The organism is Brachybacterium vulturis, from assembly GCF_002407185.1.
Lineage (GTDB): Bacteria > Actinomycetota > Actinomycetes > Actinomycetales > Dermabacteraceae > Brachybacterium > Brachybacterium vulturis.
The window spans coordinates 1,817,845-1,874,905 of sequence record NZ_CP023563.1 but is presented as its reverse complement, the minus strand read 5'-3'; the positions used below and the strand labels follow the sequence as shown (position 1 = coordinate 1,874,905).

Annotated in this window: 49 protein-coding genes and 3 tRNA genes (2 of these 52 running past the window's edge); 16 read left to right on the top strand and 36 right to left on the bottom strand. The window is 71.5% G+C overall.

What is annotated here, in order from left to right:
- A protein-coding gene (locus tag CFK38_RS08395; protein ID WP_096802669.1) for an adenylate/guanylate cyclase domain-containing protein crosses the window boundary here: on the bottom strand, positions 1-540 show its 5' end (the start). 660 nt of this gene lie to the left of the window's left edge; 540 of the gene's 1,200 nt are visible here — the first part of the coding sequence; its start codon is at positions 538-540; its stop codon lies beyond the left edge, outside the window.
- Positions 537-1,448 (bottom strand): biotin--[acetyl-CoA-carboxylase] ligase, encoded by a 912-nt coding sequence (locus CFK38_RS08390; RefSeq protein WP_096802668.1) that lies wholly within the window; start codon positions 1,446-1,448, stop codon positions 537-539. Before CFK38_RS08390 ends, CFK38_RS08395 begins: the two co-directional genes overlap by 4 nt.
- A 181-nt stretch (positions 1,449-1,629) precedes the next feature.
- Here CFK38_RS08390 and CFK38_RS08385 point away from each other — a divergent pair, with 181 nt between their 5' ends.
- From CFK38_RS08385 to CFK38_RS08365, 5 genes are all read left to right on the top strand, one after another.
- A complete protein-coding gene (locus tag CFK38_RS08385; protein ID WP_096802667.1) occupies positions 1,630-3,219 on the top strand; it encodes an acyl-CoA carboxylase subunit beta in 1,590 nt (529 codons plus the stop codon).
- Positions 3,216-3,521, top strand: a complete 306-nt coding sequence (locus CFK38_RS08380; protein WP_096802666.1) for a hypothetical protein — start codon at positions 3,216-3,218, stop codon at positions 3,519-3,521. Before CFK38_RS08385 ends, CFK38_RS08380 begins: the two co-directional genes overlap by 4 nt.
- Before the next feature lie 93 nt (positions 3,522-3,614).
- Positions 3,615-5,327, top strand: coding sequence for a DUF885 domain-containing protein (locus CFK38_RS08375; RefSeq protein WP_096802665.1), 1,713 nt, complete (start codon positions 3,615-3,617; stop codon positions 5,325-5,327).
- Positions 5,324-6,091, top strand: a complete 768-nt coding sequence (locus tag CFK38_RS08370) for a Maf family protein (RefSeq protein WP_096802664.1) — start codon at positions 5,324-5,326, stop codon at positions 6,089-6,091. The genes CFK38_RS08375 and CFK38_RS08370 overlap by 4 nt, the downstream gene beginning before the upstream one ends.
- A 56-nt stretch (positions 6,092-6,147) precedes the next feature.
- Positions 6,148-7,926, top strand: coding sequence for an acetyl/propionyl/methylcrotonyl-CoA carboxylase subunit alpha (locus CFK38_RS08365; RefSeq protein ID WP_096802663.1), 1,779 nt, complete (start codon positions 6,148-6,150; stop codon positions 7,924-7,926).
- Between the two features lie 43 nt (positions 7,927-7,969).
- Here the strand turns inward: CFK38_RS08365 and CFK38_RS08360 are convergent, their stop codons facing one another.
- Complete coding sequence (locus CFK38_RS08360) at positions 7,970-9,436, bottom strand: NAD(P)H-quinone dehydrogenase (RefSeq protein WP_245851266.1); 1,467 nt, start codon at positions 9,434-9,436, stop codon at positions 7,970-7,972.
- Between the two features lie 78 nt (positions 9,437-9,514).
- Between CFK38_RS08360 and CFK38_RS08355 the strand changes: the two genes are divergently transcribed.
- Together CFK38_RS08355 and CFK38_RS08350 are read left to right on the top strand one after the other, a co-directional pair.
- Positions 9,515-10,372 carry a purine-nucleoside phosphorylase gene (locus CFK38_RS08355; protein WP_096802662.1) on the top strand — a complete coding sequence of 286 codons (858 nt, stop codon included), beginning with the start codon at positions 9,515-9,517 and terminating at the stop codon, positions 10,370-10,372.
- On the top strand, positions 10,369-12,084 hold the full coding sequence (locus tag CFK38_RS08350; RefSeq protein ID WP_096802661.1) for a phospho-sugar mutase: 1,716 nt from the start codon (positions 10,369-10,371) through the stop codon (positions 12,082-12,084). The genes CFK38_RS08355 and CFK38_RS08350 overlap by 4 nt, the downstream gene beginning before the upstream one ends.
- Positions 12,085-12,123: 39 nt before the next feature.
- On the opposite strand, the gene deoC is transcribed toward CFK38_RS08350, so the two are convergent.
- The gene (deoC, locus tag CFK38_RS08345) at positions 12,124-12,789 is read right to left on the bottom strand and encodes a deoxyribose-phosphate aldolase (protein ID WP_096802660.1); all 666 of its coding nucleotides are present in this window, start codon (positions 12,787-12,789) and stop codon (positions 12,124-12,126) included.
- A 229-nt stretch (positions 12,790-13,018) separates the two neighbouring features.
- On the opposite strand from deoC, the gene CFK38_RS08340 reads away from it, so the two are divergent.
- From CFK38_RS08340 to CFK38_RS08325, 4 genes are all read left to right on the top strand, one after another.
- Positions 13,019-14,455, top strand: coding sequence for an Nramp family divalent metal transporter (locus CFK38_RS08340; protein WP_096802659.1), 1,437 nt, complete (start codon positions 13,019-13,021; stop codon positions 14,453-14,455).
- Positions 14,456-14,508: 53 nt separating this feature from the next.
- The gene (locus CFK38_RS08335) at positions 14,509-15,282 is read left to right on the top strand and encodes a FadR/GntR family transcriptional regulator (RefSeq protein WP_096802658.1); all 774 of its coding nucleotides are present in this window, start codon (positions 14,509-14,511) and stop codon (positions 15,280-15,282) included.
- 32 nt (positions 15,283-15,314) lie between these two features.
- Positions 15,315-16,325, top strand: coding sequence for an alcohol dehydrogenase catalytic domain-containing protein (locus tag CFK38_RS08330; RefSeq protein WP_096802657.1), 1,011 nt, complete (start codon positions 15,315-15,317; stop codon positions 16,323-16,325).
- Between the two features lie 82 nt (positions 16,326-16,407).
- Complete coding sequence (locus CFK38_RS08325) at positions 16,408-17,493, top strand: NUDIX domain-containing protein (protein ID WP_245851265.1); 1,086 nt, start codon at positions 16,408-16,410, stop codon at positions 17,491-17,493.
- Between the two features lie 41 nt (positions 17,494-17,534).
- On the opposite strand, the gene CFK38_RS08320 is transcribed toward CFK38_RS08325, so the two are convergent.
- From CFK38_RS08320 to CFK38_RS08285, 8 genes are all read right to left on the bottom strand, one after another.
- The gene (locus CFK38_RS08320) at positions 17,535-18,848 is read right to left on the bottom strand and encodes a thymidine phosphorylase (RefSeq protein WP_096802656.1); all 1,314 of its coding nucleotides are present in this window, start codon (positions 18,846-18,848) and stop codon (positions 17,535-17,537) included.
- 36 nt (positions 18,849-18,884) lie between these two features.
- Positions 18,885-19,328 carry a cytidine deaminase gene (locus tag CFK38_RS08315; RefSeq protein WP_096802655.1) on the bottom strand — a complete coding sequence of 148 codons (444 nt, stop codon included), beginning with the start codon at positions 19,326-19,328 and terminating at the stop codon, positions 18,885-18,887.
- A 76-nt stretch (positions 19,329-19,404) separates the two neighbouring features.
- Positions 19,405-20,742: an ABC transporter permease gene (locus tag CFK38_RS08310; protein WP_096802654.1), complete on the bottom strand. Its 1,338-nt coding sequence runs from the start codon at positions 20,740-20,742 to the stop codon at positions 19,405-19,407.
- Positions 20,739-22,325 (bottom strand): ABC transporter permease, encoded by a 1,587-nt coding sequence (locus CFK38_RS08305; protein ID WP_096802653.1) that lies wholly within the window; start codon positions 22,323-22,325, stop codon positions 20,739-20,741. Before CFK38_RS08305 ends, CFK38_RS08310 begins: the two co-directional genes overlap by 4 nt.
- A gap of 49 nt (positions 22,326-22,374) precedes the next feature.
- Positions 22,375-23,946 (bottom strand): ABC transporter ATP-binding protein, encoded by a 1,572-nt coding sequence (locus CFK38_RS08300; protein WP_096802652.1) that lies wholly within the window; start codon positions 23,944-23,946, stop codon positions 22,375-22,377.
- Positions 23,947-24,054: 108 nt separating this feature from the next.
- Entirely contained in the window at positions 24,055-25,170 is a 1,116-nt protein-coding gene (locus CFK38_RS08295) for a BMP family lipoprotein (protein ID WP_096802651.1), read from the bottom strand.
- 220 nt (positions 25,171-25,390) lie between these two features.
- Positions 25,391-26,632 carry a M20 family metallopeptidase gene (locus tag CFK38_RS08290; protein WP_096802650.1) on the bottom strand — a complete coding sequence of 414 codons (1,242 nt, stop codon included), beginning with the start codon at positions 26,630-26,632 and terminating at the stop codon, positions 25,391-25,393.
- A gap of 91 nt (positions 26,633-26,723) precedes the next feature.
- Positions 26,724-27,926, bottom strand: coding sequence for a mannose-1-phosphate guanylyltransferase (locus tag CFK38_RS08285; protein WP_096802649.1), 1,203 nt, complete (start codon positions 27,924-27,926; stop codon positions 26,724-26,726).
- Positions 27,927-28,203: 277 nt separating this feature from the next.
- Between CFK38_RS08285 and sdhC the strand changes: the two genes are divergently transcribed.
- From sdhC to CFK38_RS08265, 4 genes are all read left to right on the top strand, one after another.
- Positions 28,204-28,581 carry a succinate dehydrogenase, cytochrome b556 subunit gene (gene sdhC / locus CFK38_RS08280; protein ID WP_096804274.1) on the top strand — a complete coding sequence of 126 codons (378 nt, stop codon included), beginning with the start codon at positions 28,204-28,206 and terminating at the stop codon, positions 28,579-28,581.
- Between the two features lie 5 nt (positions 28,582-28,586).
- Positions 28,587-29,036 (top strand): succinate dehydrogenase hydrophobic membrane anchor subunit, encoded by a 450-nt coding sequence (locus CFK38_RS08275; RefSeq protein ID WP_096804273.1) that lies wholly within the window; start codon positions 28,587-28,589, stop codon positions 29,034-29,036.
- 73 nt (positions 29,037-29,109) lie between these two features.
- On the top strand, positions 29,110-30,885 hold the full coding sequence (sdhA, locus tag CFK38_RS08270; RefSeq protein ID WP_096802648.1) for a succinate dehydrogenase flavoprotein subunit: 1,776 nt from the start codon (positions 29,110-29,112) through the stop codon (positions 30,883-30,885).
- Positions 30,885-31,646, top strand: a complete 762-nt coding sequence (locus tag CFK38_RS08265) for a succinate dehydrogenase iron-sulfur subunit (RefSeq protein WP_096802647.1) — start codon at positions 30,885-30,887, stop codon at positions 31,644-31,646. The genes sdhA and CFK38_RS08265 overlap by 1 nt, the downstream gene beginning before the upstream one ends.
- 105 nt (positions 31,647-31,751) lie before the next feature.
- Here the strand turns inward: CFK38_RS08265 and CFK38_RS08260 are convergent, their stop codons facing one another.
- The 11 genes from CFK38_RS08260 to CFK38_RS08210 form a co-directional block, all read right to left on the bottom strand.
- Positions 31,752-33,404 (bottom strand): thiamine pyrophosphate-binding protein, encoded by a 1,653-nt coding sequence (locus tag CFK38_RS08260; RefSeq protein ID WP_096802646.1) that lies wholly within the window; start codon positions 33,402-33,404, stop codon positions 31,752-31,754.
- Positions 33,405-33,582: 178 nt separating this feature from the next.
- Positions 33,583-34,404 carry an exodeoxyribonuclease III gene (locus CFK38_RS08255; RefSeq protein WP_096802645.1) on the bottom strand — a complete coding sequence of 274 codons (822 nt, stop codon included), beginning with the start codon at positions 34,402-34,404 and terminating at the stop codon, positions 33,583-33,585.
- Positions 34,401-35,300, bottom strand: coding sequence for a bifunctional methylenetetrahydrofolate dehydrogenase/methenyltetrahydrofolate cyclohydrolase (locus CFK38_RS08250; RefSeq protein WP_096802644.1), 900 nt, complete (start codon positions 35,298-35,300; stop codon positions 34,401-34,403). Before CFK38_RS08250 ends, CFK38_RS08255 begins: the two co-directional genes overlap by 4 nt.
- A gap of 78 nt (positions 35,301-35,378) precedes the next feature.
- On the bottom strand, positions 35,379-36,647 hold the full coding sequence (locus tag CFK38_RS08245; RefSeq protein WP_096802643.1) for a serine hydroxymethyltransferase: 1,269 nt from the start codon (positions 36,645-36,647) through the stop codon (positions 35,379-35,381).
- A gap of 85 nt (positions 36,648-36,732) precedes the next feature.
- The gene (locus CFK38_RS08240; protein ID WP_096802642.1) at positions 36,733-37,860 is read right to left on the bottom strand and encodes a UDP-N-acetylmuramate dehydrogenase; all 1,128 of its coding nucleotides are present in this window, start codon (positions 37,858-37,860) and stop codon (positions 36,733-36,735) included.
- Complete coding sequence (locus CFK38_RS08235) at positions 37,857-38,303, bottom strand: MaoC/PaaZ C-terminal domain-containing protein (protein WP_096802641.1); 447 nt, start codon at positions 38,301-38,303, stop codon at positions 37,857-37,859. The genes CFK38_RS08240 and CFK38_RS08235 overlap by 4 nt, the downstream gene beginning before the upstream one ends.
- Positions 38,304-38,365: 62 nt before the next feature.
- Positions 38,366-38,815 carry an FAS1-like dehydratase domain-containing protein gene (locus CFK38_RS08230; protein ID WP_096802640.1) on the bottom strand — a complete coding sequence of 150 codons (450 nt, stop codon included), beginning with the start codon at positions 38,813-38,815 and terminating at the stop codon, positions 38,366-38,368.
- Between the two features lie 187 nt (positions 38,816-39,002).
- The gene (rpmG, locus tag CFK38_RS08225) at positions 39,003-39,173 is read right to left on the bottom strand and encodes a 50S ribosomal protein L33 (protein WP_029360274.1); all 171 of its coding nucleotides are present in this window, start codon (positions 39,171-39,173) and stop codon (positions 39,003-39,005) included.
- A gap of 97 nt (positions 39,174-39,270) precedes the next feature.
- Positions 39,271-39,347: transfer RNA gene (locus CFK38_RS08220), tRNA-Met, on the bottom strand.
- Positions 39,348-39,401: 54 nt separating this feature from the next.
- Positions 39,402-39,474, bottom strand: a tRNA-Thr gene (locus CFK38_RS08215).
- 85 nt (positions 39,475-39,559) lie between these two features.
- Positions 39,560-39,641, bottom strand: a tRNA-Tyr gene (locus CFK38_RS08210).
- A 197-nt stretch (positions 39,642-39,838) separates the two neighbouring features.
- On the opposite strand from CFK38_RS08210, the gene CFK38_RS08205 reads away from it, so the two are divergent.
- On the top strand, positions 39,839-40,327 hold the full coding sequence (locus CFK38_RS08205) for a YajQ family cyclic di-GMP-binding protein (protein ID WP_096804272.1): 489 nt from the start codon (positions 39,839-39,841) through the stop codon (positions 40,325-40,327).
- A gap of 127 nt (positions 40,328-40,454) precedes the next feature.
- Here the strand turns inward: CFK38_RS08205 and CFK38_RS08200 are convergent, their stop codons facing one another.
- The 13 genes from CFK38_RS08200 to CFK38_RS08140 all read right to left on the bottom strand — a co-directional run.
- Positions 40,455-40,724 carry a hypothetical protein gene (locus CFK38_RS08200; protein ID WP_096802639.1) on the bottom strand — a complete coding sequence of 90 codons (270 nt, stop codon included), beginning with the start codon at positions 40,722-40,724 and terminating at the stop codon, positions 40,455-40,457.
- A gap of 67 nt (positions 40,725-40,791) precedes the next feature.
- Entirely contained in the window at positions 40,792-41,055 is a 264-nt protein-coding gene (locus tag CFK38_RS08195; RefSeq protein WP_245851264.1) for a hypothetical protein, read from the bottom strand.
- A 365-nt stretch (positions 41,056-41,420) separates the two neighbouring features.
- Positions 41,421-41,690, bottom strand: a complete 270-nt coding sequence (locus tag CFK38_RS08190) for a hypothetical protein (RefSeq protein WP_096802639.1) — start codon at positions 41,688-41,690, stop codon at positions 41,421-41,423.
- A gap of 67 nt (positions 41,691-41,757) precedes the next feature.
- Entirely contained in the window at positions 41,758-42,021 is a 264-nt protein-coding gene (locus CFK38_RS08185) for a hypothetical protein (protein WP_245851264.1), read from the bottom strand.
- A 246-nt stretch (positions 42,022-42,267) separates the two neighbouring features.
- Positions 42,268-42,750 (bottom strand): hypothetical protein, encoded by a 483-nt coding sequence (locus tag CFK38_RS08180; protein ID WP_096802638.1) that lies wholly within the window; start codon positions 42,748-42,750, stop codon positions 42,268-42,270.
- 127 nt (positions 42,751-42,877) lie between these two features.
- A complete protein-coding gene (locus tag CFK38_RS08175; protein ID WP_096802637.1) occupies positions 42,878-43,147 on the bottom strand; it encodes a WXG100 family type VII secretion target in 270 nt (89 codons plus the stop codon).
- Between the two features lie 208 nt (positions 43,148-43,355).
- Complete coding sequence (locus CFK38_RS08170; protein ID WP_096802636.1) at positions 43,356-47,822, bottom strand: FtsK/SpoIIIE domain-containing protein; 4,467 nt, start codon at positions 47,820-47,822, stop codon at positions 43,356-43,358.
- 124 nt (positions 47,823-47,946) lie between these two features.
- The gene (locus CFK38_RS08165; protein WP_096802635.1) at positions 47,947-48,657 is read right to left on the bottom strand and encodes an FHA domain-containing protein; all 711 of its coding nucleotides are present in this window, start codon (positions 48,655-48,657) and stop codon (positions 47,947-47,949) included.
- A 54-nt stretch (positions 48,658-48,711) separates the two neighbouring features.
- Positions 48,712-50,382, bottom strand: coding sequence for a serine/threonine-protein kinase (locus tag CFK38_RS08160; protein ID WP_096802634.1), 1,671 nt, complete (start codon positions 50,380-50,382; stop codon positions 48,712-48,714).
- Entirely contained in the window at positions 50,379-52,760 is a 2,382-nt protein-coding gene (locus CFK38_RS17770) for an FHA domain-containing protein (protein ID WP_096802633.1), read from the bottom strand. Before CFK38_RS17770 ends, CFK38_RS08160 begins: the two co-directional genes overlap by 4 nt.
- Complete coding sequence (locus tag CFK38_RS08150) at positions 52,757-53,638, bottom strand: PP2C family protein-serine/threonine phosphatase (RefSeq protein ID WP_096802632.1); 882 nt, start codon at positions 53,636-53,638, stop codon at positions 52,757-52,759. The genes CFK38_RS17770 and CFK38_RS08150 overlap by 4 nt, the downstream gene beginning before the upstream one ends.
- On the bottom strand, positions 53,635-55,179 hold the full coding sequence (locus CFK38_RS08145; protein ID WP_245851263.1) for an RDD family protein: 1,545 nt from the start codon (positions 55,177-55,179) through the stop codon (positions 53,635-53,637). The genes CFK38_RS08150 and CFK38_RS08145 overlap by 4 nt, the downstream gene beginning before the upstream one ends.
- A gap of 284 nt (positions 55,180-55,463) precedes the next feature.
- On the bottom strand, positions 55,464-57,061 hold the 3' portion of the coding sequence (locus CFK38_RS08140) for a transglutaminase domain-containing protein (RefSeq protein ID WP_096802630.1). It continues 913 nt past the right edge of the window; only the last 1,598 of its 2,511 coding nucleotides appear in the window; its start codon lies beyond the right edge, outside the window; the stop codon is at positions 55,464-55,466.

Below are 57,061 nucleotides of genomic sequence, written 5' to 3'. Positions count from 1 at the left end.
ACGCGCCTGGGCGTCGTCGAGTCCGTCGGCGTACTTCGCCTCATCCACCAGCGCCTCGGTGATCCACATCGCCAGGCGCCCCATGTGGAAGCCCATGCCGCGGGAGATGCTGGCGAAGGCGCGCTCGCTGATCACGCCGTCCTCGACGATCGCGGCCAGATCGCCGATCGCATAGGCGTCCTCATCGGTGAACACCACGGTGTCCTCGTCGACCGGGGTGAAGCCGAGGGACCGCCAGTAGACGGAGGTGAGCCGCTCCGGGATGTCCTGCTGCCGGGCGAGATCCCGGCGGGAGTACTTGCGCGGGCCCTGCAGCAGGATCTTCTCCAGCGCGCCGACGCTGCGGCGCACCGCCGCGAAGCGCCGATTGAGGTCGAGGATCTCCTGATCGTCCAGGGAGCCCGCCTCGGCACCGTCCTGCGAGAGATCAGGCAGCTCCGCGGTCTCCACCGGGACGGCATCTCGCGGCGCCGCCGGCTCCTGCGCCGAGGCGCCCCCCGCGGGGTCCGTGCTCTCCAGGTCTTCCATGCCTCCGCTCACGTGCCGTGCTCCTCCTGCTCGATGGCCATCGCATCGCGTGTCGTGGGCCGAACGGGATCGTCCGGTCGCAGATGCCGCACATCACCGATGTCCACTGCCGTCCGGCCGCCCCCGGGGAGGTCGATCACCAGACGGCCGTGCTCGTCGATCATCCGGGCGATGCCGTGCAGGGGGGACGGGTGCGCTCCGCCCATGCCCGCCTCCCCCAGGGGGTCGACCCGCACCGCTCGCCCCAGTGTGAGGCAGGTCATAGTGTAACGCTCGTGCGTGCCCGCCGAGACCCCGTCTCCCCCCGCGGACTCCAGCCGGGAGAGCTCCTGGGCCAGGGCCGCGGCCAGCGCGGACTCGAGACGCTCCCGCAGCGCCCCGTCCCCAGCCCCGTCGGCGCCCGGGCGCACGCCGTCGTCCCCGCGCAGCCAGGCCGCACCGGGCACGGCCCGACCGTCGGCCTGCAGGACCGGTCCGCGCAGGTTGATGCCGATGCCCAGCAGCACGAGGTCCGGGCCGCGGCCCTCGACGAGGATCCCGCCGAGCTTGCGGCCGTCCGCGGTGTGCAGATCGTTGGGCCATTTCAGCCCGATCCGGGCTCGCTCCTCCCCGGTCGCCCCCAGCACCTGGTCGAGGGCGGCGATCGCCGCGACCCCGGCGGCCAGGGAGAACCAGCCGCGACGGTCGGCGGCGAGCCGGCTGCGGTGCGCGACGGTGAGGGCGAGGCTCGCGCCGTCGGGACTCGCGAAGGAACGGCCCAGCCGTCCCCTCCCTCCGCTCTGGTGCCGGGCGGTGAGCGCGAAGGGCGTCTGCTGCCCGTCGGCGGCGCGGCGCGCGGCCTCGTCCTGCGTGGAGGTGACCGCATCCCTGCGGAGGATCTCGAGCGGCCCTCCCGGTGCGGCGTCCGTCCGTTCCCTCACGCCTCCCCCTCCTCCTGTCTCGTCGGCCGCTGCCGGGTCGTGCCCGGCGCTCTGCCCTGCATCCGATGACGGCACGCACGGCCGGAGGACCGGCCGTCGCCGTCGGACGTGGGTAGCGTAGTATCCCGGTGTCCATCCGCCGGAACAGATGGCGGCCTCGCAGGCCGCAGCAGGAGGCTCCGTGACCGACGCCCCGCGGCCGCTCACCACCGCCCAGCGACTCGAGGACCTGCGCCAGCGCGATGCCGCCGCGGTCTCCGCCGCTGATGAGATCGCAGTGCAGAAGCAGCACGCCCGTGGCAAGAAGACGGCCCGCGAACGCATCTCCGACCTGCTGGACGACGGCTCCTTCGTGGAGACCGATCGGTTCGTGCGCCACCAGGCCCGCAGCTTCGGCATCGATCGCAAGCGCCCCGACGGCGACGGGATCATCACCGGCTACGGCACCATCGACGGCCGTCAGGTCTGCGTGTACTCGCAGGACTTCACCGCCTTCGGCGGTTCGCTCGGCGAGGCCCACGGCCGCAAGATCCAGAAGATCCAGGATCTCGCCCTGAGCACGGGCGTGCCGATCATCGGCATCCTCGACGGCGGCGGCGCCCGCATCCAGGAGGGCGTGGCCTCGCTGGCCATGTTCGCCGGCATCTTCAAGCGCAACACCCGCGCCTCCGGGGTGATCCCGCAGATCTCCCTGATCATGGGGCCGGCCGCCGGCGGTGCCGTGTACTCCCCGGCCCTGACGGACCTCATCGTGATGGTCGAGAAGACCTCGCACATGTTCATCACCGGCCCGGACGTGATCCGCACCGTCACCGGCGAGGACGTCGGCTTCGAGGAGCTCGGCGGGGCACGCACCCATTCCTCCCGCTCCGGTGTCGCCCACTACATGGCTCCCGACGAGGCCGAGGCCATCGAGTACGTCAAGGACCTGCTGAGCTATCTGCCGGCCAACACGCTGAGCCCGGCGCCCTCGTTCCCGGCGCCCGTCGAGGAGTCCCTCACCGCCTCGGACACCGCGCTGGACACGCTGGTGCCCGACTCTCCGAATCAGCCCTACGACATGCTCTCGGTGCTGCGCACCGTGCTCGATGACGAGGAGTTCCTCGAGGTCCAGCCGCTGTTCGCGCAGAACATCCTGGTGGGCTTCGGTCGCGTCGAGGGCTTCAGCGTCGGCATCATCGCCAATCAGCCCTCGCACCTGGCCGGCACCCTGGACATCGACGCCTCGGAGAAGGCGGCCCGCTTCGTGCGCCTGTGCGACGCCAACAACATCCCGGTGCTGACCTTCGTGGACGTGCCCGGCTTCCTGCCCGGCACCGACCAGGAGTACGGCGGCATCATCCGGCGCGGCGCGAAGCTGCTGTACGCCTATGCGGAGGCGACGGTCCCGCTGATCACCGTCATCACCCGCAAGGCCTACGGCGGCGCCTACATCGTGATGGGCTCCAAGGAGCTGGGGGCGGACATCAACCTCGCCTGGCCCACGGCACAGATCGCGGTGATGGGCTCGCAGGGCGCGGTGAACATCCTCCACCGCGGTGATCTCCGGGAGGTCACCGAGCAGGGCGGCGATGTGGCGGCCGCCCGTGCTCGGTACGAGGCCGAGTACGAGGAGCAGTTCGCCACCCCGTACACGGCGGCCGAGCGGGGCTGGATCGATGGCGTGATCCGTCCCGCCGAGACCCGGCTCGAGGTGGCTCGCGCCCTGCGCGCGCTGCGCACCAAACGCGACACGCTGCCCACCAAGAAGCACGGGAACATCCCGCTGTGAGCGCTCAACGGTCCTCCGGCCCCACCGCGGAGGGCGCCGACGGTGCCGAGGACGCACCGGCCGTGCGCCCCGCCGACGTGCGTCTGGTGCAGGGCTACCTGCGCGATGACGAGCTCGCGGCCATCGCCGTGGTGGTCTCCGCGATGAGCGTGACCAGCCGGCTCGAGGCGGAGGAGCGCCTGCTCGCCGAGGGCCGGGGTGCCGGCGCGGGGGCGTGGAACGACGTCGTGCACTGCCATCCGCGCGCCCACGGCCTGCGCTCTCGCCCCTCGCCCACCGCCTGGCAGTTCTCCGACCGCTGAGCGGGACGCCGCCCGATCGGCAGTGGCCGGACCCGTCCCGGCGCGTGCGGGCTCCGCACGAGTGGTCGCCTGCCGCGCACTAGACTGCCCCGCATGCCCGAGACCCCTCCTGCACCGTCGGCCGCGCCCGGCCCCGCCTCCGCGCCCCGTCCCGCCACCGCCCTGGACACCCTGGCCGATCAGTACGTCGACCTCAGCGCCCGCCTGGATCCGTTCCTCGCCACCGCCCTGGGCTTGCCCGGTCACGACGCCGAGGTGACCGACTACTCCCCCGCCGCGGTCGCCGAGCGCACCGCCGCGGCCCGCACCCTGCTCGCCCGTGCCGCCGAGGTCCCGGACCAGGACGCGGTGGACGCCGTCACCCGGGCCGCGCTCACCGAGCGCCTGGGCCTGGAGATCGAGCGGGCCGAGCAGCGCCTCGACATCGCCGCGGTGAACAACCTCGCCTCGCCGCTGCAGTCCCGAGATGCTCTCGACCAGATGCCCACCGACACCGCCGAGGACTGGCAGGTGATCGCCGAGCGGATGCTCGGGCTGCCGCGTTCGCTCAGCACCTGGGCCGAGTCGCTCCAGGAGGCGGCCGAGCACGGCGTGCTCTCCGCCCGGCGGCAGCTGCGACTCGGCGCGGAGCAGGCCCGCGGCTTCGCCGCCGAGGACGGATTCTTCACCGCCTTCGCCCGTGACGCCGTGGGCGACGGCCCCCAGCGCGAGCGGGTCGCGCAGGCCGCCCGCACCGCCGCCCAGGGCTATCTCGACCTCGCCGACCAGCTCGAACGCCTCGCCCCGCGCGCCCCCGAGCGGGACGCCGTGGGCCGGGACGCCTACGCGCTGGCCTCCCGCACCTTCCTGGGCAGCACGATCGACATCGACGAGACCTATGCCTGGGGCATCGAGGAGCTGCGCTCCGTGGTCGCCGAGCAGGAGGAGGTGGCCGCGCGGATCAACCGGCGCGCCGGCAATGGCGGCGGCAGCTCCGTCGACGCCGCGAAGCGGGCGCTGAACGCCGACCCCTCCCGAGTGCTGCACGGCACCGAGGAGCTGCGCACCTGGATGCAGGACCTCAGCGACCGGGCGATCGACGACCTGGCCGGGACCCACTTCGACATCCCCGAGCCGCTGCGGCACCTGGAGTGCCGGATCGCCCGCACCGGCTCCGGCGGCATCTACTACACCGGCCCCAGCGAGGACCTCACGCGGCCGGGCCGGATGTGGTGGGACGTGCCGTCCGGCACCACGGAGTTCCACACGTGGCTGGAGACCACGACCGTCTGCCACGAAGGGGTGCCCGGCCATCACCTCCAGGTGGGCACGCAGACCCTGCAGGCCAGCACCCTGAACCGGTGGCGGGCGATGATGTGCTGGGTCTCCGGGCACGGCGAGGGCTGGGCGCTGTACGCCGAGCGGCTGATGGACCAGCTGGGATACCTCGGCGATGACGGCGACCGGCTGGGCATGCTGGATGCGCAGCGGCTGCGGGCGGGCCGCGTGGTGCTGGACATCGGCCTGCACTGCGAGCTGCCCATGCCCGAGGGGCTCGCCGGATCCGCCGGCGGCGCCTGGAGCGTCGAGAAGGCCTGGGACTTCATGAGCGCCCACTGGGGCGTGACCGAGGCCGAGCAGCGCTTCGAGCTGCACCGCTACCTGGGCTGGCCGGGCCAGGCCCCCTCCTACAAGATCGGCCAGCGGGTCTGGGAGCAGCTGCGCCAGGATGCCGAGTCCGCCGGAACGCCCGTCCGCGACTTCCATCGCCGTGCGCTGGAGCTCGGTGGCCTGCCGCTGTCCGTCCTCGAGGAGGCGCTGCGATGAGCACCCCGGAGCCGCTTCGCGACGTTGACGTCACGGACGTCACGGACGTCACGGACCATGACCCGCTGCTGCTGCTCGCCTCCGCCTCGGCGGGACGCCGCGCCACCCTGCGCGCGGCCCGCATCGAGCACTCGGCACTGCCCGTCGACCTCGACGAGGAGGCGATCCTCGCCCGGGCCCGTGCCCGGGCCGCGGAGTCCGGTGACCCGCAGGACGTCCTGACCGCCGCGGACGAGGTGCTGCTGCTCGCCCGGGAGAAGGCGCTCGCGGCGACCGCCCGCAGCGACGGCGGCTATGTGGTGCTCGGCTGCGACTCGATGCTCGAGCTGGACGGCGAGGTGATCGGGAAGCCGCTGACCGCGCAGCGGGCCGTTCAGCGCTGGCGGGCGATGCGCGGCCGCACCGGGATCCTGCACTCCGGGCACTGGCTGGTCGACGACCGGGACCCGGAGGACGGCGGCACGGGCGCCACCTTCGGCGCGACGGCGAGCTGCGAGCTGCACTTCGCCGCCCTCTCCGACGAGGAGATCGAGGCCTACGTCGCCACCGGGGAACCGCTCGGCGTCGCCGGGGGCTTCACCCTCGACGGGATCGGGGGGCCCTTCATCGAGCAGGTCCAGGGCGACCCCCATGCGGTGGTGGGCCTCTCCCTGCCCCTGCTGCGACGGATGCTCGGGGAGATCGGCCTGGGTGTCCACGAGCTGTGGGAGGACATCTCCTCCGACACCGTCGACACCGGCCCCTCGGACCCTGCTGACCGCTGAGCCCGCGCGGTACTACACTCGACCTCTGCTGACCCCCTCGGAAGGACCCCTCACCGATGCCCGCTCGCTCCTCCAAGCCCCGCCCCCTGTCCACGGTGCTGATCGCCAACCGTGGAGAGATCGCGGTGCGGATCGCACGGGCCTGCCGGGACGCCGGGCTCCGCTCCGTCGCGGTCTACGCCGACCCGGACCGCGATGCGCTGCACACGCAGATCGCCGACGAGGCCTACGCCCTCGGAGGCACCACTGCCGCCAGCTCCTACCTCGTGGTGGACAAGCTCCTCGACATCGCCCACCGCTCGGGGGCCGACGCGATCCACCCCGGCTACGGGTTCCTCTCCGAACGCGCGGATTTCGCCCAGGCCGTCATCGATGCGGGACTGACCTGGATCGGTCCGCCGCCGTCGGCGATCGAGAAGCTCGGCGACAAGGTCTCCGCCCGCCACATCGCCCAGAAGGCCGGTGCGCCGCTGGTCGCCGGCACCAAGGATCCGGTCAAGAACTCCGACGAGGTCGTGGACTTCGCCCGCGAGCACGGCCTGCCGATCGCCATCAAGGCGGCCTTCGGCGGCGGCGGCCGCGGCCTGAAGGTGGCCCGCGAGGAGTCCGAGGTCCGCGAGCTGTTCGACTCCGCGGTGCGCGAGGCCGTCGCCGCCTTCGGCCGCGGCGAGTGCTTCGTGGAGCGCTATCTCGACTCGCCCCGCCACGTCGAGACCCAGTGCCTGGCGGACCGGCACGGCAACGTCCAGGTGGTCTCCACCCGTGACTGCTCGCTGCAGCGCCGCCACCAGAAGCTGGTCGAGGAGGCGCCCGCGCCCTTCCTGAGCCCGCAGCAGAACGCCCAGCTGATCAGCTCCTCGAAGGCGATCATGCGCGAGGCCGGCTACGTCGGCGCCGGCACCTGCGAGTTCCTGGTCGGCAAGGACGGCACCATCTCCTTCCTCGAGGTCAACACGCGCCTGCAGGTCGAGCACCCGGTGACGGAGGAGGTCGCCGGGGTGGACCTGGTGCGCGAGCAGCTGCGCATCGCGGCCGGTGAGTCCATCCGCACCGAGGACCCGATCTCCCGCGGCCACTCCTTCGAGTTCCGCATCAACGGCGAGGACCCGGGCCGCGGCTTCATGCCCGCTCCCGGGACGATCCAGCGCTACGACGTGCCCTCAGGGCCGGGCGTGCGCATCGAGTCCGGGGTGCGGGCGGGCGACGAGGTCTCCGGAGCCTTCGACTCGATGCTGGCCAAGCTCATCGTCACCGGTGCCACCCGTCAGGAGGCCCTCGAGCGCTCCCGCCGGGCGCTGGCGGAGTTCCACATCGACGGGATCCCCACGGTCCTGCCCTTCCACCGCGCGGTGGTCGAGGACCCGGCCTTCGCACCGGAGGATCCCGAGCAGGCCTTCTCCGTGCACACCCGGTGGATCGAGACGGAGTTCGACAACGATCTGCCGGCCGCACCGCTGCCGGCCCAGCCGGAGGACACCGAGGACCGCGAGGCCGTGGTCGTCGAGGTGGACGGCCGACGGGTCGAGATCAGCCTGCCCGCCTCGCTGCGCGCGCCCCAGGCCCCGGTGCGGCAGCGCCGCAAGCGCCAGCACCGGGCGAGCGGGGAGGCCGCCGGCGGCGGTGGCAGCGTCTCCGCCCCGATGCAGGGCACCATCGTGAAGGTGGTCGCCGAGGAGGGCCAGTCGGTGGCCGACGGCGATCTGCTGGTCGTGCTCGAGGCGATGAAGATGGAACAGCCGATCACCGCGCACCGCTCCGGGGTCGTCACGGGGCTCAGCGCCGAGATCGGGGCCACCGTCTCCGCCGGTGCCGTCCTGTGCACCATCGAGGACTGACCGGACCGCACCGGCAGCGAGCGCGCTGCGAGCACGGGAGGACTCAGTCCTCCGGCGCGAGCACCCGCTGCCTCGCCACCTCGGCCAGGGAACCGGTGAGCGAGGGGTAGATCGTGAAGGTGCCGGCGACCTGCTCGGCGGTGAGCCGGTGCGCGACCGCAAGGGTGAAGGGCAGGATCAGCTCGCTCGCCCGCGGCGCCACCACCACGGCACCGATCACGGTGTGGGAGCCGGGGGCCACGATGAGCTTCACGAAGCCCTCGGTGATCCCCTGCATCTTCGCCCGCGGGTTCGTGTCCAGCCCCAGCACCAGGACCTCGCCCGAGACCTCACCGTCGCGGACCTCCTGCTCGCTGACGCCGACCACGGCGATCTCGGGGCTGGTGAAGATCGCGGAGGAGACCTGGGTCGAGATCAGCGGGGAGACGGCCTCGCCCAGTGCGTGGTGCATGGCGATCCGTCCCTGCATCGCCGCCACCGAGGCGAGCGGGTACACCCCGCTGCAGTCCCCGGCGGCGTAGATGCCCCGCACGGAGGTGCGGGAGACGCGGTCGGTCTCGATGTGGCCGGATTCCTCGACCCTCACCCCGGCGGTCCGGAGCCCGAGGTCGGCGGTCCAGGGGATCCCACCGATGGCCACCAGCACGTGACTGCCGGCGATCTCCTCGCCCGTGGTGAGGGTCACCACCACCCCGTGCTCGGTGCGGCGCGCGGTGGCGGCGCGGGAGCGGGAGCGCACGGTCACGCCACGACGGGCGAAGGCGTCCTCGAGCACGTCGGCGGCCTCCGCATCGGTGCCGGGCAGCACCTTCTCGCGGGAGGAGACCAGGGTGACCTCGCTGCCCAGCGCCCGGTAGGCGCTGGCGAACTCGGCGCCGGTCACGCCGGAGCCGACCACGATCAGGTGCTCGGGCAGGCGGTCCAGCTCGTACAGCTGGGTCCAGTTCAGGATCCGTTCGCCGTCGCAGGGGGCGCTGTCCAGCTCCCGGGGGCGGGCACCGACGGCCAGCAGGATCACATCGGCCTCGAGGCTCGCCACCCGCTCGCCGGTCCCGTCGAGCACCTCGACGCGGTCCGGCCCGTCCAGGCGTCCCGTCCCGTCGATGACCTGCACGCCGGCGGCGACCAGGCTGGAGCGGATGTCCGCGGACTGGGCCGTGGCGAGCTCGCGCACCCGATGGTTGACGGCGGCGAGGTCGACGTTCAGGGAGTGGGCGGTGGGGGCGGTGCCGTTGTCGGCGTCGCGGATGCCGAGCTGCTGCGAACCGCCCACCAGGTCGAGCACGTCCGCGGTGGCGATGAGGGTCTTGGAGGGCACCACGTCGGTGATCACCGCGGCGCCGCCGATGCCGCGCTCCTCGATCAGCACGGTCTCCGCGCCGTGACGCGCGGCGGTCAGTGCGGCCTCGTACCCTCCCGGGCCGCCGCCGATGATCACCACGCGGGCGTGGTCCCCGGCGCGGGGGAGACGACTGGGGTCCGAGGGCAGGGCTGTACGGGGATCGGTCACGCTGCCATTGTGGCAAAGACTGCACGTTCGGGCACCGTTCCCGGACTACGGTCGGCCCGTCTGCGCTACCTTCGGTCCATGACGTCTTCCGTTCCCGACCCGTACCCGCTCGCCCGCGAGGCCGCCGCCGCCATCGCCGAGGCCAGCGGTGTCCCCGCCCACGACCTCGCCCTGGTGCTCGGCTCGGGTTGGTCCGGTGCCGCCGATCTGCTCGGGGAGACCGTGTGGCAGGCCGACGCCACCACGATCCCCGGATTCCGCCCGCCGGCCGTCGCCGGTCACGTCGGCACCCTGCGCTCGATCCGGGTGGAGGGCACCGGCGCCCGCGCCCTGGTGCTCGGCGCCCGCACCCATTTCTACGAGGGCGCAGGTGTGGACGCCACCGTCCACGGGGTGCGCACCGCCGCCGCGACCGGGGCCCGCACCATGGTGCTGACCAACGGCTGCGGCGGGATCGACCCCGCCTGGGCTCCCGGCACCCCGGTGCTGATCCGCGACCAGATCAACTTCACCGGCGCCACCCCGCTGTCCGGCGCCAACTTCGTGGATCTCACCGACCTCTACACCCCGGCGCTGCGCGCGCTCGCCCTCGAGGTCGACGCCGGCCTGGACGAGGGTGTGTACATGCAGTTCTCGGGACCGAGCTACGAGACCCCCGCCGAGGTGCAGATGGCGAAGGTGATCGGGGCCGATCTGGTGGGCATGTCCACCGCGCTCGAGGCGATCGCGGCCCGCGAGGCAGGGATGGACCTGCTGGGCATCTCGCTGGTGACCAACCTCGCCGCCGGCATCAGCGGGGACGCGCTGAGCCATCAGGAGGTGCTCGAGGCCGGCCGCGAGGCGGGCCCGCGGATCTCCCGCCTGCTGGCCGAGACCGTCCGCCGGATCACCGACGGCCGGCCGGCCGGGAGCACCGCGACGGGCGCCTCGGCATGAGCGTGGACAGCACACTGCGCTCGCGCGCCGAGACCTGGCAGAGGGACGATCCCGATCCGGCGACCCGGGCGGCGCTGGAGAGCCTGCTCGAGCAGGCCGGCGCGGGCAGCTCCGAGGCGCAGGACGAGCTCGCCGATGCCTTCTCCGCCGACCTGCAGTTCGGCACCGCGGGACTGCGCGGGACGATGGCGCCCGGCCCGAACCGGATGAACCTCGCCGTGGTCTCCCGTGCCGCCCGCGGCCTGGCCGACCACCTGCGAGAGGACCTGGACCTGGACCGGCCGCGGGTGGTCATCGGCTACGACGCCCGGCACAACTCCCACGACTTCGCCCGGCGCTCGGCGGAGATCATGGCGGCCGCCGGCTGCCAGGTGCAGCTGTTCGAACGCTTCGGCCCCACTCCCCTGGTCGCGTACGCGGTGCGGCATCTGGACGCGGACGCCGGCATCGTGGTGACCGCCTCCCACAATCCGCCGGCGGACAACGGCTACAAGGTCTACCTGGGCGGTCGCGCCGCGGAGCCCGAGGGGCGCGGGGTGCAGATCGTGCCGCCGTCGGACGCGCAGATCGCTGCCCGCATCGCGGCCGTCGGCCCGGTGCGCGAGATCCCCCTCGCCGACTCCGGGGTGGAGCTGCTGGGCGAGCAGCTGCGCGAGGACTACCTCGCCGCGATCAGCGCCCTGCCGGACCCGGAGGGCCCGCGCGAGGTGCGGATCGTGCACACCGCGATGCACGGGGTGGGCACCCAGACGGCGCTGGCCGCCTTCCACCGCACCGGGTTCACCGAGGTGCACCCGGTCGCGAAGCAGGCGGACCCCGATCCCGACTTCCCCACCGTCGCCTTCCCGAATCCTGAGGAGCCCGGCGCGATCGACCTCGCGCTCGAGCTCGCCCGCACCCTCGAGGCCGATGTGGTGATCGCCCATGATCCCGATGCGGATCGCTGCGCGGCGGCGGTGCTGGATCCGCACCGCGGCGACTGGCGGATGCTCACGGGCGACGAGCTGGGTGTGCTGCTGGGCGACCATCTGGTGCGTCGGCACGGCTACCGGGGTGTCCTGGCCCGCTCGATCGTCTCCAGCCGCTGGCTGGATGCGATCGCCGAGAGCGCCGGTCTGGAGGCTGCGGCCACCCTGACCGGGTTCAAGTGGATCACCCGCGCCCCGCGGATCGCCTTCGGCTATGAGGAGGCCATCGGCTACTGCGTGCTGCCGGAGGTGGTGCGTGACAAGGACGGCCTGTCCGCGGCGCTGATGGTGGCCGAGATGGCGGCACTGGCGAGGGCCGAGGGCACCACGCTGATCGGTCGGCTCGACGAGCTCGCTGCGGAGCACGGCCTGTTCTCGACCGCGCAGCTGTCGATCCGGGTCGAGGACCTGTCCCTGATCGGCGCGATGATGGAACGGCTGCGGGCGGCACCGCCGGCGGCGCTGCTGGGATCGCCGGTGGCCACGAACCAGGACCTCTCCCAGGGATCGGTGGCGACCACCGGGCTGCCGCCGACCGAGGGGGTGCTGCTGCGCAGCGAGGACGACACCCGGGTGGTGGTGCGTCCCTCGGGCACCGAGCCGAAGCTGAAGTGCTACCTCGAAGTCGTCACCGACGTCCCCGCGGGGGCCACCGCCGCGGAGACGGGAGCCCTCCGCCACCGGGCCGAGGAGCGGCTGGGAGCGCTGAAGGACGAGCTGCGCCAGGTGCTCGGGGCGGACTGAGCCCCGCGGCGCCGCGGTTGCGCGGCGCCGCCCGACGGCTCAGTACCCCGAGCCCGCACCGCCCTCGAGGATCGCCCGCGAGGACGACAGCCCCAGGCGACTGGCGCCCGCGGCGACCATCGCCTCGGCGGCCTCGCGGGTGCGGATCCCGCCGGAGGCCTTGACGCCCAGGCGGTCTCCGACGGTCTTCCGCATCAGCGCCACGGCATGCTCGCTCGCGCCCCCGGCGGGGTGGAAGCCGGTGGAGGTCTTCACGAAATCGGCGCCGGCCCGCTCGGCCGCCTGGCAGACGGCGACGATCTGCTCATCGGTGAGCGCCGCGGACTCGATGATCACCTTGAGCACCGCGGGGGCCTTGGCCACGTCCCGCACCGCTCGGATCTCGTGCTCGACCGCGTCGTACTCACCGGCGCGGGCCAGACCCACGTTCAGCACCATGTCCACCTCGTCGGCGCCCTTGTCCACCGATTCCCGCGCCTCGAAGGCCTTGGTCTCCGGGGAGTGCTGGCCCGAGGGGAAGCCGCAGACCGTCGCGACCTTCACCGTGGTCTCCACGGGGAGCATCGAGGGTGAGATGCAGACGGAGTAGGTGCCCAGCTCCTCTGCCTCGCGCAGCAGCGCGGTGACGTCCGCGGCGGTGGCCTCGGGCTTGAGCAGGGTGTGGTCGATGAGGGCGGCGAGGGCCCGGTCGTCGGTGTTGGTCATGCACCGATCTTCGCAGACCGCTCCGCCCTCTCGCATCTGCTCGGGCAGAACGGTCGACGGACGCCACACCGCACCTACCACCACACTGCCTACCAACCTGCCTACCTGTGTGATAGGTTCCGTCGGTCGGTGCAGTGCGGCACAGGGTTCTCGGTTCTCTGTTCTCAGCTCTCAGCTCTCGCATCGCGTCGCCCGTCCCCACCCATCACGTCGCTGAGGAGATCCGTCGATGTCGACCACCACTCCCCCGCCGAGCGCCGCCGCGGCCTCGAGCACCCCTTCGCCCTCCACGCTCGCCGCCGGGGTCGATCCCTATGTGATCGATGGTTCGCAGACCACCGAACCGCCTCGCACGCTGCGCGGGAAGCTCCGCTTCCTGGGCCCGGGCATGATCACCTCCGCGGCCGTGGTCGGTTCCGGTGAGCTCCTCACCGCGACCGCCCTCGGCGCCCAGGTCGGCTTCATGCTGCTGTGGCTCGTGCTGGTCTCGACCTTCCTCAAGGTGTGGGTGCAGATCGAGCTGGCCCGCTGGTCGATCTCGACCGGCCGCGTGGCCCTGGACGGCTACAACGACGTGCCGCCGAAGATCGCCGGCCGCGGGTGGATCTCCTGGCTGGTGCTGCTGATGTTCCTGCAGTTCTTCATCGGCCAGGCGGGGGTCATCAGCGCCTCCGCCTTCGCCTTCAGCACTCTGTTCCCGATCGGTCCGGACCCCTATTCCCTGCTCTCGATCGGTGCCTGGGTATCGATCCTGGTGGTCATCGCGATCGCGATCCATGTCGCCAACCGCTACGCGGTCGTCGAGAACATCTCGACGGTGCTGGTGCTGCTGGTGACGGCCTTCGCCATCGTCATGGTGTTCCTCCTCGGCGGCACCGAGTTCGCGTGGAGCCTCAACGACCTCGGCGAGGGGATGCGCTTCCAGATCGCGGCCGGCGCCTTCGGCGTCGCACTGGCGATGTTCGGCATGACCGGCGTGGGCGCCGGAGAGACCACCGCCTACACCTACTGGGTCGTCGAGAAGGGCTACGCCGCCTGGACCGGTCCGAACGACGGGTCCGAGAGCTGGGTCGCCCGTGCCCGTGGCTGGATCTCGGTGATGAAGGTCGACGCCTGGGTCTCCTGGGTCATCTACACCGTCTCCACCGCCGCGTTCTACATGCTCGGTGCCGCGGTGCTGCATCCCCAGGGGCTCGTCCCCGAGGGCAACGACGTCATGCTGACGATCTCCTCGATCTTCGATTCGGCCGTCGGCCGCTGGGGCGCCGTGCTCTTCCTCATCGGCGCGGGCCTGGCCCTGTTCAAGACGATCATCGCGAACGTGCCGAGCCTCGGCAGGCAGGTGGGCCATACGCTCGCGATCTTCGGCGCCTACGAGTGGAACGACCAGCAGGCGCGCATCCGCTGGCAGCGGGTGATCATGATCATCCTGCCGATCGGCTGGGGCGTGCTGGGCACCGCGGTCTCCTCACCCCTGGCTCTGGTGATCATCGCCGGCATCCTCAACGCGATCTTCCTCATCGGTGCCGCCGTGGCCACGCTGTACCTGTCCTACACGCAGACCGACGCGCGCGTCCGGGACGGCGCGCCCACCATGGTGCTGCTGTGGCTCTCGGCCATCGCGATCGCCTTCGTCGGCATCTATGGTCTGATCAACTCGTTCTGACCCCCTCGGCACCCGTGCCCCAGGGCCCGGACCCACCTGTCAGGAGCTGTTCCATGGAAGATCTCGACGCCACCGCCCGCAAGCACCTCTCCGCCCCCGCGGCCGAGGACGCGCACGGGACGCTCGAGCGCGACTCCCTGGCCGATCGCGCCCGTGACGCGGTGCTGGGGCTGATCGACCAGGAGGGTCTGTCAGCCGGCGACCCGCTGCCCTCGACCGGCGCTCTCGCCGAGCGCTTCGGCGTCTCCCGCACCGTGGTCCGGGAGGCGCTCAGCGCGCTGGCGGCCCTCGGCATCATCGCGGTCAGCAACGGGCGCAGCGCGACCGTCCGGCCGCTGGACTCGTCCCTGGTGCAGTTCTATCTCGCCCGCGCCATCGGCGAATCCCGCGGCAACAGCTTCACCGCTCTCATGGACCTCCGCGGCCCCCTCGAGGTGCGCGCCGCCCGCCGTGCCGCAGACGGCTTCGCCGGCGACGGTGCGGAGCCCTCCGGGGCGAGGCAGCGGCTGGAGGATCTGCGCTCGCGGCTCGATGCCGCGCTGCAGAACTCCGCGCTGTACCCGCAGCTGGACCTGCAGCTGCATCAGGAGATCGCCCTGCTCAGCGGCAACCGCGCACTGCACGGACTGCTCGAGGCGGTCAGCATCCCCCTGTTCCGAGCCATGCAGGACGTCCGTGCCGAGCGTGACCTGCACGGGCTGGTCGGTGAGGAGCACACCGACCACCTGCGGATCATCGACGCGATCCTCGCCGGCGACCCCGACACCGCCTCAGCGGTGATGGAGCACCACATGCATGCGGTGCAGAGCTTCACCACCGCCCCCTGACCGACCCGTCCCCCGCACCGAAAGGCCACCCCATGCGCGCACTCGAGATCCATGGCGTCCAGGACCTCCGCATCGTCGACCGCCCCGCTCCCGACCCCGGCCCCGGCCAGGTGCAGATCTGCGTCGAATGGGGCGGCATCTGCGGCTCCGATATCGCGTACTGGCGCCGTGGGATCTCCGGCACCGCGGTGATGGCCCACCCCTTCGTGCTCGGCCATGAGGTCTCGGGCCATGTGCGGGCCGTGGGCGAGGATGTCTCCGGGCTGGCCGAGGGCCTGCCGGTCACCGTGCATCCGGCCCGCACCACGGGGCCGTTGCCAACGCGCCTGGCCGGCCGCGACAACCTCCACCCCCACCTGACCTACCTCGGCTCCGCCGCCCAGGACCCCCACACCGACGGCGGTTTCGCCGAGCTGATCACGGTCGACGCCGCACAGGTGGTCCCCCTGCCCCCGGGGCTGGACACCCGCCGCGCCGTGCTCGCCGAGCCCCTGGGGGTGGCGATGCACGCGGTACGCCGGGCCGGGGACGTCCACGGCGCCCACGTGCTGGTGGCCGGCTGCGGGCCGATCGGACTGCTGGTGATCGTCGCCGCCCGGGCCGCCGGCGCCGCCCGCGTCACCGCCGTGGACCTCGCGGTCCCGGCCCGTGAGCGGGCCCTGGCGGCCGGCGCCGATGAAGCGCTCGACAGCGCTGAGGACATGGATCCCTCCATCACCGTGGCCTTCGAGGCCTCCGGCGCGCCGGCCTCCCTGGACACGATCCTGCGCTCCATCTCGCGCGCCTCCGTGGTCGTGCAGGTGGGGAACCTCCCGCCCACCCCGATCTCGGTGTCCCTGGGCCAGGTCGTCTCCAAGGAGATCGACTACCGCGGCACCTACCGCTTCGTCGCCGAGATCGAGGACGCGGTGGAGCTGCTGGCGCGGGACGACCTCGCCGAGCATGTCATCAGCCACGAGCTCGCGCTCGAGGACGCCGCCGCGGCCTTCACCACCCAGGTGTCCGATCCCACCAGCAGCAAGGTCGTGCTCAGGATCGGCTGAGCGACGTACTGCGAGGAACGAGCGGTAGCAGCTCAGCCCATCACGCTCGAGCTGAGCGAGCTCTGCCCTAGACTGGACGGCCGTGACCGAGACCCCACCGCACTCCCGACCCCCGCGCCGGATCGTCCTGCTGACCGGTCCCTCCGGGAGCGGCAAGGGCATGGTCGCGCGCCGCTCCGGGGTGCCCGCGCTGAATCTCGACGACTTCTACCGCGACGGCGACGATCCCTCACTGCCGCGCCGCTTCGGCATCCCGGACTGGGACCTGCCGGCATGCTGGGACGACGGCGCGGCACTGGCCGCGCTCACGGCGCTCGCCCACGACGGCGCCGCCGAGATCCCCACCTATTCGATCGCGCAGTCCCGACGCACCGGCACCGCTCACCTCGAGATCGGGGACGCTCCCGTGTTCATCGCCGAGGGCATCTTCGCCGGTGAGCTGATCGCGCCGCTGAGAGCGGCCGGACTGCTCGCCGAGGCGATCGTGCTGGACCGGCCCGTGCCGGTGGTGTTCACCCTGCGGTTGCTGCGCGATCTGCGCGAGCGTCGCAAGTCGGTCCCGATCCTCCTGCGGCGCGGCACGGCGCTGGCCCGCCAGCAGAAGCAGGACCTGGCACGCTGGACACGGATCGGGCTGCGCCCCTGCGGTCTGCAGGCGGCGGTGCGCCGTCTGCGCGAGCTCGTCCAGCTCGCCGAGGCGGAGTCGCGCTGCCGCGCCCTGGGCGGGTCCTCGAGCCGGCTGCGGATCGCGGCGGTGTGCTTCCTCCGCGCGGCCCCCGCCGGAGCCGCTCACCGCACCGAGCTGCTGTGCGTGCGCAAGCACGGCACCGGCTCGTGGATGCAGGTGGGCGGGAAGCTCGATCCCGGGGAGACCGCCCGTGAGGCGGCGCTGCGCGAGGTCGAGGAGGAGCTGGGCGCGGTGCTGCAGGCCACGGACCTCGAGGAGCTCGGCGAGTTCGAGGCGGTGGCGGCGAACGAACCCGGCACCGTGGTGCGCTCGAGCGTCTTCACCACCCGCGCTCCGCTGCCCTCCCCGCTGCAGGTGCGGGCCGAGCTGGCCGAGCACCAGTGGATCCCGGTCACCGCGGACTCGCCGCCGAGCGGCGCCGGTCGGCTGGCGCCGCTGATGGTCCAGCACATCCTGCCCGCGCTGCACCGCCGCGGCTGAGCGCTGCGGCGCCGCGCCGCCCACCACGGCGGTCCGTGCGCTCAGGCGATGCGGTCCTTGACGATCCTCCGCGCCGGGACCTCGGTGCCGAGGGTCGCGAGGGTCCAGCTCCCGGTGATCGACTCGATCGCGCGGGGCATGCGTTCGGCGGTGTCGGTGTGCAGCCGTGCGAGCACGTCCCCGGCCCTCACCTCGTCACCGATATGGGCCTCGATCTCGACCCCGGCCGCGGCCTGCACGGCCTCGCCCGGGCGCGAGCGGCCGGCCCCGAGCCGCCAGGCGGCGACCCCGACACCCATCGCATCGAGCCCGGTCACCACGCCGTCCTCGGTGGCACGGAACTCCTCGACATGCTGCGCGACGGGCAGCGGGGCGTCCACGTCCCCGCCCTGGGCCGCGATCATCGCGCGCCAGGAGTCCATGGCGCGGCCATCGGCGAGCGCGGTCTCGACATCGGCGTTGCGCACCCCGGCGGCCTCGAGCATCTCCCGGGCCAGGGCGCAGGTCAGCTCGACCACGTCGGCCGGCCCGCCACCGGCGAGCACCTCGAGCGATTCGCGCACCTCAAGGCCGTTGCCGGCGGTGCGTCCGAGCGGCGCGGACATATCGGTCAGCAGGGCCACGGTGCGCACGCCCGCATCGGTGCCGAGCTCGACCATGGTGCGGGCGAGCTCGCGGGCGTCGGCCTCCTCACGCATGAAGGCGCCGGCACCGGTCTTGACGTCGAGCGTGAGCGCGGCGGTGCCCTCGGCGATCTTCTTGGACATGATCGAGGAGGCGATCAGCGGGATCGCCTCGACGGTGCCGGTGATGTCGCGCAGGGCGTAGAGCTTCTTGTCCGCCGGGGCGAGGCCGGAGCCGGCCGCGCAGATCACGGCCCCTGCGCTCTCGAGCTGCGCCATCATCTCCGCGCTGCTGAGATCGGCGCGCCAGCCCGGGATCGCCTCGAGCTTGTCGAGGGTGCCGCCGGTGTGGCCGAGCCCGCGACCGGACAGCTGCGGGACCGCCACGCCGAAGCTCGCGACCAGCGGCGCGAGCGGGAGGGTGATCTTGTCGCCCACCCCACCGGTGGAGTGCTTGTCGGTGGTGGGCTTGGAGAGCGCGGAGAAGTCCATCCGCTGGCCGCTGTCGATCATCGCGCGGGTCCAGCGCGCGATCTCGGGGCGTTCCATGCCGCGCAGGAAGATCGCCATGGCCAGGGCGGCCATCTGCTGCTCGGCGACGACGCCGCGGGTGTAGGCGTCGATCACCCAGTCAATCTGCTCTGCGGGGAGGCGGCCGCCGTCGCGCTTGGTGCGGATGACGTCCACGACGTCGAAGGGCTCGACGGCGGGGTCTGCGGGGGTGTCGGTCATGGGTGCTCCTCGGGATCGGGTGCGGGGTGTGGTGGCTCAGGGGTGGAGGTCGGCGGGACCGAAGGCCTGGGGCAGCACCTCGGCCATCGTGCGCGGCCCCTCGGGGGTGAGGATCACGAGATCCGGCGCCGCGTGCTCGGAGAGCAGCTGTCGGCAGCGGCCGCAGGGCATGACCACGCCGCGCTCCTGGCGGCTGACCTGCTCACCGCCGCCCACGCACACGAAGCGGCGGAGCTTCCCTCCGCCGCCGGCGATCAGCTCGCTGATCAGCCCGCACTCGGCGCACAGGGTGACCCCGTAGCCGGCGTTCTCGACGTTGCATCCGCGCACCAGACGGCCGTCCTCGGCATACCCGGCCGCACCCACCCGGAAGTGCGAGTACGGGGTGTACGCGCGCTCGGCGATCTCTCGGGCCGCGGCGAGCAGCTCCTCGAACGCGGGCTCGGTCCCGGTCACCTCGTGCTGCGAGGTCTCGCTCATGCTCTGGCCTCCCCTGCTCCCCCTGCGTGTCGGTGCTCCCGCTGCGGGTCGATGCTCCGAGGGCACGGTATCGGTCTCACTGCTTGATGTACGGCTGGCCGTTGGCGGCCGGCACCCGTACCCGGCCCACGACACCGGCCACGGCGAACAGGGCGACGACGTACGGCAGCATCAGCAGGAAGTCGCCGGGGATGCTGACGCCTCCCTCCGCGGCGGACATGGTGCCCAGCCGCAGCTGGAGCGAGTCCGCGAAGGCGAAGGTGAGCGCCGCCAGCAGGGCGCCGATGGGATGGTATCGGCCCAGGATCATCGCGGCCAGCGCGATGTAGCCCTTGCCGGCGGACATCTCCTCACCGAAGGCGACCCCGGTGCCGATGGTCAGCGTCGCACCGCCGAGGCCGGCCACGGCCGAGCCCAGCAGCACGTTCTTCCAGCGGGTGAGGTTCACCGCGATGCCGACGGTGTCCGCGGCCTTGGGGTGCTCGCCGACGGCGCGCACCCGCAGACCCCAGCGCGTGCGGAACAGCGCGATCGTCAGCAGGGCGACGATGATCCACATCAGGTAGACGAGGATGTTCTGCTCGAACAGGGCGGCGCCGACCAGCGGGAGGTCGGCCAGCACCGGGATCCGCAGCGTGGGCAGGCGCATCGGGGCGTTGAACAGGCCGGGGTTGTCGCTCATCACGGAGCCGAAGAAGAACGAGGTGAGTCCGATGGCGAGCACGTTCAGCACCACGCCCACGATGATCTGCTGGACGTGGTAGCCGACCGCGAACATGGCCAGCAGTGCCCCCATGAACATGGCCACGATCGGGGCGGCCAGCAGGCCGATCCAGACGCTGCCGGTGATCGAGCCCACCAGGGTGGCGCCGAAGGCACCGAACAGCAGCTGTCCCTCGATCGCGATGTTGATGACGCCCGAGCGTTCGGAGAGCACCCCGGACAGCGCACCGAAGGCCAGCGGGACTGCGAGCACGATGGTGCCCTGCAGCAGCGTGGTCACGTCGAGGGTGCGCTGCGAGATCACCCAGGTCAGGAACGCCAGGATCCAGGCCACCGCGAACACGGCGATCAGGGTGAGGCGCACGCGGGCCGCCGGGCGGGCCACGCGGGCCTGGAGCACCCACAGCGCGGCGGAGGCGAGCAGTGCGATCACGGACAGCCCGATCGAGCCGGCCTTCGAGGGCAGGACGATCTGCTCGGGGATGAGCCCGAAGGGGTTCATGTCGCTGGCGTGGACCACGACGTACGCGGACTCGACCCCGGGTATCCCGCGCAGGCCGAACACGACCAGTGCGAGCAGCCCCATCACGGTGGTGGTCACCGGCAGGTGCCACCAGCTCGAGGGGCGGGTGTCGTCGAGGGTCCTGGCGCTGGCGGAGTCGTCCTTGGCGACGGTGGGGGTCGTGCTCATCGCTCCTCCTCCTGCTCGTCGGTGCGGTCCTCGGACCGTTCGCCTGCGGGCGCGGCCCCGTCCCCCGCCGGGTCCGGTGGGGAGGTCCCGGTGGCGTCCGCAGCGGTCGCGCCGGATGTGCCCGAGCCTGTCGCTCCGGAGCCGGTCGTGGCGGCCTCCGAGCCGGCGGTGCCGGAGGCGGCCGCGTCCGACGTGGCGGCGGCGGTCGCCGCGGCACCGGAGGCGACGGCGGCCTTCTGGCCGCCGGTGCGCCCGCGGCCGGCGCCGCGCAGGCGGGTGCTCGCCCCGGGATGATCGATGCGACGCAGACCGATCAGGGTGCGCACCAACGGCGGGGCCGCGATGAACAGCACCACCAGCACCTGGATCACCTGCACCAGGTCCAGCGGCACGCCCTGGTTGGATTCCATGAAGCGGCCCCCGGTGGACAGGCCCGCGAACAGCAGACCGGCCAGCACGATGCCCACCGGTCCCGAGCGGCCCAGCAGCGCCACGGTGATGGCGTCGAAGCCGATGGAGCCGGCGACGCCCTCGGTGAGCCGCTGCTCGGTCCCGAGCACGTGCACGGCGCCGGCCAGGCCCACCAGGGCGCCGGCCACGGCCAGCACCAGGAAGGCGGTGCGGGCCGGGGAGATGCCGGCGACCTGGGCGGCGCGGGGATTGGAGCCCACCGCCCGGAAGTGGAAACCGATGGTGGAGCGGCTCATCAGCCACCACAGCACCACGGCCGCACCGGCCGCGAGGAACAGTCCTGCGTGGAGGCGGAACCCGGAGCCCAGCAGCAGTGGCAGCACCGCATTGTCACCGACCGACGGCGAGGTGGGCTGGGACTGGTTGGTGCCGGTGAACGCCGCGGTCTTCAGCGCGAAGAACAGCAGGTAGGTGGCGATCCAGTTCAGCATGATGGTGCTGATGACCTCGTTGGCGCCGAAGCGCGCCTTGAGGAACCCGGCGATGCCGCCCCAGATGCCACCGGCGAGCACGCCGGCGATCAGGCAGACCAGCAGGTGCACGACGACCGGCAGGTCGAAGGTGAAGCCCATGTAGCCGGCGGCCATCGCGCCGGCGATGAGCTGCCCGGTGCCGCCGATGTTGAACAGCCCGGCACGGAAGGAGACCGCCATCCCGGCGGAGGCGATGATCAGCGGGGTCGCGACCGTGAGGGTCTCGGTGAGCGGGCGCAGTCCCGCCGAGAGTGCGGGCAGCAGCACATAGGTGCCGCTGCCACCGGCGTCGCGGACGCTCTGGGCCGCCCGCGAGTACCCGGGGATGTCGAAGATCGCGCCGCGGAACATGGCGCCGTAGGCCTGGGTGACGGACTGCCAGATCGCGGTCAGCGCGTCGGTGGGCCGGTCGAAGAAGTACACGAGGGACGCCCGCACCTCCTGATCGGCGATCACGATGAGCACGGAGCCGATCAGGAAGGCGAACACGAAGCTCATCACCACGACCAGCAGGTCGCCGCGGGCGATCTTCTGCAGGGTCCTGGACAGCGCGGTCTCCGCGGTCCGCTCGGGGGGCGGCGGGGCGTCGGAGCCGTCCGCCCGGCCCGGAACGGGACCGGTCGTCTCCACGGTGCTCATCTGTTCCTCTCCTCCCGCTCGTGCCTCGCCTGTCGACCACCGCGGAACGTCATTCGATATCTCCTTCGTCGGCGAGCTGGGAATCGGTGGTACGGGCGCCGGAGGCGACGGCCTCCCGCGCGGCGTCGACGCTGTAGCCGGCCATCATCAGGCCGAGCACATCGCGGTCCTCGTTCCCGGGCACGATCCCCAGGATCTTCCCGCCGTACATCACGGCGATGCGGTCCGCGAGCTGGGTGACCTCGTCCAGCTCGGTGGAGACGATCAGCACCGGGGTGCCCTTGTCCCGCTCGTCGAGGATGCGGCGGTGCAGGAACTCGATGGAGCCCACGTCCACGCCGCGCGTGGGCTGGGAGGCGATCAGCAGGGCGAGCTCGCGGTGGAGCGCCCGGGCCATGACGACCTTCTGCTGGTTGCCGCCCGACAACGTGGAGACCGTCGCGGCGGAGGAGCCGGTGCGGATGTCGAACTCGGGGATCAGCTGCTCCGCGTTCTCCCGGATCGGCTTCAGCTTCATCGCCAGCGCACTGCCGAAGGGCGGCCGGTCGTGCTGGTCCAGCACCAGGTTCTCGGCGACCGTGAAGTCGGCGACCAGCGCGTCGTGGGTGCGGTCCTCGGGGACGAAGCCGATGCCGGCGTCGAGCACCTGCTTCGTGGTCCGCCCCACCAGTTCCCTCCCGGCGAGTTTCGCGGAGCCGTGGACCGTCGGCTGCAGTCCCAGCAGCGCCTCGGTGAGCTCGGTCTGACCGTTGCCCTGCACCCCGGCGACGGCGAGCACCTCCCCATGGCGCACATCGAAGGAGACGCCGTCGAGGGTGCGCGTGCCGGCCGCGTCGATCACCCGCAGATCCGTCACCTGGAGCGCCACCTCCCCGGGGGCGGCCGCGGTCTTGTCCTGGTTGAGCGAGACCTGGCGGCCCACCATCAGCGAGGCGAGCTCGGCCTGGTCCGCGGAGGGGTCCGCCTCGCCGACGACCTTGCCGCGGCGGATCACGGTGATCCGGTCGGAGACGGCTTTGACCTCGCGGAGCTTGTGGGTGATGAACACGATCGAGGTCCCCTCGTCGCGCAGCTGACGCATGATCTCCATCAGCTCGTCGGTCTCCTGCGGGGTGAGCACCGCGGTGGGCTCGTCCAGGACCAGCACCTCGGCGCTGCGGCTGAGCGCCTTGATGATCTCGACGCGCTGCTGGGCGCCCACGGGCAGGTCCTCGACCAGCGCGTCGGGATCCAGGTCGAATCCGAAGCGGGCGGAGATCTCTCGCACCAGCCTCCGGGCGGCGGCGAGGTCCAGCAGACCGCCCGTGGTCGGCTCGTGCCCGAGCACCATGTTCTCGGCGACGGTGAAGACCGGGACCAGCATGAAGTGCTGGTGGACCATCCCGATGCCGGCGTCCATCGCGTCACCGGGGTCCGCGAAGGAGACCGGCGTCCCGTCGATGAGGATCTGCCCGCCGTCGGGACGATAGAGCCCGTACAGCACGTTCATCAGGGTCGACTTGCCGGCCCCGTTCTCACCCAGCAGGGAGTGGATCTCCCCCGGCTGAACGACCAGGTCGATCGCGTCGTTGGCCACGAAGGTCCCGAAGGTCTTCGTGATCCCGCGCAGTTCGAGTTTCACAGCGCTCGCTTCCGTCGGTGCGGGCCGGGCATCCGGCCCAGCAGGGTTCAGACATGGGACGCGGTCCCCGCCCTCGCAGGCGGGGACCGCGCACCGGTCAGCGGCTGATCAGGCGCCCTCGGGGGAGGCCTTGGACTCGACCTTCACGGTGCCGTCGATGATCTCCTGCTCGAGGGTCGTCAGCTCCTCGGACAGCTCGGCGGGGACATCGTCCTCGAACTCGTGGAACGGGGCCAGGCCCACGCCGCCGTTCTCGAGGGTGCCGACGTACGGGGTGGCGTCGAACTCGCCGCCGGCGGCGCCTGCGATGACGTCCTCGACAGCCACCGTCATCTCCTTCATCACGGAGGTGAGGATGACGGACTGGGCCTCGGGATCGGCGGAGTTCGTCTCGTAGCCATCGGCGTCGACCCAGATCACCTTGCGGTCCTCGCCCTCCTTGGCGGAGGCGAGGGTGCCGGCGCCGACGGGCCCGGCCACCGGCATGATGATGTCGGCGCCCGCGTTGTAGAACTCGTCGGAGACGGCCTTGCCCTTGGACTGGTCCTCGAAGGTGCCGACGATGGAGCCGGCCTGCTCCTCCTTGTTCCAGCCGAGCACCTCGACCTCGGTGTCGTGGGTCTCGTTGTAATGGGCGACGCCGTCGACGTAGCCGTCCATGAAGATGGTGACGGTGGGGATGTCCACGCCGCCGTAGGTGGCGACCTTGCCGGTCTCGGTCATGCCGGCAGCCAGGTAGCCGGCCAGGAACGCGGCCTCGGCGGTGTTGAACTCGAGGGGCTTGACGTTGTCGAGCTCGATCGGGTTGCCATCGGCGTCCTGGGCGGTGGAGTCCACGATCGCGAAGTCGGTGTCGGGGTTCTCCTGCGCGGCGGCGCCGGTGGCCGGGGCCAGCAGGAAGCCGACGGTGATGATCAGATCGCAGCCCTGGGTCACCATGTTGTTGATGTTCGGGGCGAAGTCGGAGACGGTGGTGGACTCCGCGGCCTGCGTCTGGATCCCGAGGGACTCCTTCGCATTCATCAGGCCCTTGTAGCTGGATTCGTTGAAGGACTTGTCGTCCCATCCGCCGGCGTCGGAGACCATGCAGGCCTTGTAGTCGCTCGAGCCGCCGCCGGCATCGCTGCCGCCGCCGCCGGCGGTCTCCTCCGGGGCCGAGCCGCAGGCGGCGAGGGTCAGGGCGCCGGCGCCGATCAGGGCGAGCGCACGTGTGATGCTCTTCATGAGGGTTCCTTCGGTCAGGTGCGGGGCCGGAATCGCCCCGAGGGTTCCGTGGCGACAGCACTGTCGCAGTGTGCTTGGGACCATATCTGCGGGCAGCACCCTCCGGGGCGCTCTTCGGTCCCACTCCGTGAACCGTTATGAAATCGACGCGGATGTGACGTATGGGAGGACGCGCAGGAGCACGCAGGAGCTCGTCGACGTCCGGAGACGGACGCCCGCCTCAGACGGGCAGCAGATCGCGCTGGACGCAGGCGGCCGCGAGGACCGAGGCGCCGATGCCGATCGCCCGTTCATCGATCATCAGGTCACCCATGTGCAGGTCGTACGTGCGCCCTCCCGGGGTGCGGGTGCCGAGGCGGGCGAGAGCCCCGGGCACCTTCTCCAGGTACCAGGCGAAGTCCTCGCCCCCCAGCGACTGGGCGGTCGGGTCGAGGTTGTCCAGGCCCAGCACTCCCTGCACTGCGGAGGCCAGCACGTCGACGCTGGAGGCGGCGTTGGAGACCGGCGGCACGCCGCGGTCGTGGCTCACCCGCGCCTCCACGCCCCAGGGGCGCACGAGATCCGCCAGGATCGTCTCCAGCAGCTCCTCCGCCCGGTCCCAGGCCTCGTGGTCCAGGCAGCGCAGGGTCCCCTCCAGGGTGCCGCTGCTGGGGATCGCGTTGAAGGCAGAGCCGGCGTGGATGCTGCCCCAGGTCAGGTTCACGCCGGAGCGCGGATCCATCCGTCGGTTCAGCGCCGCCGGGAGCTGGGTGGCGATCGAGCCGAGCGCGTAGACGAGGTCCTGGGTGAGGTGGGGACGCGAGGTGTGCCCGCCGGCGCCGCGCACCAGGACCTTCACCGGATCGGTGGCGGAGGTGATGGGGCCGGACTTCAGGCCCACATGGCCGACGTCTACCCCCGGGTCGCAGTGCAGGGCGAGGATCGAGTCGACCCCCTCCAGCACGCCCTGGCCGATCAGCTCGAGTGCGCCGCAGGGATGCATCTCCTCGGCGGGCTGGAACACCAGCCGCACCCCGCGCCGGAGGCCACCGGCATCGGCGACCCGGACCAGCGCGGTCGCCGCGCCGAGGACCGCGCTCATGTGGACATCGTGCCCGCAGGCGTGGGAGACGCCGTCGACCCTCGAGCGGAAGGCGACGGTGGTCAGCTCGGGGATGCCGAGCGCGTCCATGTCGGCGCGCAGGGCCATCAGTCCCAGGGCCGGGTCCTCGCCGGGGATGTCGCAGATCAGCCCGGTGTGCGCCATCCGCTGCGGGGAGAGCCCGAGGCCGCGCAGGTGCTCCTCGATGACGTCGGTGGTGGCGTGCTCCTGGTGGGAGAGCTCGGGATGGCGGTGGAGGTGCCTGCGCACCTCGCGCAGCGCGTCCTCGGACTCGGCGACCGTCCGGGCGATCAGACCCGTCGGCCCCAGCATCGACCGCTGCTCCGCGGTCCCCAGCAGGACCTGCTGCGTCTGCTCCACCTGTGCGCTCCCCTGCATCGATTCGGGACGGCCCCGCTTCCGGTGCGGAGCGGGCCGACGCCCTCGCAGTGGCCGCTGCGGGCGGTCGACGTCAGCGCAGGCGGCCCAGCCCGCGCTGGTCGAGACGCGCGACGAGCACGGAGAGGTCCTGCGCCTGTTCGTCGGCGAGCACCAGCAGCGCGTCCTCGGTGTCGACGATGCTGATGCCGTCCAGCCCGACCAGGGCGATGTGGCGATCCGTGGCACCGTACACCGTGGCGCGGGAGGAGACGGCATCGACCGTGGCGCTTCCCAGCACCCGGACATCACCGCCGTCCGCGCCCCGCCCACCACCCTCTGACGGCGCGCTCTCAGCGCTCTCCGGGACGGCCCGGCCCGGATGCTCGCGCAGCTGCCGGGCGAGCGCGGAGAAGTCCCCCACGTCATCCCAGCCGATGCTGGCCGGCACCACCGCGACCTTGCCGTCGACGGCCAGGGGCTCGGCCAGCGCATGGTCGATCGCGATCGCGGTCAGTCGCGGCCAGACCCGCTCGAGCACCTCCTGGTGCTGGTCCGTGCCGTGCGCGGCGGCGATCTCACGGACCCCGGCGGCCAGGGAGGGGATCTGCACCGCCAGCTCGTCCAGCAGCACCGAGGCTCGCACCACGAACATCCCGGCGTTCCAGAGGAAGCGGCCGGTGGCCAGGAACTGCTCGGCGCGCTCACGGTCCGGCTTCTCCACGAAGCGGGCCACGGGATGGGCACCGGGCGGGAGCGCTCCCCGCCCGCCGGCGGCGTGGAGATCCGGCCCGGCGTGGCCCCCGTCTGCCTCGGCCACTTCGATGTACCCGAACCCGGTGGCGGGATGGGTGGGGGTGATCCCGAGGGTCACCAGGTATCCGCTCTCGGCGGCCTCCCGGGCGAGCAGCACGGCGCGGGCGAAGGCCTCGTGGTCCTCGATCAGGTGATCGGCGGCGAAGGAGCCGATGATCGCCCCGGGCCGCTCGCGCTCCACCAGCGCGGCCGCGAGCGCGATCGCCGGCATCGAGTTGCGCGGGGACGGCTCGGCGACCACCCGGGCGAGTCCCGACCCGTCCAGCTGCTCCCGCACCGCAGCCTCGTGCGCGGTGCCGGTGACCACGATCGGCGGATGATCGGCCAGCGACGCCAGTCGCTCCACCGTGCCCTGCAGCAGGCTGCGGCCCTCGCCCGTCAGGTCCAGCAGGAACTTCGGACGCGATCGGCGTGAGAGCGGCCACAGTCGGGTCCCGGCGCCACCGGCCGGGATCACGGGCACGAAGGGATGCGGACGCATCGCTCCAGCGTATCGAAGCGCCGACCCGATCCCCCGGAGGTCCGCAGCACCCGTCGACGACTCGCTGAGGATCGCACAGCACAGCCCCTGCCTGGTGCTACGCTGAACATGCCCCTGTCGGGGGCGATGATGATGTCGCCGTGTCGTGAAAAGCCCGTCCGCGGGCGGTCCACGTCGCGACCGCCGTCCGGAGGGTTCCTCCGGAGAGATGCCGGACGCACTCCACGGCATCTCCTCACTGCTCCCGGCACCATCCCGACGCTTCTGGAGGATCTCCGTGGCTTCAGCCCAATCCGGGACGCTCTATCGCGGACGCGAGGGCATGTGGTCCTGGGTCGCCCACCGCATCTCAGGAATGCTCATCTTCCTGTTCCTGCTCGTGCACGTCCTGGACACCGCTCTCGTCCGCGTCTCCCCCGAGGCCTACAACGAGGTGATCGGGCACTACAAGACCGTGGTGTTCGGCCTCGGCGAGGTCGGCCTCGTCGGCGCGGTCCTCTTCCATGCCCTCAACGGCCTGCGCCTCATCCTGGTGGACTTCTGGTCCCAGGGCCCCAAGCGTCAGCGCTCCCTGTTCTGGGGCGTCGTGATCGTGTGGGTCGTCCTCATGGCCGGCTTCCTCCCCCGCCATCTCATGCACATGTTCGGAGCGTGATCACGATGTCCACCACCTCCATCCCCGATCCGAGCACCCGCTACCGCCGCACCGCCCAGCGCGGGATCAACTCCGAGATGATCTCGTGGATGTTCATGCGCGCCTCCGGGCTCCTGCTGGTCATCCTCGTCTTCGGCCACCTCTTCGTGAACCTGTGGCTGGGCCAGGGGGTCCAGGCGATCGACTTCGCCTTCGTCGGCGGCAAGTGGTCCTCCCCCTTCTGGCAGGTCTGGGACCTGCTGATGCTGTGGCTGGGGCTGATCCACGGCGGCAACGGCGTGCGCACGATCATCAACGACTACGCGCGCAGCGACCGTCTCCGGCTGGTCCTCAAGGGCCTGCTCTACTTCGCCGTGATCGTCACGATCATCCTGGGCACCCTGGTGATCTTCACCTTCGACGCGTGCCCCGCCGGCGCCGAGCCGAGCCTGCTGCCCTCCTTCTGCGAGGGCTGACACCCCGGACGGCCGGTCCGCCGGTCGCCCCACCCCACTTCCCGGTCGACCCGAAACGGAGCAGTCACCCGACATGCAGACCCATAACTACGACGTGGTGATCGTCGGAGCCGGCGGCGCCGGCATGCGCGCCGCCCTGGAATCCTCCAAGCGCTCCCGCACCGCCGTCGTCACCAAGCTCTATCCCACGCGCTCCCACACCGGTGCGGCCCAGGGCGGCATGTGCGCCGCGCTGGCCAACGTCGAGGACGACAACTGGGAGTGGCACACCTACGACACCGTCAAGGGCGGTGACTACCTCGTGGACCAGGATGCGGCGGAGGTGATGGCCAAGGAGGCCATCGACGCGGTGCTCGACCTGGAGAAGATGGGGCTGCCCTTCAACCGCACCCCCGAGGGCAAGATCGACCAGCGCCGCTTCGGCGGGCACACCCGCGACCACGGCGAGGCGCCGGTGCGCCGCTCCTGCTACGCCGCGGACCGCACCGGTCACATGATCCTGCAGACGCTCTACCAGAACTGCGTGAAGCAGGACGTGGAGTTCTTCAACGAGTACTACGTGCTCGATGTGCTGATGACCGGTGATCCCCGCAGCGACGAGGGCGTGCGCGCCTCCGGCGTGGTCACCTACGAGCTGGCCACCGGTGAGATCCACATCTTCCGGGCGAAGTCCGTGGTCTTCGCCTCGGGCGGCTTCGGCAAGATCTTCAAGACCACCTCGAACGCCCACACCCTCACCGGTGACGGCCCCGCCATGGCCTTCCGCCGCGGCATCCCGCTGGAGGACATGGAGTTCTTCCAGTTCCACCCCACGGGCCTGGCCGGACTGGGCATCCTGCTCTCCGAGGCGGCCCGCGGCGAGGGCGGCATCCTGCGCAACAGCGAGATGGAGCGCTTCATGGAGCGCTACGCCCCGACGCTGAAGGACCTCGCCCCTCGCGACGTGGTGGCACGCGCGATGGCGAACGAGGTGCGCGACGGCCGCGGTGCCGGTCCCAAGAAGGACTACGTCTATCTCGACCTCACCCACCTGGAGCCCTCGCACATCGATGCGAAGCTCCCGGACATCACCGAGTTCGCCCGCACCTACCTCGGTGTGGAGCCGTACACGGACCCGATCCCGGTGTTCCCCACCGCGCACTACGGCATGGGCGGCATCCCCACCAACATCCGTGGTGAAGTGCTGCGCAACGCGACCGACGTGATCCCCGGGCTGTATGCCGCGGGCGAGACCGCCTGCGTCTCGGTGCACGGCGGCAACCGCCTGGGCACCAACTCGCTGCTGGACATCAACGTCTTCGGCCGCCGCGCCGGCATCGCCGCCGCGGAGCACGCGGGCGAGGTCGAGCTGGCGGAGATCCCGGAGGGGCTCGAGGCCCCCACCGTGGAGCTGCTCCAGCGCCTGCGCGATCGGCCCGCGACCGAGGACCGCATCGCGGATATCCGCATCGCGCTGCAGGAGACGATGGACACCAACGTCCAGGTGTTCCGCACCGACGAGTCCTGCCGCACGGCCCTGGCCGACATCAAGGAGCTCAAGAAGCGCTATGAGACCGTCGCCATCCAGGACAAGGGCAAGCGCTTTAACCTGGACCTGATGGAAGCGGTGGAGCTGGGCTTCCTGCTGGACCTCGCGGAGATCGTGGCGCTCGGTGCGCTCGAGCGCAGGGAGTCCCGCGGCGGCCACTTCCGTGAGGACTTCGAGACGCGCGATGACGTCAACTTCCTCGCGCACACCATGGCCTACCGCACCCTGCCGGGTGAGGACGGCCTCGAGGGAACCTCGGTCCGACTGGGCACCAAGCCCGTCGTGATCACCCGTTACGAGCCGAAGGAGCGTACGTTCTGATGACTGCCGTCACTGAGAAGCCCGAGGCCGAGTCCGGCGCCGACGAGATCCCCACGTTCCAGGTCACGCTGCGCATCTCGCGCTTCGATCCCGACAGCGAGAAGGGTGCCCGCTGGGAGGACTTCACCGTCACGATGCACGGCACGGACCGGGTGCTGGACGCCCTCCACGAGATCAAGTGGCACCTGGACGGCTCGCTGACCTTCCGCCGTTCCTGCGCCCATGGCGTATGCGGTTCCGATGCGATGCGGATCAACGGCCGCAACCGCCTGGCCTGCAAGACGCTGCTCAAGGACCTCGACATCAACAAGCCGATCACCATCGAGCCCATCAAGGGCCTGCCGGTGGAGAAGGACCTGATCGTCGACATGGAGCCGTTCTTCGACTCCTACCGCGAGGTCATGCCCTTCCTGGTCGCCGGGGGTCAGGAGCCCAGCCGCGAGCGTCTGCAGTCCGCCGAGCAGCGGGAGCGCTTCGACGACACCACCAAGTGCATCCTGTGCGCCGCCTGCACCTCCTCGTGCCCGGTGTTCTGGACCGATGGGCAGTACTTCGGCCCGGCCGCGATCGTCAACGCGCACCGCTTCATCTTCGACTCGCGCGATGACGCCGGCGAGCAGCGCCTGGAGATCCTGAACTCCAAGGAGGGCGTGTGGCGCTGCCGCACCACCTTCAACTGCACCGAGGCCTGCCCCCGCGGGATCCAGGTGACCAAGGCGATCGCCGAGGTGAAGCAGGCCGTGATCACCGGCCGGGTCTGACCGCTCCGCCTGCTCGCGACGAGGCCCCGTCCGGAAATGCTCCGGGCGGGGCCTCGTGCGATCGGCAGGGGCTCAGCGGGGCGCTGCCGGCCCGCGGCTGCTCGCTCAGGAGTTCACGCGGATGACCTCTTCCTGGTACGGCGCGATGACCGTCCGGGAGATCTGCAGGTCCAGCACCAGGAACGGACGCTCCGCGGGATCCTCCCGGCTCCAGGTGCGCAGGCGTTCGAGGTCCTCCAGGCGACGGACCACGACCCCCTCGGCACCGGCGGCGGCACCATAGGCGGCGAAGTCGATCCGATCGATCAGCATCGGCTCGGCGGCCAGGCCCTTGAGCCCGTAGAGGTTCACCTCGGCGCCGTAGGCGGCATCGTTCCACACCACGGCCAGGCCCCGACCGCCGGCGGTGCGCACGGCGGAGTCCAGATCCGCCAGGGCCATCACTCCTCCCCCGTCGCCGGTGGTCAGCACGATGGTGGAGTCGGGATTGGCGCGAGCGGCCCCGGGCACGCTGGGCCAGCCCAGGCCGATCGACTGATAGGCGGTGCCGACCATCGCCATCCGGTGCGGAGCGGTGACCGGCCAGTACATGTTCGCCCAGGCGATGAAGTGGCCGCCGTCGGAGACGACCACCCGGTCCTCGGGCAGCAGCTCGGCCAGCCGCGCGGCAGCGGCCCGAGGGTCCAGCAGTCCGTCCTCGGCGAGCTCGGGGGCGGTGACCTGGGCACGCAGCGCGCGGGCGTCGATGCTCTCGCGCCACGGCTGGGCCGCGCTCTCCTGGGCGGGCAGCGCCGCGGTGACGGCCTCGACGGCGAGTCTCGCGTCGGCCCGCACGAATCCGCCGACCCGGGCGTTGGTGGCGGAGGCGGCGGTGTCGATCTGCCACACCGCGGTATGGGGGGCGAACAGCTCCCCGAAACGCATCGTGAACTGGTTCAGCCCGGCTCCGACCACCACGGCGACATCGGCGGAGCGGACCAGCTCCATCGCGCCGGGGGCGCCGAAGCCGCCGGAGATCCCGATGTCGTAGCGGGCCTCGGGGAAGATGCCTCGCCCCAGCGCCGTGGTGGAGGTGACCGCGCCGGTCGCGGCCGCGAGCTCGCCGAGGGCGGGGCCCGCCCCGGCCAGCCAGGCGCCATGCCCGGCCAGCAGCAGCGGACGCTCCGCCGCGGCCAGCATCGACGCCAGACGCTCGATCGCGGCACGGGTGAAGTCCGCGGTCGGGGCCAGGGGCGCGGGGTGCCCGGGGCCGGGCACCGTGGGGACCTCGCCGATCTCTCGCTGGGCGACGTCGTAGGGGATCGCCAGCACCACCGGCACCCGGTAGGCCAGGGCGTGCTCGATCGCGGTGACGGTGGCGGCCGCGGCGTCGATCCGGCCGACGGTGTAGGTGCGCACCCCGACGGCGGAGCTCATCGCGATCTGGTCGACGTCCCAGGGGCGGGGTCCGGAGGTGGGCTCGTCCCCCACCACGAGCACCAGCGGGATCCGGGCCTGGGCGGCCTCGGCGAGGGCGGTGAGCGTGTTGGTGAACCCGGCGCCGTAGGTGGTGGTCGCCGCGGCGATCCGGCCGGAGGTGCGGAAGTGCGCATCGGCGGCGACCACGGCTCCGGCCTCATGGCGGACGGCGCTGAAGGTCGCGTCGGTCTCGCGCAGCAGGGCGTCGAGGAAGTAGGCGTTGCCGTTGCCCATGAGGCCGAACACCTCGTGGATGTGCTGGGCGAGGGTGCGGGCGACGTGGGTGGAGACGATGGCCATGGAGGGGTCCTTCCGAGAGATATGCGAACGCGGTGTGCAGTCCGTATATGTCTCGCCCCGGGGCCGCCCGGGGGTTCGTGCCCCTTGTGAGAGCACCGGCGCCGACCCCGTCGCGGGCCCGCCTGACGGAGCGAGGATAGCACCGTCGGGCGGGCCCGGGAGAGCCGGGCGGCACGTCTCAGGAGTAGCTGATCACCAAGGGCGCGTGGTCGGACCAGCGGGTGTCATAGCTGGGGGCGCGGTCCACCTGGGCCGAGGCGGCGCGAGCGGCCAGCTCGGGGGTGGCCAGCTGATAGTCGATCCGCCAGCCGGAGTCGTTGTCGAAGGCCTTGCCGCGCTGCGACCACCAGGTGTACGGGCCGGGGCCGTCACCGTGGCGGGCGCGGTGCACGTCCACCCAGCCGAGCTGCTCCGTGAGCCGGTCGAGGTAGGCGCGCTCCTCGGGCAGGAAGCCGGCGGACTTCCGATTGCCCTTCCAGTTCTTGATGTCCCATTCGGTGTGGGCGATGTTGATGTCCCCGGTGAGGACCACGTGCCGGCCCTCCGCGCGGAGCTTCTCCAGGTGCTCCATCATGACGTCGAGGAACTCATACTTGTCCGTCATGGTCTGCGGCTTCTCGGTGTTGCCCGAGTGCATGTAGCAGGAGATGACGGTCATCGCGGTGCCGTCGCCGAGCGGGTCCTCGAGGTCGGCCTCGAGCCAGCGGCCGGTGTGCGCGTCCGCGTCCAGGCCCGGCAGGCCGCGGCGCACTCCGTCCAGGTCGATCCCCGCCAGCGAGGTGCGGGCGGCGATCGCGACGCCCGCGCGGCCCTTGAGCTGCGAGGCCTCCCCCACGATGGTCCAGTCCTCCCCCAGCAGGCCGCCGAGCAGCTCCTCGGGCGCCCGCACCTCCTGCAGGGTGACGACGTCGGCGGGGGTGGCGGCGAGCCACTCGCCCATCCCCTTCCGGGCGGCGGCGCGCAGGCCGTTGACGTTGACGGTGGCAAGGGTGAAGCTCACGCGGGCACCTCGATCCCGGCGGCGCGCTCGGCCGCCTCGACGACATTCTTCAGCAGCAGCGCACGGGTCATCGGCCCGACGCCACCGGGGTTGGGGCTGAGCCAGCCGGCGACCTCGGCGACCGCCGGGTCCACATCTCCGACGAGCGCGGCCTTCCCGCCCTCGGGGTCCTCACGGCGGGAGACGCCGACGTCGAAGACGACCGCGCCGGGTGCGACGTCCTCGGCGCGCACCAGGTGCGCGGAGCCCGCGGCGGCGATGATCACGTCGGCGCGGCGCAGATGGGAGGGGAGGTCGGCGGTGCCGGTATGGCACAGGGTCACCGTCGCGTTGTGCTCGCGACGGGTCAGCAGGGCGCCGATGGAACGGCCCACGGTGATGCCGCGGCCGACGACCACGACGTCCTTGCCCCGGAAGTCCAGTCCGTGGCGCTCGGCCAGCTCGATCACGGCGCGCGGGGTGCAGGGCAAAGGGGTGTGGATGGGCTTGTTGGCATTCAGCACCAGTCGGCCGAGGTTCATCGGGTGCAGTCCGTCGGCGTCCTTGGCGGGGTCGATCCGCTCGAGGACCGCGTCGGTGTCGATCTGCGCGGGCAACGGGAGCTGCACGATGTACCCGGTGCAGGAGGGGTCCGCGTTCAGCGCGTCGACCAGGGCCTCGACGTCCGCCTGGGTGGCGTCGGCCGGGAGCTGCTTCTGGATCGAGGTCAGCCCGATCTGCTCGCTGTCGCGGTGCTTGCCGCGCACATACGCGGCGCTGCCGGGATCATCGCCGACCAGCACGGTCGCCAGGCCCGGGCGCGCATGTCCGGCGTCCAGGAGCCGGCTCACGCGTGCGGCGAGCTCCTGCTTGATGGTCTTCGCGGTGGCCTTGCCGTCGAGGGTCTGGGCAGTCATGGCGCTCCTGAGGGGTGGTGGGTGCGTGGCGGGGACGGCTGTGGGGCCCGGCGCCGGCACCGGGCCCCACGGCGGCCCTCAGTACTGCTGCAGCTCGGGGTAGAGCGGCGTCCTCTCCGCCAGGACCGCGGTGCGGGCGCGCAGCGACTCGAGGTCGGCGCCGCCGGTGAGGGCCAGCGCGATGATGTCGGCGACCTCGGTGAACTCCTCCGGGCCGAAGCCGCGGGTGGCCAGGGCCGGGGTGCCGATGCGCAGTCCCGAGGTGACGCGCGGCGGGCGCGGGTCGTTGGGGACGGCGTTGCGGTTGACGGTGATGCCGACCTCGTGGAGACGGTCCTCCGCCTGCTGGCCGTCGAGCTCGCTGTTCACCAGATCCACCAGCACCAGGTGCACGTCGGTGCCACCGGAGATCACCTTCACCCCGGCCTGCTTCGCATCCTCCGCCTGGAGGCGCTCGGCGAGGATCTTCGCCCCGTCGAGGGTGCGGGCCTGACGGTCCTTGAAGTCCTCGCCGGCGGCGAGCTTGAGCGCCACGGCCTTGGCGGCGATGACGTGCATCAGCGGACCGCCCTGCTGTCCGGGGAACACGGCCGAATCGATCTTCTTGGCCCACTTCTGGGTGCACAGGATCATGCCGGAGCGGGGACCGCCGATGGTCTTGTGGATGGTGGTGGAGACGACGTCCGCGTAGGGGACGGGGCTGGGGTGCAGGCCCGCGGCGACCAGTCCTGCGAAGTGCGCCATGTCGACCCAGAGCGCCGCACCGACCTCGTCGGCGATCTCGCGGAAGGCGGGGAAGTCCAGCTGACGGGTGTACGCGGACCAGCCGGCGACGATCACCTTCGGCTGCTCGGCGAGGGCCACCTCGCGCACCTTGGCCATGTCGATCTGGCCGGTCTCCGCCTCGGTCTCGTAGGCGACGATGTCGTACAGGCGGCCGGAGAAGTTGATCTTCATGCCGTGGGTGAGATGGCCGCCGTGGGCGAGCGAGAGGCCCATCAGCTTGTCGCCGGGGCGGGCCAGGGCGTGCATGACCGCGGCGTTGGCGGAGGCGCCGGAATGGGGCTGGACGTTCGCGTGCTCGGCGCCGAACAGCTCCTTGGCGCGGTCGATCGCGATCTGCTCGGCGACGTCGACCTCTTCACAGCCGCCGTAGTAGCGACGACCCGGATAGCCCTCGGCGTACTTGTTGGTGAGCACCGAGCCCTGGGCCTGGAGCACCGCGCGGGGCACGAAGTTCTCGCTCGCGATCATCTCCAGCGTGCGCTGCTGGCGGGCCAGCTCCCTGTCGAGGACCTGGGCGATGTCCGGGTCGAGATCGGCGATGGACTGGTCGAGGACGTTCACAGGGCCTCCTGCAGGGTCGGGGCGGGACGGCGGCGGGCGCCGTGACGACATCTTAGGACGGACACCGCTCCGGCCGCGCACCGGGTCACAGAGCGAGGCCGAGGCGGACCGGTTCGGGTTCCAGGTGGATCCCGAAGCTCTCCTGGACCCGGGTCTGGACGTCCTGGGCGAGGGCCACCAGATCCTCGCTGCTCGCTCCGCCGCGGTTGGTCAGCGCCAGCGAGTGCTTGGTGGAGACCGCGGCCCGCTCCCCCACCGCGTGCCCTCGCTCGATGCCGGCGTGGCTGATCAGCCAGGCGGCGCTGGTCTTGACCCGGTCATCGCCGGCGGGGAAGCGGGGCGCGTCCGCGGGCAGGAGCGCGGCCTCCTGCGCGGTGAGGATCGGATTGGTGAAGAAGGAGCCGGCGCTCCAGGTGTCGTGATCGCGCGCATCCAGCACCATGCCCTTGGAGCCGCGGATGGCCAGCACCGCCTCGCGCACCTCGTGCATGGGTGCCCGCTCCCCCACCTCGACGCCGAGAGCGGCGGCGAGCTGCGCGTAGCGGATCGGGGCGGAGCGGTGGCCGAGGGTGTGCTGGAAGGTCACCGAGAGCACGACGTAGCGTCCGGTGGCCGAGGGCGCCGCTCCCCGGTAGCGGGTGCGCTTGAAGACGCTGTCGCGGTAGGCGAAAGCGCAGTCGGCGGCGAAGAACGTGCGCACCGCGTTCTGCTCCCGGTCCCAGGTGCGCACGCGGGAGATGGTGGCGGCGACCTCCTGGCCGTAGGCGCCGACGTTCTGGATGGGGGTGGCGCCGACGGAGCCGGGGATGCCCGAGAGCGCCTCGATCCCGACCATCTCGCGGGCGATCGCATAGCGCACCGCCCGATCCCAGTTCACCCCGGCGAAGTACTCGACGATGGCACCGCCGCAGGTGGGGTCCAGCGGGGTGAGCTCGGCGGGGTCGACGGGGATGCCGTCGGGCTCCCCGGAGGCGCCGACCTCGCAGGTGGCGTCCAGCAGCGGCGGGTCCTCGGGATCCCGCAGCAGCACGACGGTCCCGGAGAAGGGTTCATCGGAGGCGACCAGGTTCGAGCCGCCGCCGAGCACCAGGAGCGGCTCACCGGCGGCATCCGCCGCGGCGACGGCCTCGATGACCTCGTCGGCGGTGCGGGCCTCGACGAGATTCCGGATCTCGCCACCGATGCGCAGCGTGGTGAGGTCGGAGAATCTCATGCGGCGTCCGGGAGGGAGAGGGTGGCGCGGGCACGACCGAGCACCTTCGTCCCGTCGACCTCGGCGGTGAGGTCCACCCGGGCGGTGCCGGCCTCCGCATCGAGCGCGCCGACGACGGCGACGACCTCGAGGGTCACCGAGCCGGTGGCGGGCACCGGGATCGGATGCGTGAACCGGGTGGTGTACGCACGCACCGCGGCGGGGTCGGCGATGGCGTCGAGCAGGCCGGTGATCGCGGTGCCCATGGTGAGCATGCCGTGGGCGATGACGCCCGGCAGTCCGGCCTCGGTGGCGACGGTGTCGTTGTAGTGGATCGGGTTGAAGTCGCCGGAGGCACCGGCGTACCGCACCAGGGTGTCGCGGGTGAGCTCGTGGCGGGTCCGGGCGAGCTCCTGGCCGACGGTCAGCGCGGTCAGATCCGCGGGGGCGGGGGTGGTGGTCATGTCTGCTCCTGGAATCGGGCGGGACGGGCGTGCGGCGGGCCGACGGGCCCGCTGCCGGCGGGTCAGTCGCCGCGGACGACGATCATGCTGCGCACCGCGGCGACCTCGGCGCCGGCCGCGTCGGCGAGGTCCACGCGGGTGGTGACCATCGTGTGGCCGCCGGCGGCGCGGATCGCCTCGACGGTGAGGGTGGGGACCAGCTGGTCCCCGGCGACCACCGGGCGGTGCAGGGTGAAGGTCTCCTCGCCGTGGACCACCCGCGTGAAGTCGATCCCCGAGGCCGGGTCCTCGATGTACTGGGCTTCGGTGGCCTGCGCGAGGGAGACCAGGAAGGTGGGCGGGGCGAGGACGCCGGCATGGCCGGCGCGGCGTGCCGCGTCAGGGTCGGTGTGCAGCGGCGAGGTCGCGCCGGTGGCGCGCGCGAACTCGGCGATCTTCGCGGCCGAGACCGTATGCGCGGTCCCCGCCGGGTAGGTGCGCCCGGCGAAGGCGGGATCGGGGGTGGTGGTCATGACGTCTCCCGAGGTCGGGTCGGCCGGGGCCGACGGATGCGGACCCCACGATCATCTCACCGCCCGGCCGACGGGGCGGCCAGGCCGGGCGGCGCCGTCCGGTGAGCGCTCCGCGCAGCGGCCCGGGCATGACGAAGGCCACCCGGGATGATCCCGGGTGGCCTTCGTGGAAGCGTGCTGGACCTGCTCAGCGGGTCTCGCGGTGCGCCGTCTGCTTGCCGCAGGTCGGGCAGAACTTCGAGAGCTCGAGCCGATCCGGGGTGTTACGGCGGTTCTTCTTGGTGATGTAGTTGCGCGCCTTGCAATCAACACAAGCCATGGTGATCTTGGGACGCACGTCAGAGCTCTTGCTCGCCACGGTTCGCCTCTTTCGTCCGGGTGGCGCGCCCGGCGGCGCACCTCGTGGGTCCCCGTGCTCGGGGGATGTGGATTCAGCACTCCGGTGGGTACCGGTGTGGTACCGAGGGCGGGGATCGAACCCGCGACCTCACGATTATGAGTCGTGCGCTCTAACCGTCTGAGCTACCCCGGCGTGACCGATGAAGCGGCCCGATCTCGAATGAGACCGGGCCGCCGCATCCATCAGAGCCCTGAAAGGGAATCGAACCCTTGACCTTCTCCTTACCATGGAGACGCTCTGCCGACTGAGCTATCAGGGCAACCCGGTGAACTTTACCCACCTCCTCGCCCGGAGGCAATTCGGGGGCTGGTCCCGGTGCTTCGGATCACATGGATCCTCCGCCGTGGCAGATGAGGGATTCGAACCCCCGTAGGCAATGCCAGCTGATTTACAGTCAGCTCCCTTTGGCCGCTCGGGTAATCTGCCGTGACTGCTCCCGTTGCCCATGCGACCTGGATCGCGTGGCCGCCGGAAGCGGACCTGGAACAGCATACCGGCGCTGCGCCGCCGATGCGAACCGGGAGCGGCCCTGCGACGCATGAAGAGCGTCACAGCTGCTCCGGGTGCTCGTGGACAATGAGGTGGCGGCCCGTCCGGGCGGCCGCACGAAGGAAGGACCCACCGTGGCAGATTCATCGTTCGACATCGTCAGCAAGCTCGATCGTCAGGAGATCGACAACGCTGTCAACCAGGCAGTGAAGGAGGTCGGTCAGCGCTACGACTTCCGGAACACCGGAGCATCACTCACCCTCAGCGGGGACGAGATCGTGATGACGGCCAATGCGGAGGAGCGGGTGCTGGCCGTGCTCGACGTGCTGCAGTCCAAGCTCATCCGCCGGGGCATCTCGCTCAAGGCGCTCGACGTGGGCGAGCCCGCGCAGTCCGGCAAGGAGATGCGACTGGTGGCGGCGCTCAAGGAGGGCATCAGCACCGAGGACGCCAAGAAGATCTCGAAGCTGATCCGCGATGAGGGGCCCAAGGCCGTCAAGGCCCGGATCGAGGGCGACGAGCTGCGGGTCTCCTCCAAGAGCCGGGATGACCTGCAGTCCGTCATCGCCCTGCTCAAGGGCAAGGACCTCGACGTCGCGCTCCAGTTCGTCAACTACCGCTGAGACCGGCCGCCTCCACCGACGCCGACCGCACGAGCCGTGCTGTGCCGTACGGCGGCGGGCGTGCAGGAAGGTCCCGCACCCAGAACGGGTGCGGGACCTTCCACGGACCGGACGAGGAACCGAGCGCTCAGCCCTGGTTCGACGTGGTGTCCTGCTGCTCAGCGTGAGTCTCCAGCGCCTTGCCCTTCTCCTGGAGCCCATTGACCAGGTTCGCCACCGGACCACCCATGAAGGTGTTCCACTCCTCGCGGTACGTGTCGTAGTCCGCACCGACCCACTCCACACCGTTCACGACCGGGGTCATGTCCCCGACGATCTCCATGATCTTCTGACCGGCCTCGGAAATAGCCGTCGCGATCTCGCGACCCTCTTCCGGATTCATACCCTTGAAAGCCATGACCTACCCCTTTCGCCCCGACCCGGGGCCGCATGCTGCTGAAGAAAAGAAACTGAACCGCTGACGATCAGGACGACGACGCGGCACGCTGCTTCGCCGCGTTCTGCCGGCCCCGCTCCGCGAGCTCGGTGCAGCCCTGCCGCACCCTCTGCGCGAGCTCCTGCACCGTCCCGCTGAACTCAGCGACGAACCGGTCCCGGTCCTCACCGGTCCAGTCGAAACCCTCGACCCGACCCGCCACCTCCGAGAACGCGGCCATCGCGTCCTCGCCGGCCTGCTCGATCTGCTGGCTCATCTGCTCGACGGCCTCAGGGTTCATGCCCTTCTTCATGGTGTCCTCCATGTCGTAGTGAAAACTGTCCCCACCCACCGGAGAGGACCTCCGCGGCCACTGACCGCATGCTCGCCCTGTCCCCCAGGTGATGACACCACCCTAGAACCCCCACACCCACCTGGCGATGGGGACAACTCCCCATGCTCCTCCCCATCCACGAATTCATGCATCTCCCGAGGTCAGGACAGAGATCGCGGTTCGTCGGCACTGTGGACAACCACCGGCCGCCGGCTCCGCGGTCGGTGGGACGGCTCGGGGTCGCGGGACTGCTCCGGGTCACCGGAGGGCGGCGGGCGTGCAGGAAGGTCCCGCACCCAGAACGGGTGCGGGACCTTCCACGGACCGGACGAGGAACCGAGCGCTCAGCCCTGGTTCGACGTGGTGTCCTGCTGCTCAGCGTGAGTCTCCAGCGCCTTGCCCTTCTCCTGGAGCCCATTGACCAGGTTCGCCACCGGACCACCCATGAAGGTGTTCCACTCCTCGCGGTACGTGTCGTAGTCCGCACCGACCCACTCCACACCGTTCACGACCGGGGTCATGTCCCCGACGATCTCCATGATCTTCTGACCGGCCTCGGAAATAGCCGTCGCGATCTCGCGACCCTCTTCCGGATTCATACCCTTGAAAGCCATGACCTACCCCTTTCGCCCCGACCCGGGGCCGCATGCTGCTGAAGAAAAGAAACTGAACCGCTGACGATCAGGACGACGACGCGGCACGCTGCTTCGCCGCGTTCTGCCGGCCCCGCTCCGCGAGCTCGGTGCAGCCCTGCCGCACCCTCTGCGCGAGCTCCTGCACCGTCCCGCTGAACTCAGCGACGAACCGGTCCCGGTCCTCACCGGTCCAGTCGAAACCCTCGACCCGACCCGCCACCTCCGAGAACGCGGCCATCGCGTCCTCGCCGGCCTGCTCGATCTGCTGGCTCATCTGCTCGACGGCCTCAGGGTTCATGCCCTTCTTCATGGTGTCCTCCATGTCGTAGTGAAAACTGTCCCCACCCACCGGAGAGGACCTCCGCGGCCACTGACCGCATGCTCGCCCTGTCCCCCAGGTGATGACACCACCCTAGAACCCCCACACCCACCTGGCGATGGGGACAACTCCCCGTCCAGAACTCCCCATGCCCGACCCATGCCATCGGCCCCGACCCCCTGAGCGGGGGCCGGGGCCGGGGCGGGTGCTGAGTGCTGGGGGCACGGTGCGGGATGCTCAGTCGAGCGTGACGCGCAGCGAATCCTGGATGGTGCGGACGGTCTCGATCTCGTCATCGGCGCTCTCGGCCCCGCAGCTGCCCACCAGCTCCAGGACGTCGGTGGCCACCCCGCCGCGGTCGATGACCGCGTAGCGCGCAGCCTGGACCACGGTGGGGCGCCCGGGCTGGGTGTATCCGTACTCACTGGCGATCCAGGTGGCGCCGTCCACCTCGATCTCGCCGGTGCCGAGCTCCTCGAGCTCCGGCAGTGCTGCCTTGCGCTGGTCCAGGCCGGCTCTGGCGGCCTCGAGAGTGAACTCCGGACCGAACCTCTGCACGGTGACCACCACGTTCGCCCGGAACGTCCCCTCCACCCGGGGCTGGGCGACCGCGACCTGGACCCCGGGGACCGTCAGCGTCTCCCAGTCGTCCGGCACCTCGACGGTGATCCGTGGCGGTCCGGGGAAGTCCGCGCTCGGGTATTCGATGCTCTTCGCCATGGATCTGCTCCGTTCGTCCCACCTCTGACGACGGTCAACATATCAGGCATCTCCCAGGCATGACGACGGCCCGAGCGGTGTGTCCGCCCGGGCCTCGCCCTGCTCGCGAGTGCTGGGGAGCATCCCCTCAGTGGGACGAGGTGGACTCCTGCTCGGACGCGTGGTGATCGGCCGAATCTCCCAGCTCGCTCACCGAGTTCATGATCTGCTGCAGTGCAGGCACCATCTCGCTCTGCCACTGGCCACGGAACTGATCCGCATCCGGCCCGGTCCAGTCCACATCCCCGAGGCCGCTGGTCAGCTCCCGCTCGATCCTGGTGATCTCCTCGGCCGCGTCGTGCAGCTGAGCCGACATCCGCCGGACCTCTTCGACGTTCATACCCTTCGTGGCGTTCACGGTTCGGGTTCCCCTTCCTGATGACTTCCCCCCGCGCCCCGTTCCGGTGCACCGGTTGATGTCGTGGTCGACAGCATTCACTGTAGAGCGCTCCGTGGACGCGGACCATGGGGAGGAGTCCCCATGGGGACGGAGCCGCTCGGAGGGGTCCTCCCGCTGCACGTGACGGCGCCGTCTCCGTCCTGGCGCGACCCGAGCCGGCACGCCCTCACCCGGTCGTGACCTGTGCGACCTGCAGTTTCAACGCGCGGCCGCTGTGCACGAGGAATCCCCGCCCCGGGGGGAAGTCCGCGCGACGGATCCTCCCCAGCCCGGTCCCGAGCAGGGAATCGCCGTCCATGTCGCTCGGCTGCAGCAGGAGACCCCGTCGGCCCGCCTTGAAGGGCTGGGCGAGCACGTACGCCTGCGACCACGAGGCCGATTCGTTCTCGCCGACCACGAACTGGCCCTCGCGGGTGCTCGCCCGGATCAGCTTGTCCAGGTCGTTCTCGACCCCGCTGCCGGTGAAGTCCGCGACGCCGTCGATGAACAGGGCGAGCTTGCCCTCCCCCACGGTCCCGGACTCGATGGTCCGGCGCAGCTGCCCCGCGAGCTCGCGGACCGTCTCGGGGTCCGATGCCTCGACGTCCCAGACCGGCAGCCCCGTCAAGGGCGTGCGCCGTGAGGAGAAGCGGACCAGACGCATCGGCTCCTCCATCGCCTTCAGGCCGGTCGCGATGGTGAGCATCGCGGTGGTGCGGCCCGAGCCCATCGGTCCGGTGACCATGAAGGCACCCCGCGGCTCGAAGGTGAGCTCGGCCAGGGTCTCGTCGGCCAGGCCCAGCACCGGCATGCCGCCGATGGTCGGACGCAGGGACGTCAGCTCCACCCGCTCGGGCAGACGCTTGATCTCCGGGGCCTCGGGCACCCCGGCCCGGCGCATCGCCTCGGCGAGCTTGGCGACCTCGCGGGACTGGAGCGCGACGTTGGCATCGCCGCCGTGCACGGCGACCTGCACCTCGTGGCCGTCCTGGATGGCGCGTCCGGGCGGGGAGCTGCCGTCCAGGACGTCCTTGGGCTCGCCGAAGGAGACGTAGTCGTCGTCGCTCGCCATGCGATGGATCAGGCGGCGCTGGATCGAGGAGCCCAGCGAGGTCGGGATCGCGTTGGGGCGGTCGCCGGTGACGATCACGTGCACGCCCACCTGGCGCCCGTCGGTCGCGATCTGGACGAAGGTCGTGAACCACTTCGAGAGGCTCGAGTAGTCGTAGGCCTCGCGGAACGCCGCCATGCCGTCGACCAGCAGCAGGATGCGGGGGGTGTCCGGCGTCCCGGCCAGCTCGCGGTACTCGGTCACCGATCCGGCACGGAGCTTCGCGAACGCCTTCGACCTCTCGTCGATCAGCTGGCGCAGGGTCCGCAGGAGGCGGATCACCCGCTCCTCGTCATCCCCGGCGACGATCGTGCCCACGTGCGGGAGCTCCTCGAGCATCGTCAGTCCGGAGGCGCCGAAGTCGAGGCCGTAGACGTGGACGGGCCCGCCGCGGACCGTGGAGGCGGCCGAGATCGCCAGGGTGCGCAGCGTGGTGGACTTGCCGGAACCACCGGTGCCGTAGATGGCCATGTTGCCGTCCCGGTCCGGGAAGTACGAGGTCGTCGGCTGGGCCTGCTCCTCGGGGACGTCCATCACGCCCAGCAGCAGCTCCTCGTCGGTGCGTCGGCTGGGCAGCCGTGAGAGGTCGTAGGCCTCGGCCAGCTCGGACAGCCACGGCTTCCTCGGCGCGGGCACCCCGGCGCTCTCCGCGGCCGCCACGACGGTGGAGACCACGCGGGAGATGTCGTGGGGGCCGGGGTCCTCGACCTCCGTGGTGGGCGGGGCGGGGATGTCCCACTGCTCGCCGGTGCCGAAGTCCTTCTCGACAATGTCGATCCGGGCCCGTTCGGGCTCGTCCGTGGTCCAGCCGCCGGCGTACCCGGACTGGAAGGTGGCGATGCGTCCGGGACCGGTCTTGGCGGCGCCGCGGCCCGGGATGCCGGGGTCGAAGTGGGCGGCCATCTTGTCCCCCAGGATGTCCTTGGAGTCGGCCTCGTCGGCCATGCGCAGCGCGATGCGGAGGTTGGTGTTGGCGCGCAGGTTGTCCTTGATGACGCCGGCGGGCCGCTGGGTGGCGAGGATCAGGTGCAGTCCCAGGGAGCGGCCTCGCGCCGCGACGTCCACGACGCCGTCGACGAACTCAGGGATCTCCTTGGCCAGCGCCGCGAACTCGTCGACGATGATGATCAGGCTGGGCGGGGCCTCGGGGTCACCGGTGCGCTCCAGAGAGACCAGGTCCTTCGCCTTCTTCCGGTTCAGCAGATGCTCGCGGTGGTGCAGCTCGGCGCGCAGCGAGGTGAGCGCGCGCCGCACCAGATGCTGGGAGAGGTCGGTGACCAGGCCGACGGTGTGCGGCAGCGCGACGGCATCGGCGAAGGCGGCGCCGCCCTTGTAGTCCACGAACAGGAACGTCACCCGGTCGGGGCTGTGGGCCGTGGCCATGCCCAGCACCCAGGCCTGGAGGAACTCGGACTTGCCGGCACCGGTGGTGCCGCCCACCAGCGCGTGAGGGCCGTTGGTGCGCAGGTCGAGGTGGAAGGCGTCCTGACCGTTGTGGCCGACCAGCCCGCGCAGGTTCGCATCGTGCTTGCGCCGCTGCGGCTTCGAGCCGTCCCGCGGGGTGAGGGAGCTGTTCTCCTTCCACCGCTCGATGATGTAGTTCGGGTCCTCGGCCATCGCCATGCCGCCGAGCTTGAGGTAGGAGATCGAGCGGGGCAGATCGGAGTCGTCGTCGATGGGGACCCCGGCGTCGATCACCGGGGACAGGTGGCGGGCCACGCCCGAAGCGACCTCGACGGACACGGTCTCGACCGTGACCGGGTAGAACCGCTCCCCCAGGCGCACATGACCGGCGCTCGCCCCCTCCACCGACTCCTCGACGGAGACGTAGGTGCGGCAGGCGGCCGGCAGCGCCGCGACGTTGGACGCGGACCAGATCACGTGGACGCCGACGTCCGGTCCGCGCTCGGCGAGGCGCACCAGTCGGGCGCGATCGACCGGGGCGTCGTCCTCGATGATGACCACGAGGTTCGGCGTGACCGGCTCCGGCGGGACGTCGGGCTCCGCCTCGAGCTCGGTGGTCATCGGTGTGCGCAGCTGCGGCGGGGCGTCCCCGGCCCGCTGCTCGATGAGCTCCTCGATGCGGGACAGGAGAGAGGTGCCGCGCCCCGGGGTGTCGGCGAGGTGGTCACCGGGCAGCGGTGAGTGAGGGCTCGAGGTGTGCGGGAGCCACTTCAGCCACTGCCACAGCTCGCGGCTGGAGCGGGAGGTGATCGCCGCGATCGCGACCTCCGCCGGCGAGTGGAGGGCGAAGAGCTGGGTGACGATGCCGCGGGCCACTCCATCGGCCTCGTCGCCGCCGCCGGCCACCCCGATGTTGCCGGCGTACCGGAGCTCCGCCGCCACCGGCACCCCGGCGATCAGCCTGTACTCCTCGTTCATGTCGTCGAGCATGTCGTAGTACTTGGTGATCGCGTCGTTCTCGCCCGGCATCTCGATGCCCACCCGCGACTCGGCGATGCCCAGGCCCAGCCGCACGGTGCCGAAGGCATTGTGCTCGGGTCGATGGGTCCACAGCAGCCGGCCCAGTCGGAACGCGGCGTCGACCGTGTCCGCCGCCGACGGCGTCTCCACCAGGCGCACCGCGCGCTCGAGATCCTGCGCGGCCGTGACCCGCCGCTTGAGCGAGGCCAGGCCCTCCTCGAAGTTCTCGATCTGCTGCTCGAGCATCTTCTTCTGCTGGAACTTGCGGTTCAGGTATCCGGCGGTGGCCATCATCGGCATCATGAACACGAACATCAGCGAGTACGGGCTGCGGGTCATCGCGAACATGAAGCCGCCCATGAGGATGGGGGCGAACATCATGAAGATCGGGAAGAACTGCGGCTGCGGCTCCTTGGGCGGGGTGGGTGCCTTCACGGGCCGGTAGGGGAAGCGGGGCACCACGCGCGGGGAGCGGTTGAACTCCACCACCGGTGAGCTGGGAGCGGTGCCGCCGAGTCGGTGCAGAGCGATCACGGAGAACGTGGTCTGGCCGATCAGCACCGTGTCCGAGGGACCGATCACGGCGCGCTGCACCTGCTCGCCGCCGAGCACGACGCCGTTGGAGGACTGCAGGTCCACGATCTCGATCGAGTCCCCGACGTTGATGCGGGCATGGCGCTTGGAGAGCATCGGATCGGCGATCCGGATGTCCAGATCTCCCTCGCGGCCCACGACGCTCGAGCCGGACGGCAGCGGGAACTCCCGGCCCGCCTCGGGCCCGGAGAGCACCCGCAGCAGGGCGACCGCCGCTCCGCGGGACTCCGAACGGGTGGCGTACTCCGTCGAGGAGCGGGCGATGGAGACGACGCTGCCGGAGCGCAGACCGGCCTGGATCAGATCGATCCCGCGGTCCAGCGAGCGCACGCCCTTCGCGCCCGGGCCGGCGCCGGGGTCCTGCACCTGGAGGGTCAGCCCTGCGGGCGCCTCGACGTCGCTGCGCAGCGGATCGGCCAGGTACAGCGCATTCGCGACGTCCGCGACCGACGCCGTGGCATCGGCCGTGACCTCCAGATCGGTCAGTCGATCCTCGGGCCTGCGCAGCGTGAGCTTGATGCGCATCGGTGTCCCTCCCCCTGGCGGGCCCCTCGGCCGCCTGCTGGGACGCCCCCGCCGGGGCGGCCCGTTCCGTCAGTGTTCGTGGTGGTCCTGGATATCCGGCCGTCCGCGAGGGAGGGCCGACGCGTCAGTCGTCGTCGGTCTCCTCGGCCTGCTCCAGCAGCGGCAGGTCCTCGGAGGTGACCAGCCGCGAGAACACCGCGTGCTCGACCAGGCGGGCGCGGCGGTTGCTGGCGAGCTTGCCGGGGCCGCCCCGCAGCCCGCGCACCCCGAGCCGGTCGAGCTTGTCGCAGACGTTGTCCAGCTTCCGGTTGAACTTCGTCAGCTGCCAGCCGAGCCGCTGCGAGGCCTGGGCCGAGGTCGGCACCGAGCTCATCCCGGACCCCTCCCGCACCAGCATCGGTTCGGCGAGCGCGAGGATGAGCAGCTTCTGGCTCGGGGTCAGCTGCACCGACCCCATGGTGGTCTCCCCCACCGGATCCTCCGGGCCGGCGATCCGTGCGAACTCCGGGGAGTCCGCATGCACCGAGAGGTCATAGGTGGTGGGACCGGCCGTGAACACCACCTTGGTCACGTCGAAGACCAGCGGGATCCGGGCCCCCGGTGCGAGCCACGCCTGCATCGAACCGGAGCCGTCGGTGATCGTCGCGGACAGGCGCGATCCGATGTTGACCAGCCACCACATCGACTCGACCTGGACGATGGTGAGGAAGCGCCGGTGGAGGAACGGGTTGTCCTCATCGACGGTGAGGTCGGCCTCGCGGCCGATGGTCAGCTCCTCGTCGTCCTCGACGCGCCACCATTCCCCGCAGAACTCGACCGAAATCGTCGACGCCATGGTCAGCCGTCCCCTCTGTCATCTCTGTCCTCGCTCATGGATGCACGGTACCTGTCACCCGGTGGACAGACACTTCTCCACCGGTGCACTGGCCAGGCCGTTGGGATTGATCGTCCGCACCTCGACGCACGGTTCCGGCAGCTGCGGAGGGATCGGCAGGGCGATCGAATTGCGCCCGTGGACCTCCTGCCAGACCCCGAACTCGTCCGCGTAGTTCTCCGGCATGTCCTTCCATCGGACCCGGTAGTGGTCCTCCTGGGTGACGCCTTCGGGCGGCTCCCAGGTGACTCTGACCATCCCGGTCTCCGTGCCCGCGCCGGGGGTGATGACCTGGAGCTCGATGGCCGTCGGTTCCCCGGGCGGATCCGGCTTCGAGGTCGCGATGTTGATGTCCGTGGTCGCGATCGGGGCCGGCTCGGGCACCAGGAAGTGGCGCACCCCGAGGCTCGCGCCCACCCCGATCACCACGACGAGCACCGCCGCCAGGGTGACGAAGGGCCATACCGGGGTCGTCGGCTTCTCCTGGCGCTGCTCCTCACCGGCACCGACGCCCGCGTGGGGCGGGGCGGTGGACGGGGAGCCGAGGGCGGCGCCGACCGGGCGCAGCATGGTCGACTCCACCGAGCCCGGGCCATCGCCCGTGCCGCTCGACCCGCCGGGGCGCGAGGCGCGGCCCGGGCCGGCCGGGGACCCCAGGGCGGGGGCGATGCCGGCATAAGGGTCGAGCGGCCGCTTCGTGCCCGGTCCGGTGACGCCTGCGGATTCCGGGTCGACGGTCGCGACCTTCCGGATCCGCGTGTGCATGTCGAGCTCGTCGTCCTCGTCGCTGTGCGCGGCTGCGGTGACCCGGTCGTCGAGCACGTCCATCTGCGTCACGGGCAGCGAGAGCGAGAGCTCCACCTGCTGCAGGCCCCGGCCGAACGCCAGCGCGGTGTCGTACCGTCCGACCTGCTCCTTCGCCATGGCGACCGAGAGCACCCGGTTCAGCTCCGCGGGCACGTCGGGCCGCTCCAGGGGGTGCAGCGGCTGGCTCTCGATGCGCTGGATGAGGTCGGAGGCGGTGTTGCGCTGTCCGCGCCGCTCGAAGGGGGTCTGTCCCGCCAGGAGCGAATAGACGGTCGCGGCCAGTGAGAACACGTCGGAGCGCACGTCCGCGCGGGGTGGGTCGGCGAAGAACTCCGGCGGTGACCACGGGATGGACATCCCCTGCGAGTCCTCGACGTCGTCACCCTGTCCGGTGGCGATGGAGATGCCGAAGTCTGTCAGCGCGGGTCGGCTGTAGTCCGTGACCAGGATGTTCGCGGGCTTGATGTCACGGTGGAGGATCCCGGCGCGGTGGGCGGTCTCGACCGCCCCGGCGATCTGCACCCCGACCCGCAGTGCCTCGGCGACGGTGATCCGCTCCCTGCGGAAGCGGAGTCCGTAGTTCGGGCGCGGGCAGTACTCCATGACGATGTACGGCCGGTGGTCGTCGGAGACCTCGGCCTGATGGATCGTGACGATCGACGGGTGGGTCGACATCTGCGCCATGACGTTGGCCTCGGCGTCGAACAGGCGCCGCACCGATTCGTCGAGCACGGTGGACAGCAGCACCTTGATCGCCACGCGCCGCTGCGGGCGCACCTGGCGATACAGGAACACGTCGGCGAAGCCACCGGAACCCAGCAGCTGCTCGTACTCGTAGCCGGGCAGCCGGGGCGGTCGCGACGGGGGTCTCGAGCTCATATCCTCTCTCCGAACGTCAGCTGCACATCGTCCCCGAGATCCAGGAGATCCCCGTCGTAGAGGACCACGCCTTCACGCGGCCGCAGGCGGACCGGTTCGAAGCCCTCCCGGTGCAGCGTGGTGCCGTTGGTGGCCCCGAGGTCGAGCGCCACCACGTGCCAGCCCTCCAGCCGCAGTTCGAGATGCGAGCGGGAGATGTCCTGCTGCGGACTCGGCACGGTGACGAGCTGCGGCACGTCGTTCGCGCTGACCCGGGAGGCACGGGGCCGTCGGCCGATGATCGCTGTGCGGTCCAGCACGAAGCGCGCGCCTCCCGAGATCATCACCACGCCCAAGGGCGGGCGGGCGACCGTGCGGGTCGCGCCCTGCAGAGGTGCGCCGCAGGTGCGGCAGGACGCCCGTTCAGGAGAGTTCGGGTGGCCATGGGCGCAGACGCGACCGGGCAGCGCCACGGCACTGCCGGCGGCCGGGCCCGAGCTCCCGGACGGCGGGACCGGAGCCTGCCGGGGCGGCGGAGCCGCGGCACCGGGCTGCTGCGGGCGCGGCCGGTTCGGCGAGCCCCCGGATCGGCCCGGCGCCGGAGCGGGCGCCGACATCGAGGGCTGCGTCGGCGACGGACGGGAGCCCGTGTCCGGGGCGGGCGGCCGCTCTGCCATGTGGACCTGCGGGTACGCAGGCTCGGGCGTCGACGGCGCGACAGCACGTCGCGCTGCGGTCCGTGCGATCTCCGGAGCGGTGCGCCCCACCCCGGGGACCCAGTCGATGAATTCGCTCGGGGCGGGCTCGGGTGCCGGTTCCGGGGCGGGTGCGGCCACGGCCTCGGGCCCGGGGTCCGGGCGCGAGGACGCCTCCGGGCTCGCGGCCGCGGGATCCGGCCCGGTCGCCGCGCTCTCCTCACCGTCATCGCCGGCCTCGCCGGCCTCGTCCTCGTTCCGACGGACCGCTGCATCTTCGATGCGACGGAAGACGGTCCTGCCGAAGAGGTCGTCGTACGCACCGGTGTTCTCGAGGTCGCTCCCCGACGGTGCCGGCGTGGAGGCGCGTGGTGCCGGATCGCGGCGCGGCGGGGCGGCGGGGCGCGGCGCGGGGGCGGGGCGGTCCTCCGGTTCGTCGTCCGCGTCGACCGGTGCGACCTGCGTATCCGGGGAGACGAACTCCTCCGCCGCGGAGCGCGGGGCTCGCTGGGTGTCGCCGTGCTCCGGAGGTGCTGGGGTCGAGACCGGGACCTGTGGTCCGGGAGCAGGAGCTGCGGGAGGCGTCTCCTCCGGAGCGCTGCGACGCGTGCGGTCGAACAGGGAGGAGCTCACGAGGCGGCGTCGGCGGGCGGCCGACGGCTGCGCTGGGTCGGCGCCGGTCGATGCGCCGGTCGATGCGCCGGTCGATGCGCCGGTGGCGGGAGCATCCGGCGTCGCCGAGGCAGGGGCCGCTGCGGTCGGCGGCGTCGGTGCGGGCCTCACGGGTGCCGGCGACGATGCCTGGTCCGGCGCCGGCGCCTGCGGTGCGGCGGCCGCCTCGACGGCTCCCCCGGCAGAGGCGGCCGGGGTCGGTGCGGAAGCGCCCGCTGCGGTCGATGACGCCGCCCGCGGTCCCGAGGAGCCGCCCGTGAAGAGTCCGTCGAACATGTTCGGCACCGAGGATTCGGGCGCGGGGGCGGTGCTGGCGGCGGCGGGAGCGGTCGACCCGGCACTGCTGCGGGATGCGGTCGAGGGCACCGCCTCGGGAGGACGAGTGCTGGTGGCCGGTCCGGTCGCCGCCGACGCAGCGGTGCCGGCCGGCTTCGGGACGTGGCGCTCGGCGCGGCGCTTCGTCACCTCCGGGTCCTCGATCGCGCGACCGTCCTTCGCCACCTGTTCGGCGAGGGCGGCCCGTGCGCTCTCCTCCAGCGCGGCAGGATCGACCGTCACGTGCACGAATCCACGCACCGGGACGATCCCCGACTCCAGGCGGGGGGCGCCGAGCCCGTCCTCGAGCGGGAGTTCCCCGAAGGCCGTCCGGCGGACGCCCTCGAGGGTGCGCAGCACGAACGGCTCGTCGTCGGTGCCGGCGATCTGCTGGGCGCCCTCGGCGGTGTAGACGGCGATGGGCGTCTTCCCCTTCACGCCGAAGACGCCCCGCGGACCGTCGTGGAAACCGAACAGGAGCGCCGTCAGCCTGTCGGCGCTTTCGAGCTCCCCGGCGTCCACCAACCGGTCCAGGAAGTCCTCCGGGGCGGGTCTCTCGCCCAGCACCGTCCAGGCCGCCTCGATGACCTGCTTGCGCAGACCGGGAACCAGCACCACCCAGGCGTTCTCCCGCAGCACCAGCGTGGCCGGGCCCTGCTTGGTCCAGGTCCCCGCGCCGAGCAGCGTCGTGTCCTCGCCGTCGCTCGCGCCGCTCATCGCCCGGTGCCATCCTCGGTGATCCCGCGCGGGAGGGTGTCCTCGTCGACCTCGAGATCGGCGCTGTCGGGCAGGTCGGTCTCGTGGCCCGCCGTGTCCTCCGAGGCCAGGGACTGGCCCACCACCTCGACCGCTTCGACCACGACGACGCTGACGTTGTCGTGCCCGCCGGCGTCGAGCGCGCGGCTCACCAGATCCCCGCAGACGGTGCGCACATCCGCAGGGCTGCGCAGCATCCGTTCGATGGCGACGTCGTCGACCTCGCCGGTCAGGCCGTCGGAGCAGATGAGCATCCGATCACCGGCCTCGGCGGGGATCAGCCAGTAGTCGGGATCGGAGTCGGGTCCGGCGCCGAGGGCACGGGTGACCATGTGCCGGTACGGATGCACCTTGGCCTGCTCCGCCGAGATCTCTCCGCGGTCCATCAGCTCCTGGACCACCGAATGGTCGACGCTGACCTGTTCGAAGATCTCTCCGGACAGGCGGTAGACGCGGGAGTCACCGAGGTTGAGCACGACCCAGTAGCCGATCCCGTCCAGGACCATCGTGGCGACCGCCGAGACCGTGGTGCCGGCGCCGAGCGTCGATTCCCCGCTGAGCTCCCCGATCCGCATCGCGGCCGAACGGAGCGCCTCACCGAGCTGCTCGACGGTCACGTTCTCCTGCAGGGTGAGCGTCTCGAACTCCTCCACGACGATGGCGCTGGCCACCTCGCCCGCGTTGTGCCCGCCCATCCCGTCGGCGACCAGGAAGATCGGCGGGACGTCGAGGATGCTGTCCTCATTGGTGGCCCGCACGTGCCCGACATGGGTGGCAGCGGCGGAGACGACCCGGATCGTGCCGTGGAGATCCGGGTCCGACAGGGAGCGGTCGATCACTGCATCCTCTCCACGGTCACGGTCCGATCACCCAGCGTCACCTGTGCGCCGGTGGGCAGGACCGTCGGGGAGTCCGGCACCAGGCTCTCCCGGGAGCCGTCCGCGCGCAGGATGCTCGAGCCGTTCGTCGACCCGAGGTCGGTCACGGTCACCTCGTCCCCGGTGCCGTCGATGCGCAGATGCGTCTTGGAGACCGAGCGGGTGTCGTCCTTCATCACGAACAGCACCTCCTCACCCGGAGCGGCCGGGTTGCGACCGATCACGACCGCTTTCTCGACGATCCGCTCACCGCCGTCATCCGTGCTCAGGCGAAGCTGCTTGACCGCCGGCAGCTGCACTGCGGAGATGCGGGTCTGCTCGAGGTCCCCCAGCGGATCGTCCGCCACGGTGAGACGGGTCTGCTCGTCCACGCCGTCGTCCTCGACGTCCCAGGCATCGCCGGTGAGGTCGCTCGGGGGATATCCGTTCCCCGGGCCGTACGGGGCGGGCGAGGCCTGCACCGGCTGGGGCGAGGGCGGCGGCGGGGCCCATCCCTGTGCGTCACCGCTGAGCGGGGCCTCGGGGGCGGACTGCGGCTGGCCCCAGGACGGCTGCGATGGCGGGATCGGGTCGATCGGCGGCGGCGCCCAGCCGCCCCCGGCGGGCTGCTGGGAGGCGGCAGGATCCGGTGCCGGCGGCGACGACCAGGGAGCGCTCGTCATCGGGGCGTCGGCGGCCGAGGGAGCGGAGCCGCCCGAGCGGTGCGGCGCGTACGGGCTCGGTGCTCCCGGCTGCTGCGCCTCGCCCCACCCGGCGGGCTCCGGCTGCTGCGCCTCGCCCCAGCCGGCGGGCTCCGGCTGCGCAGGTGCGGACTGCGCGGAGTCCTTCCATGCCGCACCGGGCTCGGCGAGCAGGTTCTCATGCGTGGACACCGCCACGGACGGCGCACCGAGGTAGTGCTCGGCCCCTGCCCGCTCGAAGTCGTCAGGACGCGGCTTCATCGGATCGCGGCCGGTCTTGAGGTCCACCACGGTGGAGTCCACGACCCGGTCGTGGAAGCCGCGCAGATGCTGCTTCGGATCCAGGAAGATCGACAGCGCCATGACCGGTGGGACGAGCCCGTACAGCACCCAGCGGCCCGCGGAGCGCAGGAACCCGATGGGTCCCCCCGCTGTCGTCCGGGTGAGACGCAGCCCGAGGATCAGCTTGCCCAGCGAGAAACCCTTGGCACCGACCAGCCAGACCATCAGCAGCACGTACGCCAGCGGGAGTGCGACGCCCACCCCGATCAGGACCAGCGACAGCGTGCCGGCGGTCCCCGACGCGACCATGACAGAGACACCGACGATCACCGGAACCACCATCAGGGTGCTGATCACGGCGTCCAGCAGTGCGGCGAGGAAGCGCTTCAGCGGCGACGCCGGGGAGCAGCCGTCCAACGGCGGCTCCATCTCGGGCCCCGCCGACGGAGCACCGGGCGCCGCGACCGGGGAGCCCGGACCGCTGGGAGCGCCCGAGGCGTACCCGGGACCGTTCTGCTGCATCGGAGGCTGCGTGACCATCACCTGATCGTACTGTTCCCGGCTGCGGAGCGTCGTGGCGCTCGGGTTCTCCGGCCGGAGGGCATCGCGCGTGATGAGCTCGACGCCCTCCTCCGGCGAGGTCACCCCCTCCCCGCGCCCGAGATCTCGCGATCGCGGCGCGGGTGCCTGCGACCAGGCACCGGGGGCGTCGGTAGCACGGCGCTCATAGGGCGAGGCCTGATAGCGCGCACCGCACTCGCCGCAGATCACCGCCCCGTCGGCGAGCAGAGTCCCGCAGGTGCTGCAGTATCGCGTCTGGCCCATCAGGCACGACCCTTCTTCGATGACGTCCGTCTCTTCGCGGTACCGCGCAACGAGGAGCGTCGACGACGCATCGCCTCGGTGCGCCGCACCGCCTTGTCCCGGGCCCGGGCCCGGGCCCGGATCCGCTTCTTCGCGCTGCGGCGGTCCGCGGACCGCCGGCGGAAGGAACGCAGCGACAGCGCCGCGAGGAGCCGCCTGTGCCACGGCACCGCAGCGGACATGCTACGCCGCGCCGCCATGACCTGCGCCCAGTACTCCTCGGCCGCCGCCTCCGGGAGATCATCCGGCCCGAACGCGGCACGATCGGCACGGCCCGCAAGGCTCGCCGCACCCATCGTCGGGATGTCAGCATCCAGGCGGGCGGCCATCTCCGCCCTGGTCGACAAGGGATCCGGGGCGCGCCCCATATCGGCCAGCTGATCGAGGATCTCCTGCCAGCCGCCGTCGATCCGGGCCGGCGGCGTGCCCCGGGTGCGACGCCGCCCTCGGCGCATCCCCTTGGCGACGATCACGGCGAGCGCCGCGAGCAGGAGCACCACGATCGGGATCAGCCCGACCCCGACGTACACCACCCACGGCGTGGGCTCGGGGAGGTCCTCCTCCTCATCGTCGGAGTCCTGGCTCATCGCACCGGGCGGAGGGCTCGGCGGCTCGGCGGGCGGAGGCGGCGGCTGGGCGACCTGTGGAAGCGGCTTCTCGACCTCCTTGGGCTCGGGCTGGGTGGGATCCTCGTCCTCGTCGGGGGCGGGGTCGAAGCGCACCCAGCCGATGCCCTCGAAGGACACCTCGACCCAGGCGGTGACATCGTCACCGGTGATCGCGACGGTCCCCTCCTGCCCCTCGGGAACCTCGAAGCCCATCACCACGCGGGCGGGGATGTCGATCGAGCGCGCCAGGACCGCGAGCAGTGCGGCGTACTGCTCCTCGTCGCCGATCCGTCCCAGCGGCTGGGCGTCGGGGGTGTCCTTGTCGAAGCCGACCTCCTCCATCATCGCCAGCAGGCGGCTGGCGCCGTGGCCGGACATCGAGGCGGTGTCCTCCTCGAGCCCGTGCGAGTAGTAGGCATCGGTCTTCACGGCGCGCGAGAGGTTCTGGAACCGTTCGAAATCGGACTCGGAGTTCCCTGACCATTCCTCGGCGTACTGCACGAAGGCATCGACCGGGGCGTTGTCCGGCAGGCTGATGTCGGAGAACGTCGCCGTGCGCTGCTGCTCGGCCGTGAGCTCGGTGTACGGCTCGTAGGAGAGCTCGTAGGTGTCCCCCGCCCGCACTCCGCGGGAGTTGACCAGGGTCTGCGACCGCTGGTTCAGGTAGAGGTTCTCGGAGGTGATGCTCGCGCGTTCCGGGGACATCTCCTCGAGGTCGATGCGGTGGGTGCGCGTGCCGACCGTGGGCATCCACACCCCGGTGTACTCGCCGATGGTCACCGTCGAGGTCTGCTCGGCGGTACCGCCCTCGTGCAGGTCGACCCCTGCGGCGGTGCGCAGGAACGTGCCCGAGTCGCTGCCCGTGTCGGTGCTGCTGGCGACGTTGTAGACCTGCAGGTCCCACTGATCCATGGCGGCGAGACGGATGCGCTCCCCGCTGCTCATGCCCG

Bases quoted from the DNA above. Each gene is read 5' to 3' on its own strand.
- CFK38_RS08375 (WP_096802665.1), top strand. From the start codon at position 3,615: ATGCCCGAGACCCCTCCTGCACCGTCGGCCGCGCCCGGCCCCGCCTCC.
- CFK38_RS08370 (WP_096802664.1), top strand. From the start codon at position 5,324: ATGAGCACCCCGGAGCCGCTTCGCGACGTTGACGTCACGGACGTCACG.
- CFK38_RS08365 (WP_096802663.1), top strand. From the start codon at position 6,148: ATGCCCGCTCGCTCCTCCAAGCCCCGCCCCCTGTCCACGGTGCTGATC.
- CFK38_RS08355 (WP_096802662.1), top strand. From the start codon at position 9,515: ATGACGTCTTCCGTTCCCGACCCGTACCCGCTCGCCCGCGAGGCCGCC.
- CFK38_RS08350 (WP_096802661.1), top strand. From the start codon at position 10,369: ATGAGCGTGGACAGCACACTGCGCTCGCGCGCCGAGACCTGGCAGAGG.
- deoC (WP_096802660.1), bottom strand. From the start codon at position 12,789: ATGACCAACACCGACGACCGGGCCCTCGCCGCCCTCATCGACCACACC.
- CFK38_RS08340 (WP_096802659.1), top strand. From the start codon at position 13,019: ATGTCGACCACCACTCCCCCGCCGAGCGCCGCCGCGGCCTCGAGCACC.
- CFK38_RS08335 (WP_096802658.1), top strand. From the start codon at position 14,509: ATGGAAGATCTCGACGCCACCGCCCGCAAGCACCTCTCCGCCCCCGCG.
- CFK38_RS08330 (WP_096802657.1), top strand. From the start codon at position 15,315: ATGCGCGCACTCGAGATCCATGGCGTCCAGGACCTCCGCATCGTCGAC.
- CFK38_RS08320 (WP_096802656.1), bottom strand. From the start codon at position 18,848: ATGACCGACACCCCCGCAGACCCCGCCGTCGAGCCCTTCGACGTCGTG.
- CFK38_RS08315 (WP_096802655.1), bottom strand. From the start codon at position 19,328: ATGAGCGAGACCTCGCAGCACGAGGTGACCGGGACCGAGCCCGCGTTC.
- CFK38_RS08310 (WP_096802654.1), bottom strand. From the start codon at position 20,742: ATGAGCACGACCCCCACCGTCGCCAAGGACGACTCCGCCAGCGCCAGG.
- CFK38_RS08305 (WP_096802653.1), bottom strand. From the start codon at position 22,325: ATGAGCACCGTGGAGACGACCGGTCCCGTTCCGGGCCGGGCGGACGGC.
- CFK38_RS08295 (WP_096802651.1), bottom strand. From the start codon at position 25,170: ATGAAGAGCATCACACGTGCGCTCGCCCTGATCGGCGCCGGCGCCCTG.
- CFK38_RS08285 (WP_096802649.1), bottom strand. From the start codon at position 27,926: ATGCGTCCGCATCCCTTCGTGCCCGTGATCCCGGCCGGTGGCGCCGGG.
- CFK38_RS08275 (WP_096804273.1), top strand. From the start codon at position 28,587: ATGTCCACCACCTCCATCCCCGATCCGAGCACCCGCTACCGCCGCACC.
- sdhA (WP_096802648.1), top strand. From the start codon at position 29,110: ATGCAGACCCATAACTACGACGTGGTGATCGTCGGAGCCGGCGGCGCC.
- CFK38_RS08265 (WP_096802647.1), top strand. From the start codon at position 30,885: ATGACTGCCGTCACTGAGAAGCCCGAGGCCGAGTCCGGCGCCGACGAG.
- CFK38_RS08260 (WP_096802646.1), bottom strand. From the start codon at position 33,404: ATGGCCATCGTCTCCACCCACGTCGCCCGCACCCTCGCCCAGCACATC.
- CFK38_RS08250 (WP_096802644.1), bottom strand. From the start codon at position 35,300: ATGACTGCCCAGACCCTCGACGGCAAGGCCACCGCGAAGACCATCAAG.
- CFK38_RS08240 (WP_096802642.1), bottom strand. From the start codon at position 37,860: ATGAGATTCTCCGACCTCACCACGCTGCGCATCGGTGGCGAGATCCGG.
- CFK38_RS08235 (WP_096802641.1), bottom strand. From the start codon at position 38,303: ATGACCACCACCCCCGCCCCCGCGGATCTGACCGCGCTGACCGTCGGC.
- CFK38_RS08230 (WP_096802640.1), bottom strand. From the start codon at position 38,815: ATGACCACCACCCCCGATCCCGCCTTCGCCGGGCGCACCTACCCGGCG.
- CFK38_RS08200 (WP_096802639.1), bottom strand. From the start codon at position 40,724: ATGGCTTTCAAGGGTATGAATCCGGAAGAGGGTCGCGAGATCGCGACG.
- CFK38_RS08195 (WP_245851264.1), bottom strand. From the start codon at position 41,055: ATGAAGAAGGGCATGAACCCTGAGGCCGTCGAGCAGATGAGCCAGCAG.
- CFK38_RS08190 (WP_096802639.1), bottom strand. From the start codon at position 41,690: ATGGCTTTCAAGGGTATGAATCCGGAAGAGGGTCGCGAGATCGCGACG.
- CFK38_RS08185 (WP_245851264.1), bottom strand. From the start codon at position 42,021: ATGAAGAAGGGCATGAACCCTGAGGCCGTCGAGCAGATGAGCCAGCAG.
- CFK38_RS08180 (WP_096802638.1), bottom strand. From the start codon at position 42,750: ATGGCGAAGAGCATCGAATACCCGAGCGCGGACTTCCCCGGACCGCCA.
- CFK38_RS08170 (WP_096802636.1), bottom strand. From the start codon at position 47,822: ATGCGCATCAAGCTCACGCTGCGCAGGCCCGAGGATCGACTGACCGAT.
- CFK38_RS08165 (WP_096802635.1), bottom strand. From the start codon at position 48,657: ATGGCGTCGACGATTTCGGTCGAGTTCTGCGGGGAATGGTGGCGCGTC.
- CFK38_RS08160 (WP_096802634.1), bottom strand. From the start codon at position 50,382: ATGAGCTCGAGACCCCCGTCGCGACCGCCCCGGCTGCCCGGCTACGAG.
- CFK38_RS17770 (WP_096802633.1), bottom strand. From the start codon at position 52,760: ATGAGCGGCGCGAGCGACGGCGAGGACACGACGCTGCTCGGCGCGGGG.
- CFK38_RS08145 (WP_245851263.1), bottom strand. From the start codon at position 55,179: ATGGTCACGCAGCCTCCGATGCAGCAGAACGGTCCCGGGTACGCCTCG.